Genomic DNA, 57,671 nt, shown 5'->3' with positions numbered 1-57,671 from the left:
GTCAGGCCGGTCGAGGCCTGTGTCGTGCCGCCCACGAAGCCCTTGTCGTTGACCCAACCCGTCGTCGACGACGTGGAGTTGTCGCGCTCGTTACCGAAGGCGTCCATGCGGCGGCGGGTCGTGGTACCCGTCTTCGCGTCGATCGCCAGTTGCGCCGTGCCCTGGTGGTCCGAGACGAGGAAGTGGACGCCGTCCGCCTCCCGCATCGCGACCGTGGCGCCGGCGAAGCTGTAGTAGCGGGTGGCCGTGACCTTGGCCGTGGACTTGTCGTAGTGGAGTTCGGTGCCGGGCAGGTAGAACGTCTTCTCGTCGGGGGTGTCCCGGAGGATGCGGGCTCCCGACGCGTCGTACTTGTACGTCGTCACCGTCGCGTCGGCGTTCGTGACCGTGGTCAGTTCGCCCTGCTTGTCCCAGCCGAGCGACTGGGTGTCGCCGTCCAGGACGCGCGTCGCCGTGTTGCCCGAGGCGTCGTACGTGTACGAGTCCTTGGAGGTGACCTGCGGGGTCGTGGCCGTCGCGGCCGTCGTCTGCGTCACCGACGAGACCGTGTGCGGGCCCGAGTCGGTGCCGTTCGGGCCGGAGCCGTCGCCGTAGACGTAGGAGCGGCTCGCCGTGGCCGCGCCGTTCAGGCCGTGGCGGACCTCGCTCTTCCGGTTGCCGATCGTGTCGTAGCCGTAGTCCGTCCAGTACGGCGAGACGCCGCCCACCGTCGACGCCGTCGCACCCGACGCGCAGGACGCGTCCGTGCTGCCGGTGCCCTTCGCGTCGTTCGACGCGACCGAGGACGTCCAGGCCGAGGAGACCCGGCCCAGGCCGTCGTAGGAGAAGCACTGGACGTCGCTCGTGCCACCGGTCGGGGTGTCCGCGATGGAGAGGATGTCGCCGGCGTCGTCGTAGGTGTAGTTCGCGTCGTAGGCGTTGCTCGACGCGCCCTCGACCCGCACCCACGAGTTGGTCAGACGGTCCGTGCCCGGCTCGTAGACGTTGTTGATCTGGGTCTTCTTCGCCGTCGACTCGCCCGTGTACAGCTCCAGCGACTCCAGGTTGGAGGTCGGGGAGTAGGACGCGTCCGTGACGTAACTCAGGCCCCCGAGCGAGGTGTTCACACCGGTCGGGCGCTGGAGGTCGTCGTAGGCGTAGGAGACCGACTCGCCGGGGAGGTCGCCCACCGCGGGCAGGGTGTCGTGCTGGACCGTGCCGTCGTCGTTGTAGCCGACGCCGAACTCGTACGTCCCGCCCAGCTGCGGCTCGGCCGTCTTGGACAGGTAGTACTTGGTGGAGAGGGGGGCGTAGTCGTTGTCGGGGTCCAGGACCGGGTAGGTCACCGACGAGTAGACCGCGCCGTCCTTGTAGGTGTAGACGCCGTACAGCTCGCCCTTGTAGATCGTGTCGTACTTGGTGACGGAGAGCCTCGTGCCGGTCGTCGCCTCGCCCTGCCAGGTGGAGACCGCGCGGCCCAGTTCGTCGTAGAGCGTCGAGGTCTTGTCGCCGTTCACCGTCACCGACGTCTGACGGTCCATCGCGTCGTACGTGTACGAGGACGCGCCGGTGTCCGGGTCGGACGCGGTCTGCTTACGGCCCAACTGGTCGTATGTGTAGGCCCAGTTGTTGCCCTGGTTGTCCGTGACCCGGTTCAGCTGGCCCGCCGCGTTGTAGCCGTACGACGTGGTGACCGCGGCGCCGTCGGTGGGGTACTGGACCTGGGTCGTCGCGTGGCCCCGGGCGTCGGTCACGACCGTCGTCTTGACGCCGCCCTGCGGTGGGGTGGTCGTGACGCGGTCGCCGCCGTAGGTGTACGTGGTGCGGTACTGCTCGGTGCCCTGGACCTTGAAGACGTTCGCGGTCGTGCGGCTCGCGCCGTCGTACTCGGTGACCGTCTGCGAGTCGAGGTCGGAGTCCTTGGGGTCGAAGAGCGTCGAGGACGGGGTGCCGGTGGTGTAGTAGGTGTCGTTCACCTGCATCACGCGGCCCGAGCCGTCGTACAGCGTGTCGGCGACCATCCGGCCGCCCTCGCCCTCCGTCTGGTTCTGACGGGGTCTCAACCAGCCGTCGTACAGGGCCCATTCGCTGCCGTACGTCGTCCCGTCGTTGTCGATCTTCTGGGTGTGCACGGCGGTCGGGCCGTCGTCGCCGCGGATCAGGTACTCGTACTTGAGGGACGGGGTGAACGAGTTCGCCTTGGGACGGTCCGGGAACCAGACCGAGACCAGGCGTCCCAGGCCGTCGTAGGCGAGGTCGGTGCGCAGGCCGTTCTGGTCGACCTTGGCCGTCGGCTGGCCCCAGGCGGGGGCGTACTCCGTCGAGGTCGTCCAGCCGTCGACGTTGGTGACCGTGGCCTTGGTGGCCAGGCCGTAGGTGTCCGTGTAGGCGGTGGAGGACGTGTACTGCGTCGACGAGGACGCCGTGTCCGCGTCCTTCACGACCAGCGGGCGGCCGTAGTCGTCGTACGTCGTCGTGGCGGTCGTCTGGTAGGTGGCGGTCGTGCCGCTGTACGCCGACAGACGCTTGGTCAGGGTGATGTCGCCCTTGGTGGGGGCGGCGCCCAGTGTCGTCGAGCCGTCGTAGTAGGTCAGTTCGTCGGAGATGACGTTCTTGGTGCGGTCGGGGGTGGTGGCGCAGTCGACGCCCACCGTCTCCACCCGGGAGACGAGCGTATAGATGTGCGCGCTCGCGCTGTCCGCGTACTCGTTGCGGGTGCACTGGTTGTCGGCGACGCCGACCTCGCCGTCGTCGTCGACCATCGTCTCGCGGCCCGTCGAACCGTCGTACGTGGTCGTGGACTTGGTGTGGCGCCAGCCGCCCGCCGCGAGCGCGGTGTACGTGTCCGTGGAGCCGACGGCGAGGTAACGGGCCTTGTACGTCGCCCAGTCCCGTGTCTCCGTCGCGGTCACCGCGGTCCACGGCACCGTCACCGACTTCTCGGTCACGGTGGAGCCGTTGTAGGTGAGCGTCTCCAGTTCCTGGCCGGCCTTCCAGTCGGAGTCGTCGTAGGAGACGCCGTTGGAGTCGGTGACCGTCGCCGAGCGGGTGTCGCCGTCCTTGTCGACGTCACCGTCGAGACCGCGGAAGAAGACGTGCTCGGTCTTGGTGTTGGCGGGGTCGTTGCTGCCGTCGGAGGTGACGACCTGGACCCGGCCGTAGCCGCGCCAGTCGCCCCAGGTGCGGTACTCGGACTTGCTGATGCCGTCGGCCGGTGTCTTCCGCCAGCCCGCGTCGCCGAGGTAGGTGTACGAGGTGATCTGGTCGGCGTTCTGGCCGGTCAGGTCGGTCTGGACGACGGAGGCGACCACGTACTTGTGGAACCAGTCCGTGATCGGGTCGGTGGCGCCGGACGGGTTCCACTTCACCGGGAAGCAGCGCTTGGTGGAGGAGTCCTCCGCCGGGACCGTACTCGGAGTGCACTGGTTGGCCGCGTAGTTGACGCTGAGCGCGCCGCCCGACTCGTTGAGCACGCCGGAGAGGCGGAAGCGGTAGAAGGGCTGGAGGTTGTCGCCCGACTCGTCGACGCGGTTGGGGAGTTGGGTGCCGTACAGCTCCACGGACGGGACCGTCGCGTCGGTGCCGACCTTGCCGGTGTGGTCGATCTTGCTCAGCCACAGGGACTTGGACGCGTCGCCGTTGTCGGTGAAGACGTGGGTGAGGCTCCACACGTCGACCGGGGTGTAGGTCGAGTCACCGGTGCGGATCTGGGTGGTGATCTTCGTGAGTTCTTTGCGGGTCCAGAAGGTGGGCGAGTTCTGCCCGGGGCACTTGGTGGCCGCCTTGCAGTTCTGGTCCCAGGGGACGTCCGGCCAGTCGGCGGCCGTGGCGTCCGTGAGGGCGTCGGCGGAGCAGTCCGTCAGGGAGCCGACGCAGCGTTCGGCGGTGGTGAAGACGACCTGGGCGGCCGGCTTGGTGGAGTACGCCTTGCCGTCGCGCTGGCCGTAGTCGATGCGCTTGAGGTAGCCACCGCGGATGTAGGCCTTACCGTTCTCGGTGGTCTTCAGGCCCTGTGTGTAGTAGTTGGTCTCCGTGCCGTAGAAGTACGACAGGGCGTTGCCGAGCGGGTCGACGACGTAGTCGAGGTTCCAGCGCCAGGCCTGGGTGCAGTAGGCGTCGGCGAAGGTGGCGTTGTAGCAGGGTTCGCCGGAGTCGTCGCCGTAGACCGGGGCGGTCCAGGTGGAGTTGGTCTCCTCGTTGCCGCTGGCGTAGCCGGTGAGGTGGTTGAGGCCGAAGTAGTACTGGGTGCCGTCGCCGGTGGTGATCTTCCAGTACTCGCCGTTGTCGTCGCCGTTGGTGGCGCCGGTCAGGTGCTCGACCTTGGAGTTGTCGTCGGAGCTGATCCGCCAGGCGCCGGTCGTGTCGTCCTTGACGAGCCGTCCGGAGGCGCCGCCGGTGAGGGAGAGCGTGGCGTTGTCGAACGCCCAGCACTGGTCGCCGTTGGTGGCGTCGTGGCCGTCGTCGGCGCATCCCTTGTAGCTGCGCTCGATGTAGCCGGGGTCGTAGGAGAAGCCCTGGCCGATCCACGAGCCCTGGTTGTTCGTGGTCGCCGTCTGGCCGTCGATCGACTGGGAGTTGTAGCTGAGGCCGACGCTCGGCTGGAGGCTGCCGGGGACCGGTGGGACGGCCATCGGATACGACCAGGTGAAGGCGCCCGAACTGGCGTCGACGCCCCACTGCGAGGACTGCGTCAGGCTGGTGGCCTTGTAGTCGCCGCCGGCGCCGCCGCTGCCGGCGGTGGCCGCCACGACGGTGGCCGAGGAGGTCGCCGAGTCGGCTTCGAGAAGCTGACCGGAGAGGCCGGAGGTGTCACCGGCCGCCTGCACGGTCGCGGTCAGTGTCTGCCCGGCGGTGTCGTTCGTCGACTTCAGGTACGTCGGCGTCGAGCAGGCCTTCTTCTCCGGGGTCGTCAGAACACAGGCCGGGTAGGTGGCCAGTCGCAGCCGCGAGCTGTAGTCACCGCCGTAGGCGTCGGCGAAGTCCGAGTAGTCCAGGGAGAGTTGGGCCGGTCCGGCGGCGGTCGCACCGTCGCTGCGGGCGACGGTGAAGAGCACACCGTCGACGCCGGCCGCCTCGGTGGCCTTACGGCCGAGGACCTCGACCCGGACGGAGTCCGCGCCCTTGGTGCCGCCGGCCGCCTTCGCGGTCAGCGGCAGGCCCTTGGCCTTGGCCGCCTTGCCCGACAGGGTGACGTCCGCGCTGCCGGCCGCCGGCCAGTGCGCCTTGGCCGTCTTCTTCACGGCGGCCTTCTTGGCCTGGTCGGTCTTCTTGAAGGTCTTGGCGGTGGCGTTCTCGCCACGCACCGGGTCGTCGAGGTCGGTCTGCGTCTTGGGCCGGGTCTGGCCGGTGTCGGCGGTGGCCGTGGGGGCGTACTGCGGGAGCAGCCCGATGGACAACGCCAGTCCGAGGACCAGCGCGGCCCGTCGGCGACCGCTCCGCCAGGCCGGTCGGGTGGACCGGTACCAGGGAGAATGGGACATCAACTCTCCTAGTTGATAAGGGGAACGGCCGGTCAGGCCGAGGTCTCGTCGATGCTGGAACCGCCCGGCAGACCGGCGACGAGCGCCACCAGTGAGGCGTCCAGCGGACCCTGGTACATGCGCACTTCGTCCATGGCGCCGGAGAAGTACTCGCCCGCCGCCGTCCCGGTCAGCGCCCGGCCGACCTGGAGGCTGGTCGTGCTGAAGTCCCAGGTGTTGTCCCAGGAGGCGTCGACGGCGGCGACGCCGTTGACGTACAGCAGCACATCGCCGAAGACCGCGTTGTAGACCAGTGCGAGGTGGTCGCCGTCGCCCGTGGAGCGCGGTGCGTCACCGTTGTCGAGCAGGGTGGTGGTCACCGGTGCGGCGGAGTCCGCGTCGGTCACCACCAGTTGCCAACGGGCCTGGGACGCCGAGTACTTGACCTTGATCGCGCTGCCGTTGGCACCGGACAGCGACAGCACCGTCTCGTCCGCCGTCGGGCTCGCCGAGGCGAGCCGGGCGCGGGCGGTGAGGGTGAAGCTGTCCTGGGCGGTGAGCGGTCCGGTGGCGGCGCGGGTGGCGTAGGCGTCGGTGCCGTTCAGGACCAAGTGCCCGTCGCCCCACAGGGGTTCGGCCGGAGGCACGCAGTCGGGGTCGGCCTCGGGGTCGCAGGAGTCGTCCGGTACGTAGATGGAGGCGCCGCCGCCGAGGGTGAGCCCGGTGCCGCCCGCGGTCTCCGGCGAGACTCCGCCGGTCGCCGAGTCGAGCTGCCAGTAGGCGAGTTGGTGCGGCTGGATGCCGCCGAGCTCCTGGCCCTCGGTGGGCGGGATGACCCGGTCGTGCAGCTTGACGTCGGCGACGCTGCCCTTGAGGTTGTTGACGTAGCCGTCGAGGGCGAGCTTGCGGCCGATCTGCACACCGCCGGTCGCGCTCCACGTGGTGTGGCGGTTCTGCACGTCGTCGGCGACGAGGACGCCGTTGACGTACAGCATCATCTTGGCGAGTTCGGCGTCGTACACCCCGATGAGGTGGGTCCAGCTGCCGGCGACGGCCGCGGCACCGGAGACCTTCCAGGTGCCGAGCGACTCCATGTCGCTGACGGGGATGCGGAAGGTCCAGGACGCCGTGTCGACGTCGTAGCCGAGTTCGAAGCCGGGCTGGGCGGTGCCGTCCTGGCTGACGACGGTGACGTTCGAGGTGGGCAGCGCGGGCAGCATGACCCAGGCGCTCACGGAGAAGGTCTTGCCGGTGTCGACGCCGGCCGTGCCGGAGTCCAGGTAGGCGTTGGCGGTGCCGTCGAGGGAGGCGGCGGTGTCGGTGGAGCCGAGGGGGCCCTCCGCGCCGAAGGTCACTCCGGAACCGGCACTCGCGTCGGGGGTGTCGCTGCTGCCGTCCGCCTTGGTGGCGCCCTTGGCGTCGCCGAGGGTCCAGGCGGCGACGGGCGCGCGGCCGTCGCTGACCAGGAAGACGTACGCGGTGGGTGTCTTCTGCGCGTTGCCCGCGCCGTCGACGGCGGTGACGTGCAGGACGTAGGAGCCCTCGCTCGGCGGCATCCAGCGGACGGTCGCCGGGCCGCCGGTGGACTCGGCGGCCACGGTCCGCTTCGCGCTGTCGGCCTGCGGTCCTGTGAAGTAGTACGCGTAGCTCGCCACGTCGGTGGCCGGCGAGTCCATGGTGAAGTCGCCGTAGTCGCCGACACCGGCGTGCCAGGCGTCGTCGTCCGGGTAGAGGGCCGAGGTGATGACGGCCGAGGCGGGCTTGCTGGTGTCGTAGATGAACTCGCAGCGGGTCTGGGTGCCGTCGGTGGACCAGGCGCCGTAGGCCTGCTGGTCGTAGCCGCGCACCGCCCAGGCGACGGTGGTGTTCTGCGGGACGGTGAAGCCGGCCTCGCCGTCGCCCGTCAGGTCGTCGCCGATGGTGTAGGAGAAGGTGGCCTGGCCGGTCTGGCCGTCCTTGCTCGCGTCGACCGTGGTCTTCTTGGCCGTGGTCGCGTAGTGGACGACCTCGACGCCGGCGGAGTTGGTCCACCAGACCTTGAACTGGGCTTGCAGGGTCTCGCTGTTGGAGCCGGTGTCGCCGTGGTCGTAGTCCTTGATGACCGCGTACGCCTTCGGGGCCTTGGTGACGTAGTGCTCGGTGGCCTTGCCGAACTCGCAGCTGTCGCCGGGGTTCATGGTCAGGGCGTCCTGGTCCGGTTCCAGCGGCGGGCGGTTGTACTGCACCGAGAGGTACGCGTTGCCGCAGAACCGCTTCCAGTACGACGTGTCGGACTCGCTCGCGGCCTTCAGCCGGAAGGTGGTGGTGTCCCAGCCCTTGTCGGCCGCGGTCTGTACGGTGCTCGTCGCGTCGAAGCGCACGTTCTGGTTGGTGGACGTGCACGAACCGGCGTTCTCCGTCGGCGACTTGGTGTCGACGGTGGCCTTGGAGGACGGCTGGTTGGACCAGTTGGTGGCGGAGTTGATGGCGCTCGCGCCCGTGCTGTTGACCCGGGCGAGCTGCACCTCGCGGGCGGTGGAGCTGTAGGTGAACACCTGGGTCACCGCGAACTCGGCGTCGATGATGTCCTTGTCGGCGAAGGTGCCGGTCGGGATGGCGAAGAACTGCCGTTTGACGTCGGTGGAGCTGGCGCAGCGCACCGACACGTCGGACGGGCACCGGCCGACGCCCTCGTCGTCGTCGAACTTCCAGAACTCCGAGGAGGAGTAGTACGACGACACCATGGTCCAGCTGCTGCGGCTGGCGGTCTTGACCACCGGGTCGATGTAGACCGGGTACACGGTGTCCGCGTCGGTGAGCAGGTCCGCGTCCGGGGTGAGCGTCATCGTGTCCGAGGAGACGTCCACGCCGACGTCGGCGACCTGGGCCCCCTCGGGCGGTGTCTGGGTGCTCTCCTCGGCGGCGGGCGCCTGTTCCGTGCCGTGGCTGGAGTCCCACATCACCGGCTGCGGGGCCTCGAAGACCGCGCCGCCGGCGCCGGGGTCGGTGGCGGTGAGGCCGCCCTCCGTGTCCTCGGCGAGTGTCACCGAGTCGGTGTCGAAGGGGAGTTGGAGTGCGGCGAGCGCCGGGGCGGCCGCCGCCTTCGCGGTCTTGACGACCAGCACGTGCGAGAAGCCCTCGGCACTGGCGGTGACCTTGAGGTCGACGCCGTCCAGGACGTTCGGGTAGGTGGCGGTCGAGCCGTCGGTCTTCGGCTCGGGCAGTTTCGTCGGCCAGTCGAGGGACAGCGCGTGGCCGTCCTTCTGGATCGTGGCGAAAGTCGTGCCACCGCCGCCGGAGAAGGACATCGCGGTGAGCGCGGCCTTCGGCGCGAGGGTGCCGTTCTTCTGCCGGACCAGGGTGGTGTCGATGTCCGTCCACTCGCCGTCGACGCGGGTGCGGACGGGCTGGACGTACTGCTTGGTGGTGAAGGTGCCGTCGGGGTTGGCGACGGTGGTGCTGCGTTCGTCGCGCAGGCTCTGGATCTCGACCGGCTTGCCGGACTTCTTGGCCTTGGTCCGGGCCGCGGTCGGGGAGAGGGACGCGTTGTTGTCGGTGTCGGCGGACACCGTCCGCTCGGCGGCGGGGGTGGGAACGGCGGTCAGGCCGGGGGTCAGCAGGGCCGCGATGGCGGCGGCCGCCACCAGGGAGCGGTGGCCGGATCTCTTACGGGTGTTCATGGTGTCGCGCCTTCTTCTCCTGGACCCCGCGTTCATCGGATCGCCCCGAGTGCCGTGTCGGTGTCGGGCAGGCCGCCCGCGCCCGGCTGGTAGGTGGTCGTGCCGACGCTCGTGGTGCCGTCGACGTCCGTCCAGCGCGTGACGTAGAGGACGCCCTTGGACGTGTCCGAGGCCTTGCTGTAGGGCACGCCGACATAGAGGTTGGTGTTGCCCGCGCCGAGTGCGATGCCCGTGTAGTCGCGGGCGGTCGCGGTGCCGGGGAGCCCCGAGCCGCGGGTGAGTTCCCTGTCGGCCGCGCCGATGGCCGTGTCGAGCGGCCGGAAGATGTGGACGGCGCCCGCGTCCTTGACGGTGGCCGTGTCCTTGCCGGGCTCGCCGACGGCGAGGCGGACGTTGGCCGAGACGGTCACGACGGCGGTGTCGGTGTTGGCGATCGCCACCCGCTGGCCCATGAAGTCGCCCGCGGCCGCGTCGCCCTCGGCGTCCGTCGCGTTGCCGTCGGCTGCCGCGACCTGGGTGTACGCGCCGGTCGGCTGGACGCGCACGACCAGCACGCCGCCCGCGTCCGCCAGCGTCCCGACGTCCTCGCCGGGCATTCCGATGGCGAGCAGCACGTCGGAGTTGTACGTCTGGTCGCTCGGCCGGTAACCGGTCATGGAGACCGAGCTGCCGAAGCCGTCACCGGCCTCCGCCGTGCCGGCGATCCCGGTGCTGTTCTGGTCCAGACCCAGAAGTGGCGTGGGCATGCCATCCGAGAGAGTGTGGCTGAAGACCGCCACCCCGCCGGCGAACTCCTCGTCGCCGATGGCCTCTCCGGGGCTGCCGACCGCGAAGTAGCGGTTGGTCCCGGCCAGCGAGTAGCCGAACTTGTCGTTCGTCTCGACCTCGCCGGGCACTCCCGGATCCTTCTCGCTGATGCCGATCGTGGTGGTGCCCTGGGAGTACTCGATGCAGCCCGCGTCCCCGTAGGTGGTGGCGCCCACGGTGACGTTCTCGCCGGGGACCCCGACCACCAGGTACGGCGTACCGCTCGCGTTCGCGCCCGCCTCCAGGGCGAAACCGAACCAGTCGTACGCCTCGGTGGAGCTGTTCGCGTCGAACCCGGCCTGGGTGTACGCGGTGATCGCGGAGCCCGCGCCGATGCCGGTGGGGGTGCCGTGGACGACGTAGACCGCCCCGGCGTCGACGAGGTTGACGCCGCTCTTCACGACGTCCTCGAACGGTGTCCCCACCACCAGGTCGGTGCAGCCGTCGCCGTCGGCGTCGTAGGTGTCGTAGGAGGCCCCGAAGCCGTCGCCCGTCTCCGGTGTCGCGGACATTCCGGTGGTGGCCTGGGATATCTCGGACACCCCCTTGCCGCCCCCGAGGACCACGCGGACGAGTCCCGCCTGCTTGGCTCCGTTCACCGTGGCGTCCGGGTCGGCGAGGACCGTGTCGGTCACTCCGTCGCCGTTGAAGTCGTTCGCCGTTCCCGCCGTGCACGTGGCCGCCACCGCCGGTGGCGATGCCAGTGTCACGACCCCCATGGCGGCCAGGAACAGCCCGGCCAGACCGGCCAGCCCCCCGGCCAGATGCGTACGCGTACGCACAGCCCACCCCTCGTTGGCCCTTCGGGTGCACCTTGGTAAGGACACCCTATGAATGACGTAAGAGGAGACTAAATACGAGTCAAATAAAGACCGTCAAGACCATTTCGAAAACCGGCTGTACATAGCAATCGCACAGAGTGTGACCAACCTCGCCTCCGGGGCGAAAGCCGCACCGCGCGCATCTCCAGGCAAGCCGGCAAGCTCAGGTTCACCGTGGTTTCACCGCCGGGTAAAGTCCGTGGAATGCCGAGAGTCAAAGTCAGCGTGATCGTCCCCGTCTACAACACCGGGAAGTACGTCGACGAGTGCGCGCCGTCACTGCTGGGGCAGAGCCTGCCGGCCGACGAGTACGAGGTCATCTACGTCGACGACGGCTCGACCGACGACACCTTGAGCCGCCTGGAGAAGATCGCGGCCGAGCACCCCAACGTCCAGGTGCACACCCAGCCCAACTCCGGCTGGCCGGGCGCCCCGCGCAACCTCGGCATGCGCCACGCCCGGGGCGAGTACGTGCAGTTCGTCGATCATGACGACACGCTCGGGCCCGAGGCCCTTGAGCGGCTGTACGAGCACGCGAAGCGCAACGACGCCGATGTCGTCCTCGGCAAGATGTCCAGCACGATGGTGCGGCCGAGGCGGCTGTTCCGGCACACGGTGGACGCCTGCACGATCGAGAACGACGAGCTGACGCAGAGCATGTCGCCGCACAAGATGTTCCGGCGCGCGTTCATCGAGGAGCACGGACTTCGCTTTCCGGAGGGGCCCTGGATTCTTGAGGATCTGGCCTTCGTCAGCGCCGCCTATCTGAAGGCGGAACGCATTTCGATCCTTGCCGACTATCCGGTCTACTACTGGATGAAAAGGGACGACGGCGGCAACAACACCCAGCACCGCTTCAACCCACGCCACGGTTTCTGGCCGAACACCCGCACCGTCGTCCGCCAGATCAAGGACGGCACACCCGCGTCCGACGACATCGACGCACTCCAGAACCGGCTCCTCCACCGCCTCTACCACGTGGAGATCCTCTCCCGCACCCGCGAGCCCGAGATCCTCCGCGAGGACCCGGCCGAGCAGCGGCAGCGGTTCGAGGCGGCGCGCGAAGTGGCCGTGGAGGAGTTCCCGGCAGCCGTACGTGAAGGCCTGCCCGCGGTCTCCCGGCTCCGCGCCCACCTGCTGGAATCCGGCGACTTCGACGGCGCGGTCGCGCTCGCCGAACGCGTCCGTGAGGTGAAGGTCCGCACCGAGGTCGGTGAACCGCGCTGGGAGGACGGCCGGCTGGTCGCCGACGTCACGCTGGACCTGCTGCGCGGGGACGGCGAACCCCTCGTCCTCGTCGAACGGGACGAAAAGCTGTACCTGGACCCCGAGTTGGTGGACGGAGTACCCGGCACGGAGAACGGCTGGGAGGTTCCCGACCCGTTCCGGCTGGCGTACGCGGAACTGGTGGTGAAGGACCGGGACCGCGAGGACTGGTGGTATCCGGAGGGCGACCTGGAGGTACGCCTGCGGCCGCTGGGCGAAGGCCGTTCACAGGTGATCGCCGCCGGACGGCTGTCCCTCGATCCGGAGCGGCTGGCGGGCGGGCGCCCGCTGGAGCGCGGGGTCCACGACGTGTGGGCGTACGTCCAACTCCTGGGCGTGGACCGGATGGTGCGGGTGTCGGGCGACGGCCCGGCGGCGGGTCCGGCGCTGACCGGCGGCCGGATCGCGCTGCCCTACTGGACCATCAAGGGGCAACTGGCCCTCGACGTGGACCAGCGTCAGCGCAAGCTCGGCCCCGACACGGCTACGGCCGCCGCGGCCAACTCCGCGCGGGCCAAGGGGCGTTCGCTCCCCCTGCCGTACGTGGCGGCGACACCGGACTCCGCCCCCGTCCGCGTCAAGGTCACCGTGGGCACGCTCGGAGTACAAGCGGAACTGCTCCCGGCCCCCGGCACGCACACGGCCCAACTCCGCCTCCCCGCCCGCCTGAAGCTCCCCGCCGGCCGCCACCCGGTCAACCTCCCGAAGACGGCCGAGCCGCTCGCGTACGCCGTCGTCCGCGACGGCACGGTGCTGCGCCTGGAGGGCCCCGCGTACGAGGCGGGCGGCGGGCGACGGCTCCTGGACTCGGTGGCGGACAACCGTCAAGTGCGGCGAGTACGGAGGCGGTTGGGGCGCTGAGGAGTCACCTGCCGCGCAGGGCGGACGTGGTCTTGCCGGTGCGTTCGCGCAGGAGCACCCGCAGGGTGTTGGGGTGTTCGTAGCCGACCTTCCGGGAGATCGTTTCGAGCGACAGGTCGGTGGAGCGCAGCAGGTGGGAGGCGCGTTCGATCCGCAGGTCCTGGACGAAGCGGATGGGGGACGTCCCGACGGCGCGCCGCACGGCGCGTTGCAGGGTCCGTTCGCTGACGCCGACGGCCTTGGCCGCTTCGAGGATGCTGATGGGGTCGGCCAGATGCTCGCGGGTCCAGAGTTCGAAGGCGGTGACCGTGGGGTCGCTCTGGGCCAGGGCGCTGGCGATGGTGTACGCCGCCTGTGACGGGCGTTCGTCGACCACGAGGTAGCGGGCGACGAGGTCGCAGAGCGCGGGGCTGCCGGTCCGGACGATCGACAGTGCGAGGTCGACATGGCCGAAGGCGGCGCCGGCGGTGGTGATGCCGTCGCTGCCGACGACCATCCGGCTGTGGTCCAGCCGCACCTTGGGATAGCGGTCTCGGAAGGCCGGCGACAGCCACCAGGTGGTCGTGGCGCGCAGTCCGTCGAGCACCCCCGCCTCGGCCAGCAGGAAGGTGCCCGCGCACGCGGAGGCGATGGTCGTGCCGCGGGCGCGGGTACGGGCGATCAGGTCGCGAACGGGCCGGGACGCGTCACCCGCGACATGCTCGACCAGCGCCGAGGGATCGCTCTCCGCCGGTGCCGGTACGACCAGCAGGTCCGTCCGCTCCGCGTGCGCGAGGGAGCCGGGCGTCACGGTGAGCCCGGCCCCGGTCCGTACGGACGGGGTGGCGCCGACCATGGTCACGTCCCAGGTCGGCGGCCGGTGGATCTGTCCGCCCAGCGCGTTGGCGTTGCTCAGGATGTCGAGGATCGCTGCGAGCCCGGAGTCGAAGACCCCGTCATAGACGACGACTGCTACGTGCATGGCGGGGCTTCTTCTCTCCGGGGGGGTCAGGCTGTGGGCTCGGCCTCGATGACGGCGAAGGCCCCGGCGGTGCCCACCTTGACCCGCCGTAGGCCGGCCGCGGCGAACAGAGCGTCGAATTCGGTGAGTTGGCGTTCCCGGCCGCCGGTCATGCCGAGCATGTTCATATCCATCAGGGGCGCGAGCCCGGGCTGCCCGGTGTCCCCGACCAGGTGGTCGACGACCGCGACACGGCCGCCCTCGGTCAGCGCCGCCCGGCAGTTGCGGAGTACGCGGACGCACTGGGCGTCGTCCCAGTCGTGGAGGATGTACTTGAGGACGTAGAGGTCGGCGGCCGGAACGGACTCGAAGAAGTCGCCGCCGACGGTGGTGAATCGCTCCTCCAGCCCCTCGGCCCGGGCGGCTTCGGCGGCGGCGGGGACGATGTGGGGCAGGTCGAGGACCCCGCCGTCGAGTTCGGGGTTGGCCCGCATCATGGCCAGGACGACGTCACCGCCGGCTCCGCCGATGTCCAGGGCGAGGGTGACGCCCTTGGTGTCCAGCACCTCGGCGATGTCGAGGGCGGCGGCGCGGGACAGGTTGCTCATCGACTCGGTGAAGGAGGACGCCTCGTCGAGGTGTTTGGCGAAGTAGTCGAAGATGTTCTCCTCGCCGTGGGCCGCGGGCACCTGGTGCCGGCCCGTGCGGACGGCTTCGGGGAACCTGCCCCACGGCAGCCAATGGCCCGGTGCGGACTGGGAGATGGCGAAGTGCCGAAGCGAGTGCGGGTCGTCGTGCCGCAGTGTGCTCAGCAGGGACGTTCCGGTGAAGTGCCGCCCGTCCTCGGAGGTCATCAGGCCGAGGGAGGCGCAGGTGCGCAGCAGGCGGCGGGTGGCGTCGGGATCGGTGGACTCCGCTTCGGCGATCGCCTCGGCGGTGTCGGTCCCGGACGCGAGGTGGTCCGCGAGGTTGTACAAGGCGGCGGCCCGAACCGTCTGGGTGACCCAGAAGCCCGTGACCATGCCCATCATGCGCTCATGGTCGTGGCCGTGGGACTCCGCCGGGCGGGGCGGCGACGGTTGTGCGCTGGTCAAATCGATCTCCTCTGGCGGGCGACGGCACGTTGCCGTCACGAACTGTCAGGTGGTGGGCGGGAGTTACTCCACGACGAGTTCGACCGGGATGTTGCCGCGGGTGGCCTTGGAGTACGGGCAGCCCGCGTGCGCCTGCTCGACCAGCTTCCGGCCGGTCTCGTTCCGCAGGGACTCGGGCAGCTTGACGCGCAGCACCGCGGTGAGCGCGAAGCCGCCGTCCGTCTCGTCCTTGGCGAGCCCGATCTCGGCGGTCACCGAGATGTCGCCGGTGGGCACCTTCGCCGCCCGGCCCGCGACGCCGAGCGTGCTGGTGAAGCAGGCCGCGTAGCCGGCGGCGAAGAGCTGCTCGGGGTTGGTTCCCTGTCCGTCGCCGCCGAGCGCGGGCGGGAACGCGAGGCGGACGTCGAGGTGTCCGTCGGTGCTGGTGGCGCGGCCGTCCCGGCCGTTGGCGGTGACGACCGCGGTGTAGACAGCGTTCATGGTGCGCACTGCTTCCTCTGCTGGTTCACGGGGCGCCGGACCCCCGGCGCACGACGAACCTACGGTCACCGGTGAGCCGGCGAGCGGCCGGGAGCGGCGGTACCACGCTCCGCTGCTCACCCCGGGCACCCGTCTGGTGCTGCCCGCGGGCGTCGAGGCCGTCCCCGTCCGGGACTTCTACACCGGTCCGTACGCCGGTTCGGCCCGCTCGGCGTGGCCGTACCTGTCGGCGGCCGACGGCAGCACGGTCGACGCGTCGGTCCTCCCCGCACGCGGCGCCCCCACCCGGGTCGCGGTCCTGAGCGGCTTCACCGAGGGCTGGTACAAGCTGCTGCACACCAACGGGCGTTCCGACCGCGTGAGTCGGGATGCCGGGAAGCTGCCCTTCCTCTGGCTGTACGGCGAGTTCGGCGGCACGGACGAGGCTCCGTACCGGGGCCGGTTCTACACGCTCGCGCTGCAGCCGTTCGCCCGCAATCCGTACGCCCGCGCCCCCCGGATCCGCTAGGAGCACCATGTCCCACCACTTCGACTACCCCGAAGACGAGACGCTGGACATCACCGACGCCTACTGCTTCGCCGGGGCCGGTGACCGTCACGGCCCGCGCACGGTCTTCGGGATGAACACCTCGCCGCTCGACGGCAAGCCCTGGAACCCGGCGGGCTACTACGAGTTGAGGATCGACACCGACGGCGACCACGTCGAGGACCTCACTTTTCGCGCCACCTTCCCGATCGGCGCCGACGGCACGCAGCACGTCCGGGTGGAGCAGCTCACCGGGACCGCGGCCACCGACCGCACCCCCTCGGGCACGGTCATCACACCCCCCGACGCCCCGGTCGGGGAGGTCGTCGAATGCCGTCACGGCATCAAGCTCTTCGCCGGGCGGCGCCGTGACCCGTTCTACAACTTCATCCCCTTCCCCGTCGCGACGACGAGGGCGCTGGCGACGGGCACGTTCCCCGACCTCGACGCGCTGCGTCCCGCCCACGACGACTTCGCGAACACCGCCGTCAGATCCTTCGTGCTGGAGGTGCCCGTGGAGGTGACGGGCCGCGGCCGGCTCCACTTCTGGGCGACGACCGCGTACTTCGACAAGGGCCACAACGCCTGGGCCCAGCTCCAGCGCGCCGCCGAGCCGAACATGACCACGTTCTTCGACTTCGCGGGCGGTTCGGCGCACGTCGACTACAACGCGAGCGTCCCCACGGACGACCTCAAGGGCAGGCCCGCCCACCCCGCGACCGCCCCCGCCTCGGGAATCTGGGGCCAGGTCAGGGACAACATCGCGGCGGTCGTCGAGGCCGGCGGCACCTACGGCCACGGCCCCCACCGCTTCCCCACCGCGCGGGCCTACGGCGCCTGGGCGGCGGACGCGCTCCTCCCGAGCGTCCTCACGTTCACCCCCGGCACCGTCGCCGACTGGAACCCCTGGTGCGGCCCGCGCAACGGCAAGGGCGTACGGGAGGACATCGCGTCCAACATCATCAAGATGATCGTGAACCAGGACTTCTCCTCGGGCCTCCAACACGGGCCGCTCCTGGACCACTTCCCGTATCTCTCCGAGCCGGCCGGGTGACCCGGCTGCCGCGTCAGGCCTGGATACCCGGATCCGGATCGGCCCAGGCCCTGACCGTTCTCCGCTGCTCAGCCGTCAGATACTCCTGCACACGAGCGAGCTGCGATGCCATGCGCCTGATGTCGGGCGCATGCGATCCAACGGCATTCGTCTGCCCCAGTACGATGTCGTACGCGGCGGATGCGTCGAGATTCCTCTCCGGGCCCGAACGGTCGGACAGCAGAGTCCGATCCACCCGGACCTTGACCGCCATGACCGCCCATCTCCCGTCCGGAACCGCTGAAGAAGCCCGCATCCCGTCAAGCGCACCGAACGCCGCTTCCGCGTACAGCGCACGGTCCTCAGCCCGCGGGCTCCTCCGCATACCGGCCGCGGCGACGTCCACCAGCCGGATCCAGGCGTTGCCTTCACCACCAAGTGCATCGCGCGCCTCGCTCTTGACAAAGCCGAGCAATTCAGCCGGACCAAGCCCGGAGAAGGATTCCTTGTATCCCACGCGCAACACTCATCTCTATATGGTGCTGACTTCCCCGAAGATAATACCAAACCTCTTGAATGCGTCGATCCCGATATGGACCGATTCTTCGGTCGGTTGATAATGCCCGCTGTAGTTCGTTATCACTCTGCCGATATATCCGCTGGCCGTCTTCTCGATCTCCGCGGTTCCCGCAGCGTGCAGGAAGTCGCCCGCACCCGAAGTGGCACCGTTGAGCACGGAATGGAATATCTCGGTACCGTCAGCGGCCTCCGTCGGAACGACCCTCAGTGATCCGTCGGGCAGAACCCCCCACTTCACTTCTCCCGTGGGATTGGCGATGTACGAATCGAATTCCGCGGTTCCAGGTGTTGTGGGGGCCACTCCCGCGGCCTCCGCTTCGGCAAGATCGACCGTCTTGTTCTCCGGCTCCAGATTCGGAAATGTCTCGCCGTCGGTGCAGTTGTGAACCAAGATCGGCGTAGCCCCCGCCAGCGCATAGTACGTATGCGTCCCGGAGACGGTCAGGTTGTTCACCGTCGCCGTTTGGGTCCACGCCCGTACCCCGCTGACCTGGATGTCCGTCCCGGCCGATGTCCGGAGCCAGTCGCCCGGGCGGAGTTCGCTCGCCTTCGCCCAACGGTGCAGTTTCGGGAGCCAGATCGGGTGGCCGTCCGTCGCGGTGATCGACTTGCCGTTGGCCAGGGTGAGGCGGACCAGGTGCTTGGTGCCGTGGCCCTGGATGGTGGCGGTGACCGTCCGGGAGACCAGATCACCGAGGACCGGGTCCGTCGACCTCACCTTGTCGCCGGGCCGGAGGTCCTTGATCGCCTTGGTCTTGCCGTTCGCCAGCAGCACCCGCGTGTTCGGCGTGAAGCTGTTGCACTTGGTGCCCGACTCGACCGCGTCCTCGCCCGCGTCCGACGCCTTGCCGGCGTCCTTCTCGCCCGTCTTCGCCGCCGTCTTCTCCGACGCCTTCGCGGCGGATTTCTCCGTGGCCTTGGCGGCCTTCTCCTCGGCCGTCTTCACGACCTTCTTCTCGACGGCCTTGGCCGCGGTCTTGGCGACCGTCTTCTCGGCCGTCTTCACCGCCGCCTGTTCCGCGCCTCGCGCCAGTACTCCGCCGCCGAAGCGCATTCCGCCGCGTGCCGCGGCCAGGGCGACTCCGCCCTCGCCGAAGGTCGCGACGGTGATGATGATGGTCGCCGCCGCCATCAAGCAGCCGCCGAGCGTCGGGTTGGTGGCGCAGCCGACGATGTCGGCGAGGCCCGAGTACTCGTACGCCACGTGCGCGACCGTCTTGGTCGCGGACCAGGCCGCGTGCTTGACCTGGGACCAGCCCCAGAACTGGCCGTTGGGGTCTTCCTTGGTCACCGGACTGTTGTCCGCGTAGGCGTAGCCGCCGAGTTGGAGCAGGTCGGAGAAGTCCGCCACCGGGTCCAGTGACGTGAAGCGGCCCGTCACCGGGTCGTAGTCACGTGCGCCCAGGTGGATCAGGCCCGTGCTCGACTCGTCGTCGCCGCCGATGTACGCGCGGGAGCCCGCCCAGCCCGTCAGTGACGTCTCCAGGTCGCCGCGCAGGCTGCCCCAGGCGTCGTAGGACCGGGTCTGGACCGCCATTCCGGAGGCCAGTTTGATCTGGACGGTGGCCGTGCCCTGCGGGTTGGTGACCTGGGCGACCAGGGTGTGGGTGCTGGTGGCGCTGGAGGTGTAGCGGACGACGGTGGGGGCGCCGGCCTGGCTGTAGCTGCGCATCGCCCTGGCGGCGGTGGTGGTCTGGGAGCCCATGACCTCGGTCTCGCCGAGGTAAAGGGTGGTCCAGCCGCCGGTGGTCTTGGAGATGCGGTTGCCGTCGGCGTCGTAGAGGTACGACGTGCTCGCGGCGAGGGTGAACTTCTGGGTGTCGGCGCTCGCCGTGCACGCGGCCAGGGTCAGGTCGGCGCTGACGGTGGCGCTCGCCACGTTCAGGCAGAGCTTGGAGGTCGTGTTGTAGAAGGTGCCGTCCGTGCGGAGAACGAAGGACTGGGTCGTCGCGTCCGGTACGCACGTCTTCAGCGTGATCGTCGAGCCGGTCGTCGTGCCCGATGCCGTGGCGCACTTGCCCAGGACCGTCAGCTTGCCGCCGTTGGCGCTGAACTTCTGTCCGGCGGTGCCGTTGCAGGTGTAGATCTGGATGACGTTGCCGTCGGTGGTGTGCCCGCCGGAGTCGTCCATGCACAGCCCGCCGGGCCCGGTGATCGCGCCGGAGCCGGCGCCGAACCCGGAGACGGACTTCAGCAGACCCTCACCGTCGTACACGAAGGACTGCGTGTCGCCGTTGATGGTGCGGGTCTGGGTGCGGCCGGAGTCGTCGAAGACCGCCGAGTTCGCCTCGGTGACGGTCTTCGTGCCGGAGTCGGCCGCGGTGACCGTCTTCTGCGTCCAGCCGGTGAGGGTGTCGGGTTTGCCGGTGTCCCCGTAGACGTACGAAGTGGAGCCGTCCAGTGCGGTGTTGAGGGCGCCGGTGGAGGTGCGCTGGGTGCTGTGGTCGGTGAGCGTGGAGCGGTTGCCGAGGTCGTCGTAGCGGTACGACTGCCAGTACGGGAGGGAGCCGTACGCCGCCGTGCCCGTGGCGATGGTCGAGGTGGACGGGGTGGTCCCCGGGCCGCCCGATGCCGTCGCCGACGAGTCGGTCGCCTTCCAGGTGGTGCCCGACGAGTCCGTGCAGGTCTTCGCCGTCGCCCCGGTCCAGGCCTCCACCAGCTGGCCGCGCGCGTCGTACGTGAAGCACTGGTTGTCCCAGGTCGTGGTCGTCCCGGAGGTCGAACCCGTCGCCACCAGGCTGGTGTTGCCCGCCTGGTCGTAGGCGTAGGCGGACTGGGAGACCAGGCCGTTCGCCGTCTGGGTGGCCGCGTAGGAGTGGAGGAGGAGGCCGGTGGAGTCGTCGTACAGGGCGCTCGTCCACACCCGGTAGGGGTTCTTGCCGCTGGTGGAGCGGGTGATCTGGCCGTACGGGTTGTAGACGGCGCCGGTGGTGTACCAGTCCCAGCCGGAGGTGGAGACCGGCAGGTCCTGGCTGTTGTAGCGGGTGACGACCTTCTCGGCCGTGGTCATGCCGCCGGGGGTGGCCGGCAGGGTCGTCGTGAGCGGCTTGCCGGTACGGGTGTAGGTGTACGACCAGTGGTACGAGCCCGAGAGGTTGTTCGTGGAGCCGCTGACCGCCGGGACGGTGACCGTCTTTCCGGTCGGCTGCCCGTCCTCGGTGTAGCCGGTGGCCTCGCTGACGATGTCACCGGTGGTGGAACCGGGCACGGTGTGGCGGATGGACTTGGCGGGCAGGCCGATGCCCTTGGTGGCAGTGTCGTAGGTCCACTCGTCGGTCGGGAACGTGTCGGAGCCGATGGTGAGGGTGCTCTTGCGGCCGAGCGGGTCGTAGCCGTAGTGCAGGATCCTGCCGGTGGCGTCCTTGGTCTGGATGACGTGGTCGGCGTCGTCGTACCAGGCCTGGCTGGTGCCGGAGTCCGGGTCGGTGCTGAGGCGCACGCGGTGCCGGGAGTCGTATGTCCAGGTCCAGAGGTGGCCCGACTTGTCCTTGACCTGGGTGCGGTTGCCGAGCGCGTCGTAGGTGGTCTCGGTGTAGGTGTTCGCGCTGCGGTCGGCGTTGGTGTAGGTGATCGACTTGACCGCGCGGCCCAGCGCGTCGCCGATGGTCTTCGTGGCGGTGGCGCCGGTGGGCGGGACGACGGTGGCGGAGGCGTCGGTGTCGCTGTAGGTGGTGGTGGCGGTCGCGAAGTCCGCGTTGTGGTGCAGGGTCGTCGAGGTGAGCGGGCGGCCGAGGCCGTCGTAGGTCGCCCTCGTCGAGTTGGGGATCGACTGCTGGCTGGTGGGGATGTACGGCGTGGTGGCCGGCAGGCCGAGGACGTAGTAGCCGTTGTCGGTGCGGACGGGGGCGCCGTGGTCGTCGTAGCGGACCGAGGTGACCAGGCGGCCTAGGCCGGTGGCGTCCGGTGCCTGGGTCTGCACGGTGCGGCCCATGCCGTCGTAGAAGGTGACGGACTGGGTGTAACTCCCGTTGTCCTTCAGGCTCTTGGTGATGACCCGGGTCGGGGTGCGGGTGCCCAGCGCGTAGCTGATCTGGGTGGAGGGCAGGTCGTCGGCGTCGCCGGGCTGCCAGCCCTTGACCAGGCGGCCGAGGAGGTCGTACTCGTAGCGGGTCTTGTTGCCGTTGGGGTCGGTGGTGACCGTGGTCAGGCCGCGGGCCGGGTCGATCGTGGTGATCGTCGCCTGCGACTTGGCGTTGGTGATGGTGGTGCCGGTGATGACGTACGGGCTGCTGCCGGGGTTGTAGACGGTCCTCGTGATGCTCTTCGCGGCGTCGGTGACCTTGATGGCGCGGCCGAAGACGTCGTACTCGGTGAGGGAGCCGGTGATCGTGCCGGTGCCCTCACCGTTGAGGGACTTCTCGCTGGTGGCGTCGCCGGCGTCGTTGTAGCCGGTGGTGACGTCGGAGCTGACCGCGGCGGTGGCCGCGCTCGACACGTCGTCGCAGTCGGTCGCGGTGGTCAGCACCCGCTTGGGCAGGCCGTAGAGGTTCGTGGACGTCCTGTTGTCGAACGTGGTGAGGGTGCAGGTCCTGTCGCCGACCGTGGGGGTGGTGTCGCCGGGGCTCGCCAGGGTGACCGTCGAGACCTCGCTGAGCTTCGGCAGGCCGTCGTCGTCCATCGCCGTGGTGGTGCGGGTGCCGCGCCACTTGCCGTTGTAGGCGGTCAGGTCGTCGACGCGTTTGACGTACGACCGCCTCGCCACGAGGTCGCTGTCGCCGGTGCGCTTGCGGGTGGCGGTGACCGTGCTGGTGCCGGGCAGGGTGATGACCCTGCTGTGGGCTGCCGCCGCGGCCTCGCTGGAGACGTAGGTGACGGTCTCGGCGGCCTGGCCCGCGTTCTCGGCGGCGTCGTCGGCGGAGAGGGTGGTGCCGGTGTCGTCCTTGAGGGTCGTGCCGGAGCCGCGCAGGTAGTAGGTGGTCGTCTTCGAGCGGGTGGCCGCGGGGCCGTCGGGGTCGCCGACTCGGGTGGTGACGGAGGCGTAGCCGCGCCAGTCGCTGTGGGTGCGCTGGGAGGGCTTGGTGAACTCGGCGTCGGACTTGGCCCAGTAGCCGCCGCCCCCGTACTCGTACGTCGTGACTACGTCGGGTGAAGCGAGCGCAGTCGTGGTGACGACCGTGTCCTGCTCGGTGACCTTGGCGACGGTGTACTTGTTGAACCAGGCCAGCGGCGGGTTGTCGAGGCTCTCGTCGGGCGACCAGTGCACCGGGTAGCAGGCGGCCGTGTTGTCGGCGATGTCGGTGGTCGCCGGGGCGTAGGTACAGCCCTTGTTGTAGTCGACGACCGTCTTCTTGCCGTTCTCGTCCGTGATCCCAGTGATGCGCGGGTGCCAGTACGTCAGCTCGATGTCGTCGCTGTTGGCGCGGACCCGGTTGGGCAGGGCGGTGCCGTCGAAGACGACGGCCGGCAGGGTCTGGCCCGGGGCGTCGTCCGCGTCGGTGGTGTCGGTGTCGTAGGCGCCGCGCTGGACGGTGGAGAGCCACAGGCCCGGGGAGGTCTGGTACCAGCCGGACTCGAAGGCGTGGGTGAGGGTCCACTCGTCGATGGGGTAGAGGGTGCTGGTGCTGTCCCGGTGCGCCCAGGTGACGACCTTCTCCAGGCGCTTGCGGGTCCAGAAGGAGGGGAACGTCGGGCACTGCTTGGCGGTGTCCGACTTGCAGTTGAGGGTGGCCGGGGTGTCGTACCAGACGCGGTACTTCTCCGGGTCGCTCGACGTGAAGTTGTCGGCGTCGCACTTGCTGGCCGACGCGGCGAGGCAGCGCTCGTCGGTCCGGAACTGCACCTTGGCCGCGGGGACCGCGCCGAGGCTGTCCTTGTTCAGGCCGTACTCGATGGTCAGCGGGTAGGAGCCGCGCTGGTACTTGACGTTCTTCTTGGTCGACTTGTTCTTGGCGTAGTAGTTGTCCTCCTGCTGGTACGTGATCACCATGGCGTTGCCGTGCAGGTCGACGACCTCGTCGAGCTGCCAGGACCAGGCCTGGGTGCAGGAGGAGTCCTTGAAGGCGTCCGCGTGGCACGGTTCCTTCGGGTCGTTGCCGAAGACGGGGACGGTGGAGACGGAGTCGGTGTCGGCGTGGCCGTTGCCGACCTTGTCCAGGCCGAAGTAGTACTTGGTGCCGTCACGGGTGGTGGCGATCCAGTACTCGCCCTTGTCGTCGGTGTCGCCGCCGTCGCCGTTGTCGGCACCCGTCTTGTGCTCGATCTTCGTGCCGTCGTCGGAACTCGGGTGCCACTCGCCGCTGGTGTCGTCCCGGACCAGTTCGACGGTGGTCCCGCCGAGGGTCATCACCGCGTTCTGGGTGGCCCAGCACAGGTCGCCGGTCTTCTTTTTCTTGCCCTTGTTGTTGGCGTCGTCGCCGTCCTGGTCCTGGCCGCAGCCCCGGTACGAGCGCTCGATGTGCCCGGTGTCGTAGGACCAGCCCTCGCCGATCCAGGAGGTCTGCGGGTTGGCGGTGGACGTCTTGCCGTCCACCGCCTGGGAGTTGTACGAGAACGCGATGCTGGGCGTGGGGCCCGCGGAGACCGGCGGGGTGTCGAGGGCGTACGTGTACGCGAAGCCGCCCGAGGACGATCCGGCGGCCCAACTGCCCGCCGAGGAAAGGGGGGTGGCCCGGAAGGAGCCGCCGGCGCCGTTGCCGGAGTCGGTCACGCCGAGGACGCCGCCGGCTCCGGAGGACGCGGCGGCGGTGACGGCCTTCGCGGCGGAGCCGTGGTAAACGGCCGACTGCACACTTCCCTTGTCCAGGGCGGCCGTTGCGTCGGCGCTGGTGGTGCCGGTCGTGGTGTCGGCGTCCATCGGGGTGGACAGGTCGAGGGTGGCCTCGACCTTGGTGGCGCCCAGGTCGGTGGTCTCGTTGCCGTCGGCGTCCGTGGTCGTGGTGTCGGCGCGCAGGTCGGCCGAGTTGTCCAGCGGCTCCGGGGTGGCGCACTCCTCGTTGTCCGGGTCGGTGAGGAAGCACTCCGGGTAGCGGACCAGTTGGAGCCGGTCGGACCACTGGGCGCCGAAGTAGTTCTTGAAGTCGGTGTAGTCGACCTGGAGGCGGGCCGGGGCCGGGGTGGTGTCGCTGGTGGTCACCTGCATGAGCAGGCCGTTGACTCCGGCGGCGGCCGTGTCCGTCTGGCTCAGGACATCAACTGCCCAGGTGCCGACGGGCTGTTGGGTCGTGTCGTCGGAGGCGGCGCCGATCTTCACCGGGACTCCGCCGTCCACCTGGACCAGCCCGTCGGTGGCGGCGGCCAGCTTCTCCGGGGTGATGTCGGCGGTGCCGTCGGGACCGGTGGCCGGTATCGCGGTGCTGCCGTCCGGGGGGTCGGTGTCGTCCTGCGCGGCGTCGATCGCGTACTGCCGGGTGTACCCGGACAGGGACTGGTCGGCGCCGTCGACCGGGTCGGTGGCGGGCACGTCCACCATCGCGGCGACGTCGTCGTCCGGCGGGGGCTCGGCGAAGGCCTGGCCCTCCAGTGCCCCGACCGACAGCACGAGGGACAGCAGCAGGACGACACCGGGCACGGCTCTGCGACGCCAGGCTCTGCGGCGCGGATGCGCGCTCGGACGTGAGCGACGGAACACGGAAGGACCCCCCGGTGAGCCCGGCCGGCGGTCACCCCGGCCGTGAAGACGCGATGGAGAAACAGAGAAGGAAAACAGCCCGGATTATTGGCCGCCCTTTGCCATCGGCGCTAGATCATTTGACTTTATGTGGGGTTGATCACTGACCAGAGCATGACAAGACAGCCCAACTCCGGGCGAAATAACGGGCGTTGCACCCGGAAGGGGACGTTCCGCCGACCACACCCGGTCGAAAGGGGCTTGCCCGGCGCACACCGGCGCTCCATGATCTGCACGTCCTCCCCACACCCCCGGCATCGACCACCGGGTGAGCGGGCGGAGGGTCGTCCGCATGCGGCCACGTCATGTCGTCGACGTCATGTCGCCACCGTCAGAGGGGAAACGGTTCGGTGTCCTCCGCTTCTTGGCCGAACAGGCTAAGCCCACGTCATATGCGCCTGCTCGCAGGCCTGTTGGCGCTGATCCTGGCCGCCGGGACCGCCTGGGTGCTGCTCCCCGACCACGACTCCGGCGGCTCCGCGGCGAAGAGCGGCGACACGAAACCCCACCCCCGCACGGAGACCGAGGCCCGCGCCCTGGCCAGGAGTTCCGGCAAGCGCGTCGAGATCGTCACGGCCCGCACCGCGACCACCACCACCTGGGCCAACCCCGACCGCACACTGACCACCCGCATCCATGTCTCACCGGTGCGCGCCAAGGTCGGCGGCACCTGGCGGGCCGTCGACCCGACGCTGCGCCGCAGGGCCGACGGGAACTGGACCACGAGGGCGACAACGACGCCGGTGGTGTTCTCCGGGGGCAGCAAGCACAAGTCGACGGCGAACAAGGCGAGTTACGTGCGTCCGGCGGCGTACCGCGCGAACGCGGCCACGGAGACCGCGGCCGACACCACCACGCTCGTCACCCTCACCACCGCCGGCCACACGATCAACCTCACCTGGCCCGGTACCCTCCCGGCCCCCGAGGTCGAGAGCAACGAGGCCCTGTACCGCGAGGTACTGCCCGGCGTCGACCTCGTCCTCGCGGCGAACGACGGCGGCTTCTCCGAGGTCCTGGTCGTCAAGTCGGCCCAGGCGGCGGCGAATCCGGCGCTGAAGACCATCTCGTACGGCCTGACCTCGCCGGACCTGACGATGAAGCTGGACTCGCGCAGCGGCTCCATCCACGCCTACGACGCCGGCGGCAACGACGTGGCGGCCACCCCGACCCTCCTGATGTGGGACTCGGCCGGCAAGGAGGCCGCCACCGACAACCTCACCCACGGGGACGGCGGCCCGGACGACCCCGACCCGACCCCGACCGCCACGGACACCGCGAGCGAGGCACCGGAGCCCGCGGACTCCGACGACGCCGCCCGCGAACGCGGCGCCGACGACCAGAACGCCGACACCGACTTCGGTACGGCGTCCGCCGCGCCCACCGCCACCACCGAGACCGACGGCGACGCCACCGCGAGCCCCACGGCGGCCTCGGCCGACCCCGTGGCAACCCAGCCCGCGGGCGACGAGGACTCCGTGGTCACCCCCGAAACCACCGCCATCGACGGTGAGTTCCCGGGCCTGAGCGGTCCCCAGCCCGGCACCCACTCCGCCCGCACGGACCCGAAGCTGGCCGCCGATGGCACGATCACGATCACCCCGGACCAGGATCTGCTGACCGGTCCGGGCACCACGTACCCGGTCTTCATCGACCCCAGCACCAACACCGACGCGGGCAACTGGACCACCGCCTACAAGCGCGGTAGCTGGGCCACCGCCACGTTCTTCAACGGGCGCGGCTTCAACAAGGGCACCAACGAGGCCCGCGCCGGCTACGAGTCGGACACCTTCGGCTCCAGCCGTTCCTTCTTCACGATGGCGTGGCCGAACGCGGTGCGCACGACCTCCATCAAGGAGGCCACGCTCAACATGAAGGAGACGTACTCCTGGTCCTGCACCAAGAAGGACGTCGAGGTCTGGCGCACCGGTGACATCGACAAGAAAACCAGCTGGAACAACCAGCCCGGCTGGACGACCCGCCAGGACACCAAGTCGTACGCCAAGGGCTACAAGAAGAGCTGTGCGGCCGGGAACACGACCTTCAACGTGAAGGAGGCCGCCAAGTACGCGGCCGACAACAGCCTGAACCACTGGACGCTTGGCATCCAGGCGAGCAACGAGGACGACCAGTACGCCTGGAAGAAGTTCCAGGCCACGAACGACAACGCGGGCCCGAACGTCGACGTCACTTTCAACACCACGCCGAACAAGCCGGCCAAGCTCAAGATGAGCCCGGGCAAGTGCACCACCACCGCGCCCTACGTCACCATCGGCGCCAACGACCAGATCACCTTCTCCGCGTCGGTCTCCGACCCGGACGGCAAGGACGACCTGGACATCGTGCACCTGTACCTGAAGAACGACACGACGGGCACGTACTACAACCGCGAGGCGAACGCCTCCGGCAAGACCACGGCGAGCGTCCTCTTCGACAGCGGCGGCCTCAAGGACGGCACCTACCACTGGAACATGTACGTCAAGGACGACTATCCCGCGCAGTCCCCGACCAGTTACAGCTGCTACTTCAAACTCGACACGGTCGCCCCGAAGACCCCGACGGTTGGTTCCGCCGACTTCGACGAGGCGGACGACGACAACGACAGCGGTGAGGACCAGTGGTCCAAGGCCACCTTCGGCCAGTCCGGCTGCATGAAGTTCTCCAACGCGGGGGCGGAGAAGGTCACTTCGTACGCGTACAGCTGGAACACCACGGCGTACGACAGGTCGACCAAGCTCACCGACCTGAACAGCTGCACCACCAAGGCGGGCACCGTGATCACCGGTACCTCCACCACGTCGGTCGTCTCCGTCACCCCGCCGCTCGCCGGACCCGCGATCCTCTACGTCAAGGCCGTCGACGCGGCCGGCAACGAGTCGGTGACCGCGAACGCGTACAAGATCTTCGTCAGCCCCAAGGACCGCGACGAGGCCACGGCCGACCTCACCGGTGACGACAAGCCGGACCTGCTGACCATCATCACGTCCACTGACGACGACGGCGTCACCCACTACGACCTGCGCAACTACCCCTCCGGTACCAAAGGCGACCTGTTCGTCGGCATGAACCCGTCCTACGCCGAGACCAACAAGAACACCGCCTACGCCGACGGTTGCACGACCTCCGCCGTGGACTGGAAAGACGCCCTCATCACGCACGGGGGCGACTACTACCCCGGCGACGGCCTCCAGGACCTGGTCGCCCGCATGAACGACGGCACGCTCTATGTCTACCCGGGCGACGGCTTCGGCGGCTTCAACACCTGCGCCCGGATGCCGATCCTGCTGCCCACCACGGGTACGGACGTCAACGGGGCGAACGTCACGGTCCCGGCCCCGTCCGCGTTCGACCAGATCCTGGCCGTGGGGGACGTCACCGGTGACGGAAAGCCCGACCTCTTCATGACCTCCGGCACCCAGTACTGGGCGTTCACCGGATACACCGGCGGCTCCTTCTCCGACGCCACGCTGCTGAACACCGGCACCGCCTGGCCGGACCGTGACCTCGTCACCGTCGCGGACATCAGCGGCGACGGCATCCCGGACATGGTCTACCGCTCGGAGTCCGGCCGCATGCTGCTGCGCAAGGGCAAGCCCAACGCCGCGGGCAACGGCGTCGACCTCCTCTCCCTCGCCACCGCGGCGGCGAGCGCGGACGGCGGCGACGGCGAGTACGCGGCCAGCGGCTGGAGCTCCACCAGCGTGCCCCGCTTCTTCGCGATCCCGGACGTCACCGGCGACGCGATCCCCGACCTGTGGGCCCATATGAGCGACGGCAGCGTCCGCCTCTACGCCGGCGGCAAGACGACGGTGGGCGCCTATACGACGGTGATCGGCAACTGGACGGGCAAGCTGGCGTTCGGCTGACCGGCGGGGCAGGCACCGTCCTCGCACCCGAACTCCGCCCACACCACCTTGCCCAAGTCCCTTTCCCCCACGCCCCACTTGTCGGCGAGGGCGGCGACGAGCAGCAGCCCGCGTCCGCCCTCGTCGCCGTCGTCGGCCTCGTCCACGTGCGGGACGCCGCCGCCGCTGTCGTGCACCTCGACCCGCAACACCCGGCCGTCGTAGCGCAGGAACACCCGGAACTGCCGTCCCGGCGGCACCCCGTGCACCAGCGCGTTGGTCGCCAACTCGCTGACGCACAGCAGCACATCACCGCCGCGCTCGGACTCGGCGAGTCCGCACTCGGCGAGGAACGCGTGCGTGAAGCGCCTGGCGGCGGGAACGGACCGGCGTTCACGCCGGAAGAACTTCTCACTCGGGTTCACGGGACAAGAGTTGCTGAGCGTCACTACTGTTGACAGGGCGTGAGACCCGGATCTGTTTTTGTACGGGCGGAGTACGGGTCGGTGCGGGGTCCGAAACGGGTGGATGTGGGGAGCACCACAGCATGAACTCCAAGAAGAACCGCTCGACGATGCGGCTACTGGGCTCACAGGTCAAAGCGGCCCGGATGGCAGCCGGACTGACGCAACGTCAGCTCGCCGAACGGGCCATGGTCGACGAGGAGACCATCGCGTCCATCGAGCAGGGCAGGCGACGGCTGATGCTGTCGCTGGCCAAGACGTTGGATCTGATCCTCGACACGAAGGGCACGCTGGCGGCGGGGGTCGACAATCTGCCGGACATCGACCAATTCCCGTTGTTCGCCGAGGAGTACATGCTCCATGAGCGCGAGGCCATCTCCCTGTCCTGGTACGACGCGCTGGTCGTCCCCGGCCTGCTCCAGACCGAGGAGTACGCCCGCGCGCTGCTGAGCAGTCGTCTTCCGGCGTACGACGAGGACGAGTTGGAGACGAAGTTGGCGGGCCGTATCAGCCGCCAGGAGATCTTGCAGCGCAGGATCCCGCCGACGATGAGCTTCGTCATCTGGGAGCCCGCGCTGCTGTGGCCCAACGGCGGCAAGGAGACGCACCGCGCCCAACTCCGTGCTCTGCATGAGTACTCCGAACTCCCAGGCCTGACCCTGCAGATCCATCCGCTGAACCGGACATCCCACGCAGGGGCCGCTGGCTCCTTCATCCTCCTGGAAACGCCGGACCACCAGCACCTCGCCTACACCGAATCCCAGCGCGGCAGCCAATGGGTCTCCGACCCCGACGAGGTGTCCATCCTGACCCGTAAATATGCAATGCTGCGGACGCAGGCCCTCACCATCGAGGACTCAAGAAGCCTGCTGGAACGTCTGCTGGGAGAGTAATGAGCAGCGCACTTCAGTGGTTCAAGTCGACTTACAGCAGCGAGGAAGGCGGCGCCTGCCTCGAAGTCGCCTACACCTGGCGGAAGTCGAGCTACAGCAGCAGCGAGGGCGGCCAGTGCGTCGAGGTCGCCACCTGCCCCCACACCATCCACATCCGCGACTCCAAGAACCCGGACGACAGCGGGCCCACTCTCCAACTCGCCCCTTCCGCCTGGGCCGCGTTCACCACAAGCCGTTAGTCGGCGGGGCGGGGTGGAGTCGATCCTGCGTGCCGCCGGGGAACTGTTGGATGTCGAGTTGTCCCGCCCGGTCGACCTGGGTGGCAGTTCGCGCAGCACCGTGTTGCGGTGTGAGACGGCCGGTGGCGGCAGTGTGATCGTCAAGGCGTTCAGCAAGGAGCCGGAGTCCCTGCGGGGCTTCACGGCCGAGGCCGCCGGGCTGTCTCTGGGGATCGCCGGTCCCGAGGTTCTGGGTGTCGACCCCGAGGTTCCGCTGCTGGTCATGGCGGACCTGGGGAGCGCGCCCACTCTGGCGGACGTTCTGCTCGGGAGTGATCCGGTGGCCGCGGAGAGCGGATTGCTGGCCTGGGCCCGGGGGCTCGGGCGGCTGGCCGCCGCGTCGGTGGACCGGCGTGCCGATCTCGCACGGCTGTGGTCCCGGTACGACAAGGGCATGTTGTCGTGGGGCGACGAGCCCTGGATCGCGCGGCGGGCCGCTGAACTGCTCGTGCTGCTCGGCAGCGCCGGAATCGCGGTTCCGGCAGGCCTGGCCGGGGAGTTGGCCCGGGTCGGGACGGCGGGTGGGGAGACGTATCCGGCCTTCACCCCCGGTGACACCTGTCCCGACAACAACCTGCTCACCGCACAGGGGCTGCGGCTGCTCGACTTCGAGGCGGCCTGCTACCAGTCGGTGTTCCTGACGGCCGCGTACTGCCGGATGCCGTTCTCCAGTTGCTGGTGCGTCTTCACCTTGCCCGCCGGGATGGCCGCGGAGATCGAGCGGACGTATCGCGCGGAGGTCCTCGGGGTGTACCCGGAACTGGCCGATGACGAGGTGTGGCAGGCCGGCATGCGGCAGGCCGTGGCGGTCTGGACGGTGGACGCGACGGTACGGATGCTGCCCCGCACCGCGAAGGACGAACCGCTGCACCGGACCCGGCGTCCGGTCCCGACCAGGCGTCAAGTACTGCGGCACCGCTGGGAGATGGCGAGCACGCTGGAGGAGTTCCCGGCGTTCGCGGAGACGATGCGGTTGTTGGTGGGTGAGGTCGCCGGAGGGTGGGAGGTGGCCCCGCTGCCCGGGTATCCGGCCTTCGAAAGCTGACCCCGGAAGCCACCCCGCCCGACAGACCCCCAAGCCGCCAAAGTGTGACACTCCGCGGCCAAAGCGTCACACTTCTGCGGAGCAGGTCCCCTCCGGGAGGGCTTCGGCGAAGGGCCGGTCCAGACTGTCAGTGGCCGCCTCTAAAGTCTCCGGCATGGCGACTCTTCCCAATCCGCTGCCGAAGCTGGCGGCCGACCCGAGCGGCAGCTCGCTCGGGCTTGAGCTCCCTCCCGGGAGACTGATCGATACGACGGCCGAAGGCCCGTCGGACGAACCGTTGTTGTGGCGCGCGGACGATCCGGCGAAGCCCGGTGACTGGGCCGCGCTCCAGCCCGCGCGCCGGGCCGCCGGACTGCTCCCCGTGCTGCTGGACGGGGACGGCGAACAGGGCAGCCCCGAACAATGGCAGCTCCTGCCCGACGAGGCGTCGTATCCCGGGGACCACGACGCCGAAGAGGTGCTGGAGGAGCTCTGGGAAGAGCTGGTGCCGGAGGCGGCGGACGAACTCGCCCCGGAGACGGCGGAAGACGAGACGATCGCGCCGTACGGCGCCGAGTGGCCGGGGCTCGCGCCCGCCACGGAGCCGGACGCCGACCCCGACGCCCGCGCCGCCGAGACCGCCGACTCCCTCGCGGAGGGCGAGTCGCTGCTCAAGGAGCCGCGCCTCGCGCTGGTACCGGCCCGCCGCAGCGCGGACATACCGGCGGCGATCGGCTGGACCGGCCCGCTCACCTACGAAGAGGACGTGGCCCGGCTCTGTGCCGTCCTGCGCTCCTGGGAGGACCGCTTCGGCATCCGCGTCGTGGGCCTCGCGTGGAACCAGCTGGTGCTGTCGGTGGCGGCCCCGCCGACGACCCAGGAGCAGGCCGAGGCCGTGGCCGCCGAGCACTTCGCCTTCTGCCCCGACAACATCACCCAGGGCGAGCACGAGACGCTGCGCGCGTACGCCCGGCAGGAGGTGCTCAACCGGCCGGTGTGGTCCTTCTGGTGGGACTGACCTGAGCCGTCGCCGCACTCCGGTGGTGGGGCCCGGCGGCCCGGGATACGTTCGGGAGGCCCGTCCCTTTTGTCGCCCACCGGAGGCTGGCTGTGATGAGCGGAAGTGCCCCGGCCCGGCCGCAGGAGCTGGCCGGTCGGACCGTCGTCGTGATCGGCGCCAGCTCGGGCATCGGGCTCGAAACCGCGCGCCAGGTCCGCGCCGCCGGTGGCCAGGTCGTCATGGCCGCGCGCGATCCGCAGCGGCTGGAGCGAGCCGCTGCGGAGGTCGGGCCGCTGAGCACCGCGATCCTCGACGCCTTCGACACGGACCGGCTCCGGGAGTTCTTCGACGAACTGCCCGGCCCGGTCGACCACGTCCTGTCCACCGTCGGCGGGCCCTCGTACGGGCCGCTGGCCGACCTGGACCTGGCGGAGACCGGCCGGTACTTCGGTGAACGCCTCGCCATGGTGCTCGGGATCGCCAAGTACGGCAGGGAGCGCGTCCGGGCAGGCGGCACGCTGTTGTTCATCGGCGGCACGGGCGGTCGCCGCTCCGGCGTCGGCATGTCCGTCATCGCCGCGATGACCGCCGCCCTCCCCGCCCTCACCGCGAACCTGGCCCTCGAACTGGCCCCGGTCCGCGTCAACGTCATCGCCCCTGGCTTCGTCGACACCCCGCTGTCGGCCTCGCTCCTGGGCGACCGGCTCGACGCCCGGCGGGAGGAGCTGCGTGCCTCGCTCCCCATCGGCCGGGTCGTCGGCCCGGCGGACGTCGCCGCCCTGGCCGTCCACATCATGCGCAACGAAGCCCTGACGGGCGCGACCTACGACATCGACGGCGGCCAGCAGCTGCTGCCCCGGTGACCGCGGCTCACTGCTGCGTGGCCGACTCCAGCGCCTCCACCGCCGCGGCGGCGGCCGAGGAGTCGGGGCCGTAGAAGATGTCGATGTCGACCTCTTCGCCGCCCATGGTCAGGGTGTCCCACGCGCCGCTGAGGACCAGCATGCGCAGGGTGCGGTCCTCCAGGGTCGCGAGGCGTTCGAGGATCGCCTCGTCGTCCGGCATGCCGGAGAGGCGGGGGGCGAGCCTGTCCCGGATCGCCGCCATGCGCGCCAGCAGCGTCGCCGTGTCCGCCTCGCGGTCGGGTTCCTCGGCGATGCCGTCGATGCCGTGGTCGATGATGTCCTTGATGGCCCAGGTGACGCCCTGGTCGTCGGTGGTGACCATGGCCTTCCAGGCGCGGCTCTTGTGCCGGTACTGGAGCATCGACATGGCGGCCTCGTGCCGCAGGAAGTCGGCGTCCCGGAAAGGCCTGCCGTTCCAGGCGCTGTTGAGGGAGCGGGCCAGCGAAATGGCGGACGCCAGACCGCTGTTGAGGCCACGGCCCGGCCAGAAGTGGATGGAGTTGGCCGCGTCGCCGAGCAGGAAGCCGTACGTGCCGGGGGCGTTGACGGTCGGGGGCAGCAACTCGGCGGAGAAGCGCGGGCGTTGCACCATGTCGAGGCGGAAACTGGTGACCGCGGACAGGTCCTGGGACTTGACGTCGAAGAGCCGCAGCCCCTCGTGCACCCGCTTCCACAGGGGCGAGCCCTTGATGAGGGCGGGGAGGAACAGCGTGCCGTGGGTGGCGCACTGGAAGTCGCCGTGCTCGTCGCGGTTCATCAGACACGGGCGGGAGGCGATGCACTCCTCGAAGACGCGGCGGACCGGGTCGATGCCGATGACCTCGGCCAACTCGGCGTCGGTGAGCCGCATGTTGAGGAAGCCCTCGCCGCGCAAGGAGTTGAGCAGGAACCGGTTCTGAGCGACCGTCAGCAGGATCGCCATCGGGTCGGGCAGTTCCGACTTGACGCGCAGGCCGAGGACGACGTCCCGCAGGTGGACACCGTCGAGGGAGTAGATGGACTCGTCGGCCTTGCCGAAGCGGGCCGCGAAGTGCTCGCGCGTGCGCGACCGGCCGCCGTCGCAGATGGCGAGCACGTGCTGCGAGGCGAGTTCGTCGCGCTGCTCCGCCGGGTCGAACTTGGCGGGGATCAGCCGTATGCGGTCCCGCTTCTCGTTCGCCAGCTCCAGCAGCTTGTCCTCGATGTAGGCGATCCGCATGTTGCGCGGGTGGTGGTCGCCGATCGAGTCCGGGCCCGACGGCCACATCTCGGTGTAGTTCTCGGGGTCGAAGAGCCGGTCCTGCACATACTGCGGCCAGGCGAGGTACTGCCGGCTCTGCACGGTCACCACCTGCTGGCGCCGTACGTTGCCCTCGTCCGCGTCCTTCCAGACGATAATGCGGCCCTTCTTGCGCCACCGGCCCTCGAAGACGGTGATCTTGACCTGGGCGCCGAGGAAGTGCTCCAGGAGCAGCGCCATGGAGAGACCGACCGGGCCGCCGCCGACGACGGTGACCCGCAGCTCCGAGCCGTCGCTCTCCTCCGGGTGGGTCACCGAGCGGGGCAGGTTGAGCGCCATGAGCGTCTGCATGGCGTCGGCGACCTCGAAGCGGAACTCCTGGTCGCCGATGGTGATTTCATCGCCGGCCTGGAGCAGCCGGGACTCGATCTCCTCGCCGTTGACCTGGGTGCCGTTGCTGCTGCCGCAGTCGCTCAGGACGTAGCCCTGGTCCTGGTCGAAGACGATCTCCGCGTGGAAGCGGGAGACGCTGGGGCTGGCGATGACGACCGTGTTCCCCGCGTTGCGTCCGAAGGTGACGCGGGTGTCGACGATCGGGATGCGCTCTCCCGCGAGCAGGCCTTCGCGTCCGACGAGCACCGGTGCCATGGCACTTCCTTCCAGGGGTGATGACATCAGCAGCGCTGTGACACATCGACTCTATTCTTGCGTGATCAAGTATTCCAGAGCCCAACTCGACCCGTTACCAAGGGGATTCAGGCACCGCCCCTCAATCCCTCCCCCAGCCTCCTGAGCCCCTCCCGGATCTCCCCCGGCGTCTGCGTCACGAAGCACAACCGCATCGTCGAACGGTCGGGCTCCCCGGCGTAGAAGGGCGCACCCGGCACATAGGCCACGTCCTGCCGCACCACCCGCGCCAGCAGCTCCGTCGTGTCGTACGACTCCGGAAGCCGCGCCCACAGGAACATGCCGCCCTCGGGCCGCTCCCAACTCGACCCTTCGGGGAGCGAGTCGGCGAGCCCGCCGAGCATGGCGTCCCGCCGCTCCCGGTAGACGGCGGCCACCCCCGCCACATGCGCGTCGAGGTCGTTGTCCGCCAAATACCGTGCCGCGGCGAGCTGGTTGACAGTCGGGGTATGCAGGTCGGCGGCCTGCTTGGCGACAACACAGGCCCGCAGCAGGTCCCTTGGCGCCCGCAGCCAGCCCAGCCGCAGCCCCGGCGCCATCACCTTGGAGAAGGAGCCGAGCAGGACGGTACGGTCCGCCGCGCCCTCGTGGGCCGCGATCCACGGCAACCGCTCGCCCTCGAAGCGGAGTTCGCCGTAGGGGTCGTCCTCCACGACCCACAGCCCGCGCCGCGCGGCGACGGCGGCGACCGCTGCCCTGCGGTCGGCGGGCAGCGTACGGCCGGTGGGGTTCTGGAAGGACGGCACGGTGTAGAACAGCTTGGGCCGCTCGCGGACGACGAGTTCGTCCAGCGCCTCGGGATCGACCCCCTCCGCGTCCCCCGGCACGGCGACGATCCGCGCACCGGCGAACGCGAACACCTGAAGTGCCGCCAGATAACAGGGCCGTTCGACCAGGACGACGTCCCCCGGCTCCAGCAGCGCGGTCGCGAGGAGCGACAGTGCCTGCTGCGATCCGGTGGTGACGAGCAGGTCGTCGGCGTCGGTGGGCAGCCCGCGGACGGAGGTCCGCCCGGCGAGCGCGGCCCGCAGCACCGGCTCGCCCTCGGTCGTCGCGTACTGCAGCGCCCGCGCGGGCGTCTCCGCGAACACCGCCTGATAGGCCGCGGCAATACCGGTGGCGTCGAAGAGATCCGGGGCCGGGAGCCCGCCCGCGAAGTTGATCACCTCGGGGCGGGCCGTGACGGCGAGGATGTCCCGCACCGGCGAACCGCCGATCGCACGGGCCCGCGCGGCGAACGGCGGGAGCGGGGCAAGGGGAACGGGAACCGACTCGGTGATGGCCATGTCCGGCAGCGTAGGAAAGTACCTGCCGCCTACAAACAGGTTTCCGCGATCCGGACGGTCAGACTTTCCTGCCGGTCGCCCCGTAGACGTTGATGTCGTCGTCCGTCACATCGTTGATGTCCCGGTAGGTGATCTTCTCGATGTCGTCGAGACTGTCGAAGTACGCCTGCTCCACCACCGGCGGGGCGGGCGCCGGACCGGGGTACCACTGGTGGGCGGGAACCACACCGGGCTCGTCCAGGGTGATGCCCGGGGTCTCGGTGAAGAACCGCTCGACCTCGGCCTTCGTACGGAACACGAAGGTGAACCCCCGCTCCGTGTACGTCCGTTGGACCGCACGGGTCGGGATCGGGTGGATCTCGTCGGTGAGGTGGCTGAGCACCAGGTGACTGCCGGACGGCAGCACGTCCACCAGCTCGCGCACCAGCGGATACGCCTCCTCGTCCTCCACGAAGTGCAGGATCGCCACCAGCAGCAGCGCGATCGGCTCGTTGAAGTCGAGGGTCTTGGCGGCCTGTTCGAGGATGTCGTCCGGGCGGCGCAGATCGGCGTCGATGTAGTCGGTACGGCCCTCGTCCGTGCTGGTGAGCAGCGCGCGGGCGTGCGCCAGGACCACCGGGTCGTTGTCGACGTACACGATCCGCGACTCGGGGGCGATGCCCTGGGCGATCTGGTGCACGTTCTCCGCGGTGGGCAGCCCGGTGCCGATGTCGAGGAACTGGCGGACCCCGTGCTCCTGCGTCAGCCGGGTCACCGCGCGGCGCATGAAGTCGCGGTTGTGCCGGACGTCGAGATAGCCGCGCGGGTTGTGGGCGAGCGCGGCGGCGGCTGCCTCGCGGTCGACGGGGTAGTTGTCCTTGCCGCCGAGGAACACGTCGTAGACGCGGGCCGGGTGCGCCTTGGTGGTGTCGATCCTCCTTCTCAGCTCGGCGGGATCTTGGCTGAGGGCGTCGCCGGACATGCGTGTCTCCCAGAAGAGTGGGCCATTCGAACGTCAACCGGAGCAGTGTCAACAACCTAACTCCCGGCGGGACTTGATGGTGCCCAAGTGGAAGGAAGGGTCCCGGCGTCCCGTACCGTGCCCGAGAGGGACGGCGTCCCCGCAGGTCAGCGCGGCCGGGACGATCCGGTCGTCCCGAATCCGACAACAGCCGTAGCGCACGCGCGGCCCGACCGCCCAAGCTGCAACCCACACCACACCGCTCCGACAGGGGGACCCATGCCCGTCCGCACGATCCGCGTCCGCCTCCTGGCCGTCTCCGCGACGGCGGCCGTGCTCGCCGCGCTGCTGCTCACGGGCTGCAAGGACGGCATGGGCGTACGCGATGAAGGCCCCTCGGGCACGACCCCCACCGCACAGTCCCCGCGCTGAGGGCCGAAGCCGGGGTCAGAGCTGGGGTCAGGCGTGCGCCGGAATCCGCTTCGGACACGAACCGAACCGGTTCTCACCCGGCTCGCTCTCCGTCAGCGTGAAGATCAGCATGACGACGGTCCCGACGAACGGCACGAGCCCGACGAGCACCCACCACCCCGAGCGGTCCGTGTCATGCAGCCGCCGGACGGTCACCGCCAGCCCCGGCAGCAGAAGCATCACGCTGAAGACGAACGCGGTGGCGACGAGCGCCGGCGACCACCCCGAGGCGCCGAACCCGACCAGCAGGACATAGCCGACGTCGGCGAACGCCACGAACGTCCAGTACTCCAGGCGCCGCGCCCGCCCGCCGAAGTCGGCGTACTTCCGCATCGCCTCCACGAACCAGTGCACAGCTGCCCCCTACCGGCCGCCGGATCCCGCATTGTCAGTCGCGCAGTTTAAGGGCTGCCTCGACCGCCCAGTAGGTCAGGATGTTCCGCGCCCCGGCCCGCTTGATCCCGGTCAGCGTCTCGAAGATCGCCCGGTCCCGGTCCAGCCAGCCCTTCTCGGCGGCGGCCTCGACCATCGAGTACTCGCCGGAGATCTGATAGGCGGCGACGGGAACGTCCGAGACCTCGGCGACCTTGGCGAGGATGTCCAGATAGGGCCCCGCAGGCTTCACCATCACCATGTCGGCGCCCTCTTCGAGATCGAGCGCCAACTCCCGCATCGCGTCACGGGCGTTGGCCGGGTCCTGCTGATACGTCTTGCGGTCCCCCTTGAGCGAGGACCCGACGGCCTCGCGGAACGGCCCGTAGAACGCGGACGAGTACTTGGCGGTGTACGCGAGGATCGCGACGTCCTCCCGCCCGATCTGGTCGAGCGCGTCCCGCACGACCCCGATCTGCCCGTCCATCATCCCGCTCGGCCCGACGACATGAGCACCGGCGTCGGCCTGCACCTGAGCCATCTCGGCATACCGCTCAAGGGTGGCGTCATTGTCTACCCGCCCCTGCTCGTCAAGCACGCCACAATGCCCATGATCGGTGGTCTCGTCGAGACACAGGTCGGACATGACGAGCAGCTCATCCCCGACCTCGGCCCGCACATCCCGCAGCGCGACCTGGAGAATCCCGTCCGGATCCGTCCCCGGCGTACCGAGCGCGTCCTTCTTGCTCTCCTCCGGCACCCCGAACAGCATGATCCCGGAGATCCCGGCGGCCACGGCCTCGGCGGCGGCCTTCTTCAGACTGTCCCGAGTGTGCTGCACGACCCCGGGCATGGCCGCGATAGGCACCGGCTCACCGATGTCCTCCCGCACGAACGCCGGGAGAATGAAGTCGGCCGGGTGCAACCGGGTCTCGGCCACCATCCGCCGCATGACGGGGGTGGTCCGCAGCCGCCGGGGCCGCGAGCCGGGGAAGGATCCGTACGTCGTCATGCCATCTACGCTACGCCCGCCCCAGGGGCACCTTTGCCGACGGTGAGTCGGTGCACATTTCGGCGCACTATCGTGCACTTTTCGGCCGAGGCCGACACCATCCAGCCCGTCCGGCGCCTTTTCAACTCAGGCCCGCAAAAACCAGCCCGTCCGGCGTGTGAGGACGAGGCCCCTTCAGGGCCGAAGCGGGGGTGTGGGGGCGCAGCGCCCCACGGACGCCCGCCCCCACTCACCGCAACCCGACACTCAACCTCAGGTCGTCCGCCGCCGCCGAGCCCCCGGCCGACGCTCGCTCGGCCGAGTGACCGGATCCCCGGCCTCCTCCGCCGCCGCCCGCCTCCGCAACCCGAAGTTCGCCAACGCCTCGGCCAACTTGTGCACGGACGGCTCCGGAGCCATCACATCCACCCGCAGCCCGTGCTCCTCGGCCGTCTTCGCCGTAGCGGGACCGATACAGGCGATCACCGTCACGTTGTGCGGCTTCCCGGCGATACCCACCAGGTTCCGCACGGTCGACGAAGACGTGAAGAGAACGGCGTCGAAGCCACCCCCCTTGATCGCCTCGCGCGTGTCCGCCGGCGGCGGCGACGCCCGCACCGTCCGATAGGCGGTCACGTCGTCGACCTCCCAGCCCAGCTCGATCAGCCCGGCGACAAGAGTCTCCGTGGCGATGTCGGCACGCGGCAGGAACACCCGGTCGATCGGGTCGAAGACGGGGTCGTAGGGGGGCCAGTCCTCCAGCAGACCGGCCGCGGACTGCTCACCGCTGGGCACCAGATCCGGCTTCACACCGAACGCGATCAACGCCTTCGCGGTCTGCTCGCCCACGGCAGCGACCTTGATCCCGGCAAAAGCACGCGCGTCGAGCCCGTACTCCTCGAACTTCTCACTCACGGCCTTGACCGCGTTGACACTCGTAAAAGCAATCCACTCATAGCGGCCCGTGACGAGCCCCTTGACCGCCCGCTCCATCTGCTGAGGCGTCCGCGGCGGTTCGACGGCGATCGTCGGCACCTCGTGCGGAACGGCGCCGTAGGACCGGAGTTGGTCGGAGAGCGAGGCCGCCTGCTCCTTCGTGCGCGGGACGAGGACCTTCCAGCCGAACAGCGGCTTGGACTCGAACCACGACAACTGGTCGCGCTGGGCGGCGGCGGAACGCTCACCGACCACGGCTATCACCGGTCGGCCGCCGTCCGGGGACGGCAGCACCTTCGCCTGCTTCAGCGTCTGCGCGATCGTGCCGAGCGTCGCGGACCAGGTCCGCTGACGAGTGGTCGTACCAGCCACTGTGACCGTCATAGGGGTGTCGGGCTTACGGCCCGCCGCCACCAACTCACCAGCAGCGGAAGCCACCGAGTCCAGCGACGTCGACACGACCACCGTGCCGTCCGACGCGCCGACCTCGGTCCAGCAGCGGTCCGAGGCGGTACGGGCGTCCACGAAGCGGACGTCCGCGCCCTGCGCGTCCCGCAGCGGGACACCGGCGTACGCGGGCACGCCGACGGCCGCGGCGACACCCGGGACGACCTCGAAGGGAACACCGGCGGCGACGCAGGCGAGCATTTCCTCGGCGGCGTACGTATCTAGTCCGGGGTCCCCGGACACCGCACGCACGACCCGCCTGCCGCCCCGCGCGGCCTCCATGACAAGATGTGCGGCATCCCGCACAGCGGGTAGGCCAACGGTCGTTGACGCACCGTCAACAACCGTTAGTTGAGGCGTGCCTGTGCCCGGGAGCGAGCCCGAAGAAGGACTCGGATCCGGGTGCACGACGGCCACGCCTGATCGGGCGTGCGCACGTACGACGTCGAGCACCTCGTGCTCGGCGACGAGTACGTCCGCGTTCGCCAGCGCCTCCACGGCGCGCAGTGTGAGCAGTCCCGGATCTCCGGGTCCGGCACCCAGGAAGGTGACGTGCCCGTGTTCCGGACCGGCGGCGGGAAGAGTGGTGGGGCTCACTTGGCTTGCTCCCCCATCAGACCGGCCGCGCCCTGGGCGAGCATCTCGGCGGCGAGTTCGCGACCGAGCGTCAGTGCTTGGTCATGCGTCTCGGGCACGGGACCGGTGGTGGACAGCTGCACCGTACGCGAACCGTCGGTCGTGCCGACTATTCCGCGCAGGCGCATTTCCTTGACAATCTGCCCGTCGGCCAGAAGGTCGGCCAGCGCGCCCACAGGGGCGGAGCAGCCGGCCTCCAGGGCGGCGAGCAGGGACCTTTCGGCAGTCACGGCGATCCGCGTGAACGGGTCGTCGAGTTCACCGAGTGCCGCGATCAAGTCCGCGTTGTCCGCGGCACATTCGATCGCCAGGGCCCCCTGGCCGGGGGCGGGCAGAACAGTGTCGACCGACAGGAAGTCGGTCACTTCGTCGAGCCGGCCGATCCGGCTCAGTCCGGCGGCGGCCAGGACGACGGCGTCCAGCTCACCGTCCCGCACGAAGCCGATCCGGGTGTCGACGTTGCCCCGGATCGGGACCGTCTCGATGTCGAGGCCGTGGCCGCGCGCGTACGCGTTCAGCTGGGCCGTGCGCCGCGGGGAGCCCGTACCGATGCGCGCCCCGCGGGGCAGGTCGGTGAACTTCAGGGCGTCCCGCGCGACGAGCACGTCCCGCGGGTCCTCGCGCTCGGGTACGGCGGCGAGCACGAGCCCCTCGGGCTGCGCGGTCGGCAGGTCCTTCAGCGAATGAACCGCGAAGTCGACCTCACCGCCGAGCAGCGCGTCCCGCAGCGCGGTCACGAAGACTCCCGTGCCGCCGATCTGCGCGAGGTGCTCGCGGGAGGTGTCGCCGTAGGTGGTGATCTCGACGAGCTCGACGGGCCGTCCGGTCACCTGTCTCACGGCGTCCGCCACCAACCCGGACTGGGCCAGGGCGAGTCTGCTTCGCCTCGTCCCCAGTCTCAGTGTCCTGCTACTCATGCGAGCCCTCGGTTCTTGCTGTTCTTCTCAGAGTCTTCTTCGGCCCGGGAGACGGAGGCCACCGTCTCCTGGTCGAGGTCGAACAGGGTGCGCAGCGCGTCCGCGTACCCGGCGCCGCCGGGCTCGGCCGCCAGCTGCTTGACCCGTACGGTCGGCGCGTGCAGCAGCTTGTCCACCACGCGCCGCACGGTCTGGGTGATCTCGGCGCGGTGCTTGTCGTCGAGGCCGGGCAGCCGTCCGTCGAGCCGGGCGATCTCGCCCGCCACGACCTCGGCGGCCATGGCGCGCAGGGCGACCACGGTCGGCGTGATGTGCGCGGCCCGCAGGGCTGCCCCGAAGGCCGCGACCTCGTCGGAGACGATACGCCGTACCGCGTCCACATCGGCCGCCATCGGAGCGTCCGCCGAGGCCTCGGCGAGCGTCTCGATGTCGACGAGCCGTACCCCGGCCAGCCGGTGCACGGCGGCGTCCACGTCACGCGGCATCGCGAGGTCGAGGACCGACAACACCGGCGCGGGGCGCGGGATCCGGTCCACGGGTTCGGGCCTGCGCCGCTCGGGGATCCGGCCGACGGTCACGGCCATGGTGGCGAGTTCGGCGATGAGTTCCGCCTCGGCCTCGGGCGTACGACGGGCCGACTCACGACGGTCGAGGGCCGTACCGCCGACCCAGGCCGCGTGCTGCTCCAGCGTCGCCGCGTCCATCCCGGCCACGGCGGCCTCCCCCATCACGGAGAAGCCGGTCGCCCCCTGCACCGCCGAAAGGTCCAGCGGACAGCCGTCCTCGGCCCCGACGGAGGTCGGCGGAAGCGTTTCGCGTACGTCGTCCTTCACATCCGTACGACCGGCCGTCGCGTCCTGCGACACCCGGCCCTCGACCGCTCCCGCGACCATCTCGGCCGTCAGGACCAGGCCCGTCGCGCCCGTGCAGGACACGGTGACATCGGCACGTGTCAGCTCGAACGGCACCGAATCCATCGGTACCGCGCGGGCCGACACGTCCGTTTCGGGGCTCTCGGTGATGATCTGGGCGAGGCGCTCGGCGCGGTCGGAGGTGCGGTTGGCGACGACGATCTCGGCGACCCCGGCACGCGCGAGGGTCGCGGCGGCCAGCGACGACATGGAGCCGGCGCCGATGACCAGGGCACGTTTCCCCTTGGCCCAGGCCTCCACCGGCGTACCGGAGGAGAGCTGCTGAAGGCCGAAGGTGACCAGGGACTGGCCCGCGCGGTCGATGCCGGTCTCGGAGTGGGCGCGCTTGCCGACCCGCAGGGACTGCTGGAACAGGTCGTTCAACAGCCGCCCGGCGGAGTGCAGTTCCTGCGCCTTGGCCAGCGAGTCCTTGATCTGGCCGAGGATCTGGCCCTCGCCGACCACCATCGAGTCGAGACCGCAGGCCACCGAGAAGAGGTGGTGGACGGCCCGGTCCTCGTAGTGCACGTAGAGATAAGGAGTGAGTTCGTCCAGGCCGACGCCGCTGTGCTGGGCGAGCAGGGTGGAGAGTTCGGCGACGCCCGCGTGGAACTTGTCCACGTCGGCGTACAGCTCGATGCGGTTGCAGGTGGCCAACACCGCGGCCTCGGTGGCCGGTTCGGCGGCGACCGTGTCCTGCAGCAGCTTGATCTGGGCGTCTTCGTTCAGCGTGGCCCGCTCCAGGACGTTGACCGGGGCGCTGCGGTGACTCAGCCCGACGACGAGGAGACTCATGCCGGCATCACGGCGGGGACGTCCCCGTCAGGGCCCTGCTCGGTGGAGTCGGCGCGGCGCTTGGCGGCCGGGTGCGCGCCCTCGGCGGCGGCGGCCTCCTCGCCGGCCTTGCGCTGCTCGTGAAAGGCGAGGATCTGCAGCTCGATGGAGAGGTCGACCTTGCGGACGTCGACGCCGTCCGGGACGGTCAGCACGGTCGGCGCGAAGTTCAGGATGGACGTCACACCGGCGGCCACGAGTCGGTCGCAGACCGGCTGGGCGGCACCGGCCGGGGTCGCGATGACGCCGATCGAGACGCCGTTGTCGCTGATGATCTTTTCCAGCTCGTCCGAGTGCTGGACCGGGATGCCCGCGACGGGCTTGCCGGCCATCGCCGGGTCGGCGTCGATGAGGGCGGCGACGCGGAAGCCGCGCGAGGCGAACCCGCCGTAGTTGGCGAGGGCGGCGCCGAGGTTTCCGATACCGACGATCACGACCGGCCAGTCCTGGGTCAGGCCCAGTTCGCGGGAGATCTGGTAGACGAGGTACTCGACGTCGTAGCCCACACCACGGGTGCCGTAGGAGCCGAGGTAGGAGAAGTCCTTGCGCAGCTTCGCGGAGTTGACGCCCGCGGCGGCGGCCAGCTCCTCGGAGGAGACCGTGGGTACCGAGCGCTCCGAGAGTCCGGTCAGCGCGCGGAGATACAGCGGGAGACGGGCGACGGTGGCCTCGGGAATCCCTCGGCTACGGGTCGCCGGTCGGTGAGTTCGGCCAGTTGCCACGGTGCTCCTGCGGGTAGAGCGGGGCTGTGGGCGGTCACACGAACCCAGACCGCCCCGTCGGAAGCAGGCTATGTCTTTGTGAACGCGTGCACAAAGATGGTGTCCGATTTGCCCACCCAACGTGACCGGGGTCACGCACACGCGTTCCCGACGCATTCCAGGGGGCAAAACCGCCACACTCCTCGTAATTCCCGCCCCCGAGACCAAACCGCCGTCGATCCTAAGCGACGTTCGGGTGCGCGTTGAACTACTTGGTCAGTTCCCGGCGCAGACGACCCTCGTCCACCCGCCAGAAAGTGTGCTGTTTCCCATCCACGAGGACGACCGGGATCTGCTCCCAGTACTCGTCGTGCAGACGCTGGTCCACGGTGATGTCCTTCTGTTCCCAGGGGACCCCGAGATCGGCGCAGACCTTCTCCACGACGAGCTGCGCGTCCTCGCACAGATGACAGCCGGGCTTCCCGATGAGGGTGACGACATGACTCATGCACCCCATTCTCACGCCGTCCGGCCACTTCTTTAACGGCCCGGTCGCGGAGAGTTCACAGCCTTCGAACCTCTCGGCTCCGGAACCACCGAACAAACTGGCTATGCTCACGACATGGCCGCTCTCGGATGGCTCACTCCCCGTAGGCGCTCCGCCACGGCGCGGAGCGTGTTGGCAGGCGAGGCCTCTGCGGAGGCAGCGCGCAAGTCGTCGCAGGATGTCCAGGACATAGAGGACGCCCTCGCGGAAGAAGCAACCGCGGAACCGGAGTTCCCGGTGCTCGGCGACGACAGAGCAGCCGCCTTCTTCGACCTCGACAACACCGTCATGCAGGGCGCGTCGATCTTCCACTTCGGCCGCGGCCTGCACAAACGGAAGTTCTTCGAGACCCGCGACCTCCTCAAGTTCGCCTGGCAGCAGGCCTATTTCAGGCTCGCCGGCTCCGAGGATCCCGAGCACATGCAGGAGGCGCGCGACTCCGCGCTGTCCATCGTCAAGGGCCACCGCGTCGCCGAACTCCAGTCGATCGGCGAGGAGATCTACGACGAGTACATGGCCGAGCGCATCTGGCCCGGCACCCGCGCCCTCGCCGAGGCGCACCTCGCCGCGGGCCAGAAGGTGTGGCTCGTCACAGCGGCCCCGGTGGAGATCGCCAATGTGATCGCCCGCCGCCTCGGCCTCACCGGCGCGCTCGGCACGGTCGCCGAGTCCGTCGACGGCGTCTACACCGGCAAGTTGGTCGGCGAACCGCTGCACGGCCCCGCGAAGGCGGAGGCGGTCAAGGCGCTGGCCGCGGCGGAGGGCCTGGACCTCTCCCGGTGCGCCGCCTACAGCGACTCGCACAACGACATCCCGATGCTCTCGCTGGTCGGGCACCCCTACGCCATCAACCCGGACGCCAAGCTGCGCAAGCACGCCCGGCAGTTGGACTGGCGGCTGCGCGACTACCGTACGGCCCGCAAGGCGGCCAAGGTCGGCATCCCGGCGGCGGCCGGTGTGGGCGCGGTGGCGGGCGGCACGGCCGCGGCGATCGCATTGCATCGCCGACGCCGGTGACGCGGTAAACACAGCCAATCCACGGGTCGTACCCGCGTAACGCCCTGTCCAGTCACGTTGGCTGCACACGGCCACAACACGCCCTGCTCCCTGACTGAATTCGGACCGTTCTGATCAACAACCGTTCACTCTGCGGCACTTGATCGAGCGCCAATCGGTTACAGAAGCGACGTAATCGATGATTTGAGCAACTGGGTGTAGCGGCGCCTGCACGAAGCGTTATTCTCCTCAGACGCAATCCGGCACCTCTCTGTCGCTACGACGGGTGAACGTTCCGGTACTGCACGTGATGGAAGCTCTGCCTCTGGGAGTCCCGTGTACCCACACGTCGGGGTTGACGCCTCGGGCCTGGCTACGCTGCGCGCAACGGTCCAAGACCTGTTGCGCGGCTTCGTCCCCACCGCGTACGCCGTCCCCGCCGCCTTCGCCACCACCGCACCCGTCGGTCCGTGCTACGCACTGGCCGACGGCGGCGCCGCTGTTGGCAGACGAGGGCGCTCGGCCGGCGCCGCCACCGCACGACGTCCGGCCGCTGACAGCGACAGCGCCCGGATGATGGACCTCGTGGAGCGTGCCCAGGCCGGCGAAGCCGACGCCTTCGGCCGCCTCTACGACCAGTACAGCGACACCGTGTACCGGTACATCTACTACCGAGTGGGAGGCAAAGCCACCGCCGAGGACCTCACCAGCGAGACCTTTCTGCGCGCCCTGCGCCGCATCGGCACCTTCACCTATCAGGGTCGGGATTTCGGCGCCTGGCTCGTGACGATCGCCCGCAACCTGGTCGCCGACCACTTCAAGTCGAGCCGCTTCCGGCTGGAAGTGACCACCGGCGAGATGCTCGACGCCAACGAGGTCGCCCGCTCCCCCGAGGACTCCGTCCTGGAGTCCCTCTCGAACGCCGCACTGCTCGACGCCGTACGACGGCTCAACCCCCAGCAGCAGGAGTGCGTCACGCTCCGCTTCCTCCAGGGCCTCTCCGTCGCGGAGACCGCCCGGGTGATGGGCAAGAACGAGGGCGCGATCAAGACCCTCCAGTACCGCGCCGTGCGCACGCTCGCCCGGCTCCTCCCGGACGACGCCCGCTGACGGCACACGCTCGGTAACGCCCAACTCGCGCTCAGTGAAAGTCCGTTGAGTTCGCGGTCGGATCATCCGTCGTCCGTAACCCAAGTGCCGCGCCACTCGTTGTGCGGGATACAGGCTCCCTGTGGTCACACCCTGGCCCTCTCCGATCACTCGATCGTGTGGATGCGGTCAGGAGGTGCAACCCTCAGGACCCCCTGGGGAGTCGACCGTCATGACGAGAGGAGGTGCCGCCAGTGATCGCGAACGTATCGGCGCACCGGCGGGCGAACGCCTTCGCCCAGGCCCTGGAAGAGGAGCAGTCCGACCGGGGCACGGCGGCCGAGCAGTCCGAAGGACCGGCACCGGCCCCGGCTGCTGCGGAACAGACCGAGCAGGGCCGCATGCTGGCCTTCGCCACCGGTCTCGGCGAGCTGCCCAAACCCGTGCTGGACCCCGAGGTCAAGGTCGTCCAGCGGGCTCAGCTGGTCGCCGCGTTCGAGGCCATGCTGCAAGGAGGCGAGGCACCAGAACCTTCGGTACCGGAGCAGCGATCCCACCGGTCCCGGGGCACCCACCGGGCCACCGGACTGGGCAAGCTGCGACCCCGGTCCCGGCTCAGCAAGGGCCTCGCGGCCGGCGGCCTGAGCGTCGGAGTCGCCGCCGGAGCCTTCGGCGGAGTCGCCGCCGCCAGCTCGGACGCCCTGCCCGGCGACGGGCTGTACGGCCTGAAGCGCGGCATCGAGGACTTCAAGCTCAACTACCTGTCCGACGGCGACGACCAGCGCGGAGTGTCCTACCTCGACCAGGCGTCCAACCGCCTGAGCGAGGCACGCCGGCTGATCGAGCGGGACCGCGGCGGCCACCTCGACCACGAGCAGCTCGGCGAGATCCGCCGCACGCTCGCCGGGATGACGCACGACGCGTCCGAGGGCCACCGTCTGCTGCACCAGGCCTACGAGCAGGACCCGAACTCGCTGGGCCCCATCCAGGCCCTCTCCGCGTTCTCCCGCTCGCACCGCGAGGCCTGGGGCGCCCTGCGCGACCGCCTGCCGGTCCAGCTCGGCGACGTCAGCGACCAGGTCTCCTCGGTCTTCGACGCCATAGACGAAGAGGTCGCCCCGCTCCAGTCCCTGCTCCCGCAGCCCCCGGCCAGGACCGGCGGCGGCACCGGCAGGCACCGCGCACCCGACACGGGGTCCACCGGCTCCACGGGTTCGCACCGCTCGACCACACCGAGCACCACGGCGGACTCCCCCGAGGGCAAGGGCAGCCACTCCAGCTCCCCCACCGACTCCGCCACCGACGGCGACGGCCTCCTCGGCGGCAACACGGGCGGCCTCCTGGACCCCCCGAAGTCCTCCGGCACGGCTTCCCCGTCCACGAGCAAACCCTCGATCACCGAACCGGACGTCACGCTTCCACCGCTCCTGCCGGGCCTGCTGCCCGGCTTGGGCATCGACAGCGAGGACGCGAACTAGCTCCGCCGGTTCCGTGGCTCTTCGGCTGCGGGCCGGTGGGGGCTGGTCGCGCAGTTCCCCGCGCCCCTAAAAGCGATGGGGCGCCCCTCTGCGGAGGGGCGCCCCATCGCCGTACAGCCGATCGTCAGGTTTCTCAGACGACGGCCGCGAAAAGTCGACCTCAGAAGAACACCGACCGCCGCTGCACCAGCAACTTGTACAGCGTGTGCTGGATCTGTTCCCTCACCTGGTCCGTGAGGTTGAACATCAGCATCGGGTCCTCCGCCGCCTCCGGCGGATAGCCGTCCGTGGGGATCGGCTCGCCGAACTGGATCGTCCACTTCGTGGGGAGCGGGATCGCGCCGAGCGGGCCCAGCCACGGGAACGTCGGGGTGATCGGGAAGTACGGAAAGCCCAGGATCCGGGCCAGCGTCTTGGAGTTGCCGATCATCGGGTAGATCTCCTCCGCGCCCACGATCGAGCACGGGATGATCGGCACGCCCTTGCGCAGCGCCGTCGACACGAAGCCGCCCCGCCCGAACCGCTGGAGCTTGTAGCGCTCGCTGAACGGCTTGCCGATGCCCTTGAAGCCCTCCGGCATCACACCCACCAACTCACCGCGCCCCAGCAGCCGTTCCGCGTCCTCCGCGCAGGCGAGCGTGTGACCGGCCTTGCGGGCCAGCTCGTTGGCGACCGGCAGCATGAACACCAGGTCCGCTGCCAGCAGCCGGAGATGACGGCTCGCGGGGTGGTTGTCGTGGACGGCGATCTGCATCATCACGCCGTCCAGCGGAATCGTCCCGGAGTGGTTGGCGACGATCAGCGCGCCACCGTCCGCCGGGATGTTCTCGATGCCCTTCACCTCGACCCGGAAGTACTTCTCGTACAGCGGGCGCAACGCCGGCATGAGGACCTCGTCGGTCAGCTCCTCGTCGTAGCCGAAGTCGTCGACCTCGTAGTCCCCGGTCAGCCGGCGGCGCAGGAAGGACAGACCGTGGGCGATACGGCGCTCCAGGCCCCCCTGGCCGCTCTCACCCACCTCGCCGCCCTCGTTCTGCGGCCGCTCCGGCTCCTGCTCCTCACGCGTCACAGGAACATCATCCTGCGCGAAGTCCACGCCCGGCAGGGGCTGGACCTCACGGACCAGTACGGGTTCGCCGTTCTTGCGCCGGCTTCCCGCGCTCCGGCGCCGCTGCGGCCGCTGCACGGCACCCGCGCGGGACCGGTCGTCGTCGAACGGAATGACCTTGGCATCCGCCATCGTTGATGCGCTCCTCAGTTGGCGCTCGGCGTCGGGGGGTGGCCACTGTCCGGCCGGGACAGCGCGGCGATCCGGTCGACGGCCCCCGCGAGGGCCTCCGGCGGCAGCAGCCCTGGGCCCTGGCTCCGCGCGAAGTCCGCGAAGGTCTCGGCGGTCGTGTACTTGGGCTGGTACCCCAGGGTCTCGCGCATCTGCACCGTCGACACGACCCGGCCGTGGGTGAGCAGCCGGATCTGTTCCGGGGAGAAGTCCGTCATCCCCAGCGTCCGCACCAGGGAACCGGCCCAGGTGACCGCGGGCAGCAGCAGCGGCACGGTCGGGCGGCCCAGGCGCCGCGAGCACTGGGAGAGCAGCAGGACGCCGTCCCCGGCGATGTTGAAGGTGCCGCTGTTGAGCGTGCCCCGCTCCGGTTCGTGCGAGGCGATCCGCAGCACCTCGATCACATCGTCCTCGTGCACGAACTGCAGCCGCGGGTCGTAGCCGAACACGGTCGGCAGCACCGGCAGCGAGAAGTACGAGGCGAGCGGCGAATCCGCCGTAGGACCAAGGATGTTGGCGAACCGCAGCACACACACGGCGACGTCGGGCCGCCGCCGGGCGAAGCCGCGCACATACCCCTCGACTTCGACGGTGTCCTTGGCGAAGCCGCCGCTCGGCAGGGACTTCGGCGGGGTCGTCTCGGTGAAGACGGCCGGGTCGCGCGGGGCGGAGCCGTAGACGTTGGTGCTGGACTTCACCACCAGGCGCTTGACGACCGGCGACTTCTGGCAGGCGCCGAGAAGCTGCATGGTGCCGATGACGTTGGTCTCCTTGACCGTGGTCCGGCTGCCGCTGCCCAGCGCGGTGCCCGTCACGTCCATGTGGACGACCGTGTCGGCGCCCGACTCGGCGAGCACCCGCGCGATGGTGGGCTGCCGGATGTCGGCCTGGATGAACTCCGCGCCTCCCAGATGGTGCCCGGGCGGGACCGCGTCCACGGCGATCACCCGGTCGACTTCCGGGTCCCGCTGAATGCGTCGTACGAACCGGCCCCCCAGCTGGCGGGCCACTCCGGTCACGAGCACGACCTTCCCCAAGATCAGCGCCTTCCTTCCGAGTTACCCGTGTGCGGCCAACCTAGCGGTTCGGTGTTGCGCTGTGATGACCGCCCGACGCACGAAGTCACGAGTACACGCAAACGGGCACATGCCGGGAACATAACTGTGGCCCCCCACCGGATACCGGTGGGGGGCCACAGGAGACGCTCTCGCGGCGCCGCGTCGCCTACTTCTTGTTACGACGCTGCACGCGCGTGCGCTTCAGCAGCTTGCGGTGCTTCTTCTTAGCCATCCGCTTGCGCCGCTTCTTGATAACAGAGCCCACGACTACCCTCGCTCACTTCTCATCACTCGGTGCTGGGCATCATGGGCCCATACGACCTACAAGGGGCCAGCCTACCCGTCCGAGCGCTGAGGTCGTAATCGAGGTATCGCCTCAGGCTGTCTCCACCCCCACATAACTCTCGCGAAGGTACTCGTGTACCGCTTGCTCGGGGACGCGGAAGGACCGCCCCACCCGGATAGCGGGCAGATGACCGCTGTGCACCAACCGGTACACGGTCATCTTCGACACTCGCATCACCGAGGCGACCTCCGCCACGGTAAGGAACTGAACCTCGTTCAGAGGCCTCTCGCCAGCTGCAGCCATGACACACCTGAACCTTCCGCACTCGACGGTCACCGGCTTCCCCTTCCGGTGACTCTTCGTCGTTGCGTGCTCACTCCCCAATGTAGGGGCGGGTGATGCGAGTGGGGAAGAGGTGCACCCATCGGCGGCCTACTGTGACAGACACGCTCGATTGAGTACGTAGCGGGTAAGCGGGCGGTAGTAATCGGACCGCACGGCGTCATCAAGTGGAACTGCCACGGACACCGACCCCTCGGCCTCCCCCACGAACAGCGCGGGGTCGTCGGTGTCAGCCAGCCCAATCGCCTCAAACCCCAGCTGACCTGCCCCGCAGACCCATCCGTGGTCCCCGATCACCAGCTCCGGAAGCACCCCGCCGGCCTCCGCCGCCGCACCCAGCACGGTACGAACCGGGAGCGGTGAGTGCGTGTGTGCGCCGGGCTCACAACCGGGGCGTTCGGGGCCCGGATCGCGGACGAGGGCGACACCTCGTACGTAGGCCAGGTTGTACGTGCGTAGACCGAACCGGGTCGTTATGTCGATACAGCGACCATACGCAGGGGTGAGAACAGCACATCCCGCCGCCGACAGCGCGTCCGCCAACGCGGCGTAGAACCCGAGCAGCCGGTGCGGATGCCCGGTGCCGAGAAGCACGGGTCCGTTGCGCTCCGCCACCGCGCCCAACCGGTCGGCGAAGGCGTCCAGAGCGGTCAAAGTCAGCTCCGGGTCGATCACATCATGCCCGGAAACATGTCGCGGGTCGGCCGAAACCCCACACTTGTCCGCCATCAACGCGATCAAGTCCCGCTGTCCCCACGTCCATTCGGGATCGAGTCCGATCAGCACCCGGGGATCACGAGCGGCGAAGGCCCGATAGCTCCGCAGGCTCTCCTCCCGCGAGGTGGCCACGGGTCCGGCCAGCCGGGCGGCCAGCAGATGCGCGCGGAGCGCGCCGGTGGTCAACACGGAAGCGATGCTGACGGACCCCGGCACCGCCCACGGCGGGAACCCCGGAAACTCCGCACCGTTGGCGTAACACCGGTGACAGAACAGTGACAAAAGCGCCCACAACTGTCGTACGGCTTCCCGGGTCTCACCCTGCGTGGACGGAACGACCAACCGTCCCAAGCAAGTTGACCAGCAAGCAAGCCAACAGGGGGAACACCAAAATGAAGATGAAGCCGTCCCGCCGCACCACGACCGCCGCCGCCCTCGCCACCCTGGCACTGGCCGGCACGATCGCCGCCACCGCTCCGGCCTCGGCGGCCACCACCAAGGCGGCAGCAGCCACCGCCACCTACAACGGCGCCTGCGGCACCGGCTACAAGGTCATCGACTCCACGCCCGTCGGCAACGTCGGCAAGGTCTTCCTGACCTGGAACGAGTCGACCGGCAAGAACTGCGCCGTGACCATCCGCAACACCCCGGGCGCGAAGATCCACATGGCCGTCGAGCTCAACATCGACGTCAACTACGAGCACAACCCGGTCGTCGACAGCGGCCAGTACACGTCGTACGCCGGCCCCGTCTACATGTCCGCCCGCGGCTACTGCGCCGTCTGGTACGGCGTCATCGGCACCGCCAAGGGCGGCGACTCGGGCCACTGCGGCTGACGCACCGGGCCTCACACCCAACGCCGGACGGGCAAAATCAGCCCGTCCGGCACCTTTCCCACACCGGCCGACACCACCAGCCCGCCCGGCACCTCTCCAACACCGGCCGGCCCCATCAGCCCGTCCGGCGTTTGAGGACGAGGCCGTCCAGGCCGAAGCGGGGGTCTGGGGGCGCACCCCCCAGGGACGGGACGGGAAGGGGCGGCGGGGGCGAAAAAAGAGCCCTAAGCCAACAACCCCCGCAACGGAAACACCGCCCGCCGAGTAGCCACCACCGCCTGATCAAGCCGGTCGGCGGGGTCATACCCCGACTCCCACCCCGCGTAGCCCACCGGCCACCGCCCATCCGTCATCCGCCGCGGCCCCAACTCCCGAGTCCGCGCAAACACTTCCTGCCGCCACCCCTCAGGAATCACCGCCTCCGGCGCAATCTCCCGCCCCGCGGCAATCGCGACAAGATGCGTCCACGACCGCGGCACAACTTCCACCACGGCGTACCCACCCCCACCCAACGCGACCCACTTCCCGTCCGCGTACTGGTGCGCCAACTCATGACAAGCCACCTGCACAGCCCGCTGCGCGTCCAACGACACCGCGAGATGAGCCAGCGGATCCTCGAAATGCGTATCGGCCCCGTGCTGAGTGACCAGCACCTGCGGCCGAAAGTCCGCGATCAGCTCCGGCACGACGGCATGAAAGGCCCGCAGCCACCCCGCGTCCCCGGTCCCGGCCGGCAACGCCACATTGACCGCCGCCCCCTCCCCCGCCCCGGCCCCGGTCTCCTCCGGCCACCCGGTCTGCGGAAACAACGTCCGCGGATGCTCATGCAGCGAGATCGTCAGCACCCGCGGGTCCTCCCAGAACGCCGCCTGGACCCCGTCCCCGTGATGCACGTCCACGTCGACATACGCGACCCGCTCGGCCCCCAGCTCCAACAACCGGGCAATGGCGAGCGAGGCATCGTTGTAGATACAGAACCCGGAGGCAGCCCCAGGCATCGCATGATGCAGCCCACCGGCGAAGTTCACGGCATGAGCCACATCCCCGCCCCACACAGCCTCGGCGGCCCCCACCGACTGCCCGGCAATCAGCGCGGACACCTCATGCATCCCGGCAAAGGCGGGATCGTCCATGGTCCCCAGCCCAAACGCCCCGTCCGCCGACTCCGGATCGGCCGAGGCGGCCTTCACCGCCTCGACGTAGTCCTCCCGGTGAACCAGCCGCAACGTCGAATCACCAGCGGCCTTGGCCGCCACCACGTCCACGACCTCATCCAGCCCGAAGGCGTCGACGAGTCTCCGGGTCAGGGCGAGCCGGACCGGGTCCATCGGATGGTCCCGGCCGAAGTCATAGCCCGTTACTGCCTCGTCCCACATCAGCTGTGCGCGCCCGCTCATGCCCGTCACCGTATCGGTCCTCCTGCGGCGCGAACGAGCGGGCGTACACCAACGTCACCAGCACCAACACCATCGGCACGAGCATGGCCCCGCGGTAACTCCACGCGTCGCCCAGCGCCCCCACCAACGGCGAACCGATCAGGAACCCCACATAGTTGAAGACATTCAGCCGGGCAATGGCCGTATCGGACGCCCCCGGGAACAACCGCCCGGCCGCCGCGAAGGTCTGCGGCACCAGGACACACAGCCCGAGCCCCAGCAACGTGAACCCGAGCATCCCGACCCCGGCCCCCGGCGCCACGGCCACCACCGCGAACCCGAGCGCGGCCACCACCGCCCCCAGCCGTACGACGGCCACGGCCCCGAACCGCCGTACTCCGAGGTCCCCGATCCCCCGCCCGACCAGGCACATCACCATGTAGACGTTGTACGGAACGGTCGCGACCTGCTCCGAACTCCCGAGCACGTCCTTCAGGTATTTGGCACTCCAGTTGGAGACGGTCGAGTCCCCGATATAGGCGAAGGTCATCACCAGACACAGCGGCAGCAGCAACTTGAAGACCAGCGGCCCGGCCTCGGCCCCCTCGCCCTCCGCGTCGGGCGCACCGCCGTCGACGTACCACCGACTCCCCACAAAGGCCGCCGGCAGCAACACCGCCACCACCGGCAGATACGACACCCACAGCGCGAGATGCCAGTGCGCCCCCGCCCACGCGAGCGAGGCCCCCACGATCCCGCCGAGGCTGTACGCGGCATGGAAGCTGAGCATGATGCTCCGCCCGTACGTCCGCTGCAGACTCACCCCGAGCATGTTCATCGAGGCGTCCAGCGCACCCACCCCGAGCCCGAACGCCCCGAGCGCGACCGCCAGTTCGGCCATGCTGTCGCCCGCCCCGACCCCGAGCAGCGCCAGCAGCACGACCGGCTGGGACCAGCGCAGCAGCACGCTGGGCCGTATTCGCTTCACCAGCTGCTCGGTGGTCACGCTCCCGACGCCGGCGAGGATCGGCACGGCGGCCAGGAAGACGGGCAGCAACCCGTCCGAGACCCCGTACCGGTCCTGGATCGCGGGGATACGTGTCACGAGCAGCGCGAAGGTGGCGCCCTGAGCGAAGAAACTGAACGCCAGCGAGGCCCTACCGCGCCGCAGCACATCTGTCATGGCCGCGAGCGTAAGGGTCCCGGCGTACTCGTGGGTAGATCCAGCCAAAGATGAATTCGGCTCACCTTTACCGAGCGGCGACGAGCGCGGGAAGAACCGCAGGTGCGGGGGCATGCCCGCCCTTCACCTCACTGGCGATCATGTCCGCCATGGGCCCCGCGGCCAGACCACCACTGACGACGGCCGTCACCCCCATCGTCCCGATCATCACGACCGTGCCCAGCCACACCATGGTGTCCACGGGCAAGGTGTACGCCCCGACCACCCGGGCGACACACTCACCGAGCAACGCGACACCCCACACCACCGAGAACCGCCGCTCGGCCCGCCGAAAGGCCGCCGACCCGCTCAACAGCCGCTCAAAGGCGGCCTCCCGCTCCGGGTCCCCCTTCACGAGCCAGGGCTTCATCCCGGCGGTCATCATCGGCCGCCCCATCGCCACCGACACCAGCACCCCGATCCCGATGGCACTGCTGACGCCGCTGTCCTTGGCGAGCATGAGCCGCGGATCACCGGCGACAAGACTGAGCGACAACCCGACGACATTCACGAAGAGGATCAGCGCGGCAAAGGCGTTGACCGTCCGCGAGGCAACGACACCCCACACGGTCCGCACCGCCGGCACGACACTGCTCCACCCCAGCGCCGCCACCGTGCCCATCCCGAACCCGCTCTTGAGCAGGTAGTACGACCCGATCGGCACCGCCACGTCGATGAGGAGCGGCGCGAAGTTCTGCTTCTTGGACCCCGTGTTCGTCGTCATGCCCTCAGACTGCCGCGAGGACCGGGCCCGTCAGTAGAACCGATCGTCCGGACCTCGGCATGACAAATGTCAGACGAGCAGGTCAGGCAAGTCCCGCATGTCACCGAAGAGTTGCTTGGCCCCGGAAAGCCGCTCAGCAGGCGTCATGGCGGTGAACCCGTACACATCCATCCCGGCCGAGACAGCGGCCCGCACCCCCAACGGACTGTCTTCTACGACCACACACCGCTCCGGCGCCACACCCATCCGCTCGGCCGCATACAGGAACAGGTCGGGCGCCGGCTTCCCCCGCCCCACGTCCTCGGAACTGAAGACCCACGCCTCCTCGAACCACTCGTCCAGCCCCGTCGCCCGGTGCCCGGTCCGAATCCGCGCATGGCTCCCGGACGACGCCACGCAGTACGGCACCCCGTCGGCGACCAGCCTCTCCAGCACATCCACGGCCCCGGCGACCGGCTTCAACTCCCGCTCGAACGCGGCGAACACGCGAGCGTGGAAGACATCGTCGAAGTCGTCCGGCAACCGCTGCCCGGTCCGCTCCTCGACAAGATCGTGGACGCGGTGCATCGCGGCCCCCATGTAGTCACGGAGGGACTCCTCGTACGAGGTCGGGTGCCCGAGCTCCGTGAGATAGCCGGCCAGAAGCCTGTTGGAGATGGGCTCGCTGTCGACGAGGACACCGTCGTTGTCGAAGATCACGAGGTCGTAGCGCATACCGCTGAGCCTAAACGCAGAAAACCCCCGTACCGAATAAACGGTACGGGGGTTTTCGCAATATTTGTTCGGCGGCGTCCTACTCTCCCACAGGGTCCCCCCTGCAGTACCATCGGCGCTGTAAGGCTTAGCTTCCGGGTTCG

42 protein-coding genes and 1 rRNA gene (1 of these 43 running past the window's edge) are annotated in these 57,671 nt (G+C 69.5%); 14 read left to right on the top strand and 29 right to left on the bottom strand.

Features of this window, described 5'->3' with window-relative positions; all coding sequences use genetic code 11:
• The 3 genes in view from ACIBJH_RS22660 to ACIBJH_RS22650 are tightly spaced (at most 32 nt apart) and all read right to left on the bottom strand, a layout consistent with a single transcriptional unit that may run on beyond the window.
• Window positions 1–5,459, bottom strand: the 5' portion of a protein-coding gene (locus ACIBJH_RS22660) for a polymorphic toxin-type HINT domain-containing protein (RefSeq protein WP_399118658.1). Its footprint begins 1,450 nt before the window's first position; the window shows 5,459 of its 6,909 coding nt (coding positions 1–5,459); its start codon is at window positions 5,457–5,459; its stop codon lies off the left edge, out of view.
• A gap of 32 nt (window positions 5,460–5,491) precedes the next feature.
• The gene (locus tag ACIBJH_RS22655) at window positions 5,492–9,097 is read right to left on the bottom strand and encodes a LamG-like jellyroll fold domain-containing protein (protein ID WP_399118657.1); all 3,606 of its coding nucleotides are present in this window, start codon (window positions 9,095–9,097) and stop codon (window positions 5,492–5,494) included.
• A 32-nt stretch (window positions 9,098–9,129) separates the two neighbouring features.
• Window positions 9,130–10,686 (bottom strand): integrin alpha, encoded by a 1,557-nt coding sequence (locus ACIBJH_RS22650; RefSeq protein WP_399118656.1) that lies wholly within the window; start codon window positions 10,684–10,686, stop codon window positions 9,130–9,132.
• Between the two features lie 243 nt (window positions 10,687–10,929).
• On the opposite strand from ACIBJH_RS22650, the gene ACIBJH_RS22645 reads away from it, so the two are divergent.
• On the top strand, window positions 10,930–12,852 hold the full coding sequence (locus ACIBJH_RS22645; RefSeq protein ID WP_399118655.1) for a glycosyltransferase family 2 protein: 1,923 nt from the start codon (window positions 10,930–10,932) through the stop codon (window positions 12,850–12,852).
• Between the two features lie 4 nt (window positions 12,853–12,856).
• Here the strand turns inward: ACIBJH_RS22645 and ACIBJH_RS22640 are convergent, their stop codons facing one another.
• The 3 genes from ACIBJH_RS22640 to ACIBJH_RS22630 form a co-directional block, all read right to left on the bottom strand.
• Window positions 12,857–13,813: a GlxA family transcriptional regulator gene (locus tag ACIBJH_RS22640; RefSeq protein WP_399118654.1), complete on the bottom strand. Its 957-nt coding sequence runs from the start codon at window positions 13,811–13,813 to the stop codon at window positions 12,857–12,859.
• A 26-nt stretch (window positions 13,814–13,839) separates the two neighbouring features.
• On the bottom strand, window positions 13,840–14,886 hold the full coding sequence (locus ACIBJH_RS22635) for a methyltransferase (RefSeq protein WP_399118653.1): 1,047 nt from the start codon (window positions 14,884–14,886) through the stop codon (window positions 13,840–13,842).
• 63 nt (window positions 14,887–14,949) lie between these two features.
• Entirely contained in the window at window positions 14,950–15,366 is a 417-nt protein-coding gene (locus ACIBJH_RS22630; RefSeq protein WP_399118652.1) for an organic hydroperoxide resistance protein, read from the bottom strand.
• On the opposite strand from ACIBJH_RS22630, the gene ACIBJH_RS22625 reads away from it, so the two are divergent.
• Window positions 15,365–15,874 carry a hypothetical protein gene (locus ACIBJH_RS22625; RefSeq protein WP_399118651.1) on the top strand — a complete coding sequence of 170 codons (510 nt, stop codon included), beginning with the start codon at window positions 15,365–15,367 and terminating at the stop codon, window positions 15,872–15,874. The genes ACIBJH_RS22630 and ACIBJH_RS22625 overlap by 2 nt on opposite strands.
• Before the next feature lie 7 nt (window positions 15,875–15,881).
• Window positions 15,882–16,946, top strand: a complete 1,065-nt coding sequence (locus tag ACIBJH_RS22620; protein WP_399118650.1) for a hypothetical protein — start codon at window positions 15,882–15,884, stop codon at window positions 16,944–16,946.
• A 13-nt stretch (window positions 16,947–16,959) separates the two neighbouring features.
• On the opposite strand, the gene ACIBJH_RS22615 is transcribed toward ACIBJH_RS22620, so the two are convergent.
• Window positions 16,960–17,442, bottom strand: coding sequence for a hypothetical protein (locus ACIBJH_RS22615; RefSeq protein ID WP_399118649.1), 483 nt, complete (start codon window positions 17,440–17,442; stop codon window positions 16,960–16,962).
• A gap of 15 nt (window positions 17,443–17,457) precedes the next feature.
• A complete protein-coding gene (locus tag ACIBJH_RS22610; protein ID WP_399118648.1) occupies window positions 17,458–25,011 on the bottom strand; it encodes a ricin-type beta-trefoil lectin domain protein in 7,554 nt (2,517 codons plus the stop codon).
• Window positions 25,012–25,502: 491 nt separating this feature from the next.
• On the opposite strand from ACIBJH_RS22610, the gene ACIBJH_RS22605 reads away from it, so the two are divergent.
• Window positions 25,503–28,973, top strand: coding sequence for an FG-GAP-like repeat-containing protein (locus ACIBJH_RS22605; RefSeq protein ID WP_399118647.1), 3,471 nt, complete (start codon window positions 25,503–25,505; stop codon window positions 28,971–28,973).
• On the opposite strand, the gene ACIBJH_RS22600 is transcribed toward ACIBJH_RS22605, so the two are convergent.
• Entirely contained in the window at window positions 28,925–29,401 is a 477-nt protein-coding gene (locus ACIBJH_RS22600) for an ATP-binding protein (RefSeq protein ID WP_399118646.1), read from the bottom strand. The genes ACIBJH_RS22605 and ACIBJH_RS22600 overlap by 49 nt on opposite strands.
• 98 nt (window positions 29,402–29,499) lie before the next feature.
• Here ACIBJH_RS22600 and ACIBJH_RS22595 point away from each other — a divergent pair, with 98 nt between their 5' ends.
• The 5 genes from ACIBJH_RS22595 to ACIBJH_RS22575 all read left to right on the top strand — a co-directional run bounded on the left by ACIBJH_RS22595 (window position 29,500) and on the right by ACIBJH_RS22575 (window position 33,474).
• Window positions 29,500–30,309 (top strand): Scr1 family TA system antitoxin-like transcriptional regulator, encoded by an 810-nt coding sequence (locus tag ACIBJH_RS22595; RefSeq protein WP_399118645.1) that lies wholly within the window; start codon window positions 29,500–29,502, stop codon window positions 30,307–30,309.
• Entirely contained in the window at window positions 30,309–30,548 is a 240-nt protein-coding gene (locus tag ACIBJH_RS22590; protein ID WP_399118644.1) for a DUF397 domain-containing protein, read from the top strand. Before ACIBJH_RS22595 ends, ACIBJH_RS22590 begins: the two co-directional genes overlap by 1 nt.
• A gap of 13 nt (window positions 30,549–30,561) precedes the next feature.
• Entirely contained in the window at window positions 30,562–31,632 is a 1,071-nt protein-coding gene (locus tag ACIBJH_RS22585; RefSeq protein WP_399118643.1) for a hypothetical protein, read from the top strand.
• Between the two features lie 154 nt (window positions 31,633–31,786).
• Window positions 31,787–32,629, top strand: a complete 843-nt coding sequence (locus ACIBJH_RS22580) for a DUF4253 domain-containing protein (RefSeq protein ID WP_399118642.1) — start codon at window positions 31,787–31,789, stop codon at window positions 32,627–32,629.
• 95 nt (window positions 32,630–32,724) lie between these two features.
• Window positions 32,725–33,474, top strand: coding sequence for an SDR family oxidoreductase (locus tag ACIBJH_RS22575; protein ID WP_399118641.1), 750 nt, complete (start codon window positions 32,725–32,727; stop codon window positions 33,472–33,474).
• Window positions 33,475–33,481: 7 nt separating this feature from the next.
• On the opposite strand, the gene ACIBJH_RS22570 is transcribed toward ACIBJH_RS22575, so the two are convergent.
• The 3 genes from ACIBJH_RS22570 to ACIBJH_RS22560 form a co-directional block, all read right to left on the bottom strand.
• Window positions 33,482–35,383, bottom strand: a complete 1,902-nt coding sequence (locus tag ACIBJH_RS22570) for an FHA domain-containing protein (protein WP_399118640.1) — start codon at window positions 35,381–35,383, stop codon at window positions 33,482–33,484.
• Window positions 35,384–35,490: 107 nt separating this feature from the next.
• The gene (locus tag ACIBJH_RS22565) at window positions 35,491–36,708 is read right to left on the bottom strand and encodes a PLP-dependent aminotransferase family protein (RefSeq protein WP_399118639.1); all 1,218 of its coding nucleotides are present in this window, start codon (window positions 36,706–36,708) and stop codon (window positions 35,491–35,493) included.
• Between the two features lie 58 nt (window positions 36,709–36,766).
• Window positions 36,767–37,669, bottom strand: a complete 903-nt coding sequence (locus tag ACIBJH_RS22560; protein ID WP_399118638.1) for an SAM-dependent methyltransferase — start codon at window positions 37,667–37,669, stop codon at window positions 36,767–36,769.
• 258 nt (window positions 37,670–37,927) lie between these two features.
• Between ACIBJH_RS22560 and ACIBJH_RS22555 the strand changes: the two genes are divergently transcribed.
• A complete protein-coding gene (locus ACIBJH_RS22555) occupies window positions 37,928–38,080 on the top strand; it encodes a hypothetical protein (protein ID WP_399118637.1) in 153 nt (50 codons plus the stop codon).
• 27 nt (window positions 38,081–38,107) lie between these two features.
• On the opposite strand, the gene ACIBJH_RS22550 is transcribed toward ACIBJH_RS22555, so the two are convergent.
• The 7 genes from ACIBJH_RS22550 to ACIBJH_RS22520 form a co-directional block, all read right to left on the bottom strand.
• Entirely contained in the window at window positions 38,108–38,473 is a 366-nt protein-coding gene (locus ACIBJH_RS22550) for a DUF805 domain-containing protein (RefSeq protein WP_399118636.1), read from the bottom strand.
• A 34-nt stretch (window positions 38,474–38,507) separates the two neighbouring features.
• Window positions 38,508–39,503, bottom strand: a complete 996-nt coding sequence (hemB, locus tag ACIBJH_RS22545) for a porphobilinogen synthase (protein WP_399118635.1) — start codon at window positions 39,501–39,503, stop codon at window positions 38,508–38,510.
• 252 nt (window positions 39,504–39,755) lie between these two features.
• Window positions 39,756–41,462: a bifunctional uroporphyrinogen-III C-methyltransferase/uroporphyrinogen-III synthase gene (locus ACIBJH_RS22540; RefSeq protein ID WP_200712578.1), complete on the bottom strand. Its 1,707-nt coding sequence runs from the start codon at window positions 41,460–41,462 to the stop codon at window positions 39,756–39,758.
• A complete protein-coding gene (hemC, locus tag ACIBJH_RS22535) occupies window positions 41,459–42,418 on the bottom strand; it encodes a hydroxymethylbilane synthase (RefSeq protein WP_399118633.1) in 960 nt (319 codons plus the stop codon). The genes ACIBJH_RS22540 and hemC overlap by 4 nt, the downstream gene beginning before the upstream one ends.
• On the bottom strand, window positions 42,415–44,124 hold the full coding sequence (locus ACIBJH_RS22530; RefSeq protein ID WP_399118632.1) for a glutamyl-tRNA reductase: 1,710 nt from the start codon (window positions 44,122–44,124) through the stop codon (window positions 42,415–42,417). The genes hemC and ACIBJH_RS22530 overlap by 4 nt, the downstream gene beginning before the upstream one ends.
• Window positions 44,121–44,885 (bottom strand): redox-sensing transcriptional repressor Rex, encoded by a 765-nt coding sequence (locus tag ACIBJH_RS22525; RefSeq protein WP_200712575.1) that lies wholly within the window; start codon window positions 44,883–44,885, stop codon window positions 44,121–44,123. The genes ACIBJH_RS22530 and ACIBJH_RS22525 overlap by 4 nt, the downstream gene beginning before the upstream one ends.
• Before the next feature lie 247 nt (window positions 44,886–45,132).
• Window positions 45,133–45,372 carry a glutaredoxin family protein gene (locus tag ACIBJH_RS22520; protein ID WP_019075380.1) on the bottom strand — a complete coding sequence of 80 codons (240 nt, stop codon included), beginning with the start codon at window positions 45,370–45,372 and terminating at the stop codon, window positions 45,133–45,135.
• Between the two features lie 114 nt (window positions 45,373–45,486).
• Between ACIBJH_RS22520 and ACIBJH_RS22515 the strand changes: the two genes are divergently transcribed.
• The 3 genes from ACIBJH_RS22515 (at window position 45,487) to ACIBJH_RS22505 (ending at window position 48,974) form a co-directional block, all read left to right on the top strand.
• Window positions 45,487–46,428 carry an HAD family phosphatase gene (locus ACIBJH_RS22515; RefSeq protein WP_200712573.1) on the top strand — a complete coding sequence of 314 codons (942 nt, stop codon included), beginning with the start codon at window positions 45,487–45,489 and terminating at the stop codon, window positions 46,426–46,428.
• Window positions 46,429–46,743: 315 nt separating this feature from the next.
• Complete coding sequence (locus tag ACIBJH_RS22510) at window positions 46,744–47,517, top strand: ECF subfamily RNA polymerase sigma factor, BldN family (protein WP_200712572.1); 774 nt, start codon at window positions 46,744–46,746, stop codon at window positions 47,515–47,517.
• 233 nt (window positions 47,518–47,750) lie between these two features.
• The gene (locus ACIBJH_RS22505; protein WP_399118631.1) at window positions 47,751–48,974 is read left to right on the top strand and encodes a DUF5667 domain-containing protein; all 1,224 of its coding nucleotides are present in this window, start codon (window positions 47,751–47,753) and stop codon (window positions 48,972–48,974) included.
• 160 nt (window positions 48,975–49,134) lie between these two features.
• Here ACIBJH_RS22505 and ACIBJH_RS22500 read toward each other — a convergent pair whose 3' ends face one another.
• The 5 genes from ACIBJH_RS22500 to ACIBJH_RS22480 form a co-directional block, all read right to left on the bottom strand.
• Window positions 49,135–50,214 carry a lysophospholipid acyltransferase family protein gene (locus tag ACIBJH_RS22500; RefSeq protein ID WP_399118630.1) on the bottom strand — a complete coding sequence of 360 codons (1,080 nt, stop codon included), beginning with the start codon at window positions 50,212–50,214 and terminating at the stop codon, window positions 49,135–49,137.
• A 14-nt stretch (window positions 50,215–50,228) separates the two neighbouring features.
• Window positions 50,229–51,290: an NAD-dependent epimerase/dehydratase family protein gene (locus ACIBJH_RS22495; protein ID WP_399118629.1), complete on the bottom strand. Its 1,062-nt coding sequence runs from the start codon at window positions 51,288–51,290 to the stop codon at window positions 50,229–50,231.
• 187 nt (window positions 51,291–51,477) lie between these two features.
• Window positions 51,478–51,576, bottom strand: a complete 99-nt coding sequence (locus ACIBJH_RS22490) for a 30S ribosomal protein bS22 (RefSeq protein ID WP_003948845.1) — start codon at window positions 51,574–51,576, stop codon at window positions 51,478–51,480.
• Window positions 51,577–51,687: 111 nt separating this feature from the next.
• The gene (locus ACIBJH_RS22485; protein WP_004984898.1) at window positions 51,688–51,900 is read right to left on the bottom strand and encodes a helix-turn-helix domain-containing protein; all 213 of its coding nucleotides are present in this window, start codon (window positions 51,898–51,900) and stop codon (window positions 51,688–51,690) included.
• Between the two features lie 129 nt (window positions 51,901–52,029).
• Window positions 52,030–52,845: a phosphatase gene (locus tag ACIBJH_RS22480; protein WP_399118628.1), complete on the bottom strand. Its 816-nt coding sequence runs from the start codon at window positions 52,843–52,845 to the stop codon at window positions 52,030–52,032.
• A gap of 209 nt (window positions 52,846–53,054) precedes the next feature.
• Here ACIBJH_RS22480 and ACIBJH_RS22475 point away from each other — a divergent pair, with 209 nt between their 5' ends.
• Window positions 53,055–53,492: a spore-associated protein A gene (locus ACIBJH_RS22475; protein ID WP_399118949.1), complete on the top strand. Its 438-nt coding sequence runs from the start codon at window positions 53,055–53,057 to the stop codon at window positions 53,490–53,492.
• A gap of 224 nt (window positions 53,493–53,716) precedes the next feature.
• Here ACIBJH_RS22475 and ACIBJH_RS22470 read toward each other — a convergent pair whose 3' ends face one another.
• The 5 genes from ACIBJH_RS22470 to rrf form a co-directional block, all read right to left on the bottom strand.
• Window positions 53,717–54,889, bottom strand: coding sequence for an acetoin utilization protein AcuC (locus ACIBJH_RS22470; RefSeq protein ID WP_399118627.1), 1,173 nt, complete (start codon window positions 54,887–54,889; stop codon window positions 53,717–53,719).
• Complete coding sequence (locus ACIBJH_RS22465) at window positions 54,840–56,051, bottom strand: MFS transporter (RefSeq protein ID WP_399118626.1); 1,212 nt, start codon at window positions 56,049–56,051, stop codon at window positions 54,840–54,842. The genes ACIBJH_RS22470 and ACIBJH_RS22465 overlap by 50 nt, the downstream gene beginning before the upstream one ends.
• A 67-nt stretch (window positions 56,052–56,118) precedes the next feature.
• Window positions 56,119–56,814 (bottom strand): VC0807 family protein, encoded by a 696-nt coding sequence (locus ACIBJH_RS22460; protein WP_399118625.1) that lies wholly within the window; start codon window positions 56,812–56,814, stop codon window positions 56,119–56,121.
• A gap of 69 nt (window positions 56,815–56,883) precedes the next feature.
• Entirely contained in the window at window positions 56,884–57,528 is a 645-nt protein-coding gene (locus tag ACIBJH_RS22455; RefSeq protein ID WP_399118624.1) for an HAD family hydrolase, read from the bottom strand.
• A gap of 66 nt (window positions 57,529–57,594) precedes the next feature.
• A 5S ribosomal RNA gene (gene rrf / locus ACIBJH_RS22450) occupies window positions 57,595–57,671 on the bottom strand; the annotation flags it as partial.

It is taken from the genome of Streptomyces sp. NPDC050548 (assembly GCF_044457385.1).
Classification (GTDB): Bacteria; Actinomycetota; Actinomycetes; order Streptomycetales; family Streptomycetaceae; genus Streptomyces.
Note: the sequence above shows the minus strand (reverse complement) of the source record. Positions and strands in the feature narration are given on the sequence as shown.

What these genes read in the sequence shown, in the direction of transcription:
- ACIBJH_RS22655 (WP_399118657.1), bottom strand. Translation starts at nt 9,097, where the DNA reads ATGAACACCCGTAAGAGATCCGGCCACCGCTCCCTGGTGGCGGCCGCC.
- ACIBJH_RS22645 (WP_399118655.1), top strand. Translation starts at nt 10,930, where the DNA reads ATGCCGAGAGTCAAAGTCAGCGTGATCGTCCCCGTCTACAACACCGGG.
- ACIBJH_RS22640 (WP_399118654.1), bottom strand. Translation starts at nt 13,813, where the DNA reads ATGCACGTAGCAGTCGTCGTCTATGACGGGGTCTTCGACTCCGGGCTC.
- ACIBJH_RS22625 (WP_399118651.1), top strand. Translation starts at nt 15,365, where the DNA reads ATGGTGCGCACTGCTTCCTCTGCTGGTTCACGGGGCGCCGGACCCCCG.
- ACIBJH_RS22630 (WP_399118652.1), bottom strand. Translation starts at nt 15,366, where the DNA reads ATGAACGCTGTCTACACCGCGGTCGTCACCGCCAACGGCCGGGACGGC.
- ACIBJH_RS22620 (WP_399118650.1), top strand. Translation starts at nt 15,882, where the DNA reads ATGTCCCACCACTTCGACTACCCCGAAGACGAGACGCTGGACATCACC.
- ACIBJH_RS22605 (WP_399118647.1), top strand. Translation starts at nt 25,503, where the DNA reads ATGCGCCTGCTCGCAGGCCTGTTGGCGCTGATCCTGGCCGCCGGGACC.
- ACIBJH_RS22595 (WP_399118645.1), top strand. Translation starts at nt 29,500, where the DNA reads ATGAACTCCAAGAAGAACCGCTCGACGATGCGGCTACTGGGCTCACAG.
- ACIBJH_RS22590 (WP_399118644.1), top strand. Translation starts at nt 30,309, where the DNA reads ATGAGCAGCGCACTTCAGTGGTTCAAGTCGACTTACAGCAGCGAGGAA.
- ACIBJH_RS22580 (WP_399118642.1), top strand. Translation starts at nt 31,787, where the DNA reads ATGGCGACTCTTCCCAATCCGCTGCCGAAGCTGGCGGCCGACCCGAGC.
- ACIBJH_RS22575 (WP_399118641.1), top strand. Translation starts at nt 32,725, where the DNA reads ATGAGCGGAAGTGCCCCGGCCCGGCCGCAGGAGCTGGCCGGTCGGACC.
- ACIBJH_RS22570 (WP_399118640.1), bottom strand. Translation starts at nt 35,383, where the DNA reads ATGGCACCGGTGCTCGTCGGACGCGAAGGCCTGCTCGCGGGAGAGCGC.
- ACIBJH_RS22565 (WP_399118639.1), bottom strand. Translation starts at nt 36,708, where the DNA reads ATGGCCATCACCGAGTCGGTTCCCGTTCCCCTTGCCCCGCTCCCGCCG.
- ACIBJH_RS22560 (WP_399118638.1), bottom strand. Translation starts at nt 37,669, where the DNA reads ATGTCCGGCGACGCCCTCAGCCAAGATCCCGCCGAGCTGAGAAGGAGG.
- ACIBJH_RS22555 (WP_399118637.1), top strand. Translation starts at nt 37,928, where the DNA reads ATGCCCGTCCGCACGATCCGCGTCCGCCTCCTGGCCGTCTCCGCGACG.
- hemB (WP_399118635.1), bottom strand. Translation starts at nt 39,503, where the DNA reads ATGACGACGTACGGATCCTTCCCCGGCTCGCGGCCCCGGCGGCTGCGG.
- hemC (WP_399118633.1), bottom strand. Translation starts at nt 42,418, where the DNA reads ATGAGTAGCAGGACACTGAGACTGGGGACGAGGCGAAGCAGACTCGCC.
- ACIBJH_RS22530 (WP_399118632.1), bottom strand. Translation starts at nt 44,124, where the DNA reads ATGAGTCTCCTCGTCGTCGGGCTGAGTCACCGCAGCGCCCCGGTCAAC.
- ACIBJH_RS22520 (WP_019075380.1), bottom strand. Translation starts at nt 45,372, where the DNA reads ATGAGTCATGTCGTCACCCTCATCGGGAAGCCCGGCTGTCATCTGTGC.
- ACIBJH_RS22515 (WP_200712573.1), top strand. Translation starts at nt 45,487, where the DNA reads ATGGCCGCTCTCGGATGGCTCACTCCCCGTAGGCGCTCCGCCACGGCG.
- ACIBJH_RS22500 (WP_399118630.1), bottom strand. Translation starts at nt 50,214, where the DNA reads ATGGCGGATGCCAAGGTCATTCCGTTCGACGACGACCGGTCCCGCGCG.
- ACIBJH_RS22485 (WP_004984898.1), bottom strand. Translation starts at nt 51,900, where the DNA reads ATGGCTGCAGCTGGCGAGAGGCCTCTGAACGAGGTTCAGTTCCTTACC.
- ACIBJH_RS22475 (WP_399118949.1), top strand. Translation starts at nt 53,055, where the DNA reads ATGAAGCCGTCCCGCCGCACCACGACCGCCGCCGCCCTCGCCACCCTG.
- ACIBJH_RS22470 (WP_399118627.1), bottom strand. Translation starts at nt 54,889, where the DNA reads ATGAGCGGGCGCGCACAGCTGATGTGGGACGAGGCAGTAACGGGCTAT.
- ACIBJH_RS22465 (WP_399118626.1), bottom strand. Translation starts at nt 56,051, where the DNA reads ATGACAGATGTGCTGCGGCGCGGTAGGGCCTCGCTGGCGTTCAGTTTC.
- ACIBJH_RS22460 (WP_399118625.1), bottom strand. Translation starts at nt 56,814, where the DNA reads ATGACGACGAACACGGGGTCCAAGAAGCAGAACTTCGCGCCGCTCCTC.
- ACIBJH_RS22455 (WP_399118624.1), bottom strand. Translation starts at nt 57,528, where the DNA reads ATGCGCTACGACCTCGTGATCTTCGACAACGACGGTGTCCTCGTCGAC.